Here is a 49,457-nt window from a genome sequence, read left to right as displayed (position 1 = left end):
GGTCCGGTAGTTCAGTTGGTTAGAATGCCTGCCTGTCACGCAGGAGGTCGCGGGTTCGAGTCCCGTCCGGACCGCCAGTTTAATTTTATATGTGAAACATATCGAAACAGGGAACTTGTTTCGTTTTTTTTATGTAGAAAACGTTCTTAAATATAGGTTCTATAATAAAAGAATTGTTTTGTGCCTAAGTAGAAAAGCACATCATGACTAATTTTGTATGTTCCCGATAGTAAGATAACGCACTATTTACCAAAATCCATATGAATGTCTGAAAGAAATGAATCAAAGCATTCTAACCTTTTCTAATAACTGCAATGATTAGTTTACAACTATCACTTTACACTCGCCATTTGGCGGGTTTTCTTTTTGTCAAAAGACAAATGCAAATTAGCATGCATAAAAACTGACAGGTTAATCATGACAGGAGGAACATTCAAAACGATCGATACCACTCCATGCGCAGGAACGCTCATTTAAGGCTTCCCGACTATCGGCTCTATAATTGTTATCTTCATTTTTTGTATAGTTTGTAATCAACTATCATTTACTGTTCCGACAAATCAAAGTGTTCTTTGCTGTCTATGAAAAAATCATGTAAACTACATGTATATGTGTCATTAATATTGTAAATAAATGAAAGACCAAATGTAGGTGATAAAATGGATCAATTCCAGTGGTATACAAAAAATACTGAAGAAACAATGGCGTTTGCTAAAAGGCTCGGAGAAAAAGCAGCTGCAGGTGATGTCATTTTATTAGAAGGTGACTTAGGGGCAGGTAAAACAACATTTACGAAGGGGCTTGCTTTAGGCCTTGGTATTGAACGAAATGTGAATAGCCCTACATTTACTATTATAAAGGAATACAATGGTCGTCTGCCTTTGTACCATATGGATGTTTACCGAGTGGAAGATGGCGAAGAAGATCTTGGGTTTGATGAGTACTTTCATGGACAAGGTGTGACTGTCGTGGAATGGGCACATCTAATAGAAGAGCAACTGCCAGAAGAAAGGTTAAAGATTGCTATTCATTACACTGGTAATGAAGAACGAAGAATAGCACTCCATCCAAAAGGAAAACGCTATGTGAAGCTGTGTGAGGAGTTAGTAAAATGAAAATATTAGCTATAGATACGTCAAATTATACACTAGGAATCGCTCTAGTAGATGACGATAAAATTATCGGGGAATATATCACGAATATCAAAAAGAATCACTCCGTTCGCGTCATGCCCGCGATAGAAATGCTTTTAAAGGATTGCGATACATTGCCACAAGATCTCGAAAAGATTGTTGTTGCAGAAGGACCCGGTTCATATACGGGTGTGAGAATTGGTGTAACAATTGCTAAAACATTAGCTTGGACGTTAAATATACCTCTTTCCGGTGTATCCAGTTTAGCTGTGTTGGCAGCGAGTGCAGGCAGTTATTTTAACGGTGTTATCTCACCGTTATTTGATGCGAGAAGAGGTCAGATTTATACCGGCCTATATCAATTTCAAGAGAGTCGGTTATTAGATCTAACTTCGGATCATCTAACGTTGACTGTTAATTGGACGCAACGTTTATTAGAAAGAGAAGAACCGGTTTTATTTGTCGGTAATGATTTATCCATACACAAGGAACAAATCAAAGCAGACTTAGGGGAGCGGGCATTTTTCGCACGATTAACTGAACAAAATCCTCGTCCTGCTGAATTGGCCATTTTAGGTAGAGATAAGGAAGCTGTGAATATCCACAACTTTGTCCCTAATTACATCCGTCTTGCTGAAGCAGAGGCAAAATGGATTGAAGCTACGAAAGGGAGCAAGTCCCAATGACCAGCAAATTAACGTTTCGGTTAATGACCGAAGATGATATTGATGAAGTAATAAAAATAGAAGAGGCATCTTTTTCTTCACCTTGGAGTAGAGAGGCCTTTTATAATGAAATGACAATGAACCAATTCTCAGTCTACGTGGTGTTAGAAGATGGAGAAGAATTGATCGGATACGGTGGAGCATGGGTGGTCACAGATGAGGCTCATGTAACAAATGTAGCGATACTACCGAGACATAGAGGGAAGAAACTTGGCGAGGCGTTAATGGTCCAACTGATGACCGTTGCAAAAGAAATGGGTGCACTTAAAATGACCCTAGAAGTAAGAGTCAGTAACATGGTAGCAAGACGATTGTATAGCAAGCTAGGATTCCAAGAAGGCGGCATAAGAAAAAATTATTATTCGGATAATCATGAAGATGCTTTAGTAATGTGGGTGAATATAAAATGAAAAAAGACCAATATATATTAGGGATAGAAACAAGTTGTGATGAAACAGCGGTAGCCATCATTAAAAATGGTAGAGAGATCATCGCTAATGTTGTCGCTTCTCAAATTGAAAGTCATAAAAGGTTCGGTGGGGTTGTGCCAGAAATCGCTTCAAGGCACCATGTAGAACAAATGACCATTGTATTAGAAGAAGCGTTAAATAAAGCGAGTATGACGATGAACGATATTGATGCTGTGGCTGTGACAGAAGGCCCAGGGTTAGTCGGTGCCTTACTTGTCGGTGTAAATGCAGCGAAGGCGATTGCTTTTGCTCATCAAAAGCCACTTATCGGTGTGCACCATATAGCAGGGCATATTTATGCCAATCGCTTAATTAAAGAAATGACTTTCCCGGCGCTTGCATTAGTCGTTTCAGGCGGGCATACAGAGCTCGTTTATATGAAAGAACATGGTGACTTTGAAGTGATTGGCGAAACAAGGGATGATGCTGCTGGAGAAGCCTATGATAAAGTAGCGAGAGTTCTAAATATGCCATATCCAGGTGGGCCGCATATTGATCGCCTTGCACATGAAGGAGAAGCGACAATTAAGCTTCCACGTGCGTGGCTAGAAGAAGGCTCCTTTGATTTTAGTTTCAGTGGATTGAAGTCTGCCGTTATCAACACAGTGCATAATGCTGAACAACGTGGAGAGACCATCTTACCAGAGGATTTAGCAGCGAGCTTTCAAGAAAGCGTCATTGAGGTATTAGTAACCAAGACCTTAAAAGCAGTCGAGGCATATGATGTGAAACAATTACTATTAGCAGGTGGCGTTGCAGCAAATAAAGGACTTCGTAAAGCATTAACAGAAACGTTTAAGAATAAGGAAGAGATAGACTTGGTGATTCCGCCATTACATTTATGCACAGATAACGCAGCGATGATTGCTGCAGTGGGGGCTATTATGTTTGAAAAAGGTGTGTCCTCAGATATGAGTATGAATGCCAACCCGGGATTAGATATTCAGTTTCAACCATAATAATTAAGACTAGTGAATTGTTAACATCTATTCACTAGTCTTTTGTTTTTAGAAGTGAAGCAGAAAAGTTATTCACAATATCATGTAAAGTATAGGTAGCACAGCAATTGTGGATAATATTAAAATTTTCAGAGTTTTTGTTGATAAGTATGATAAAAAATGTGGATAATGTGGAAAAGTGTTATTTTACTTATTGTTAATTCATTTGTAATGTGAATAAAAATGTGGACAATTTACTTATGAAAAGAAAAGCTGGGGATAAGTGAATTATCCCCAGCACGTTCAGTTACATTAAATCGCCCAATTCGCTCCATTCTTCAAGTAACTCCTCAAGTTGTGCTTTTATAGCATCATTTTTAGTTGTAATCTCGAGGACTTTCTCGTGGTCCTGGAAGATTTCAGGGTCACAGAGTTGTTCATCATAAGTTTCAATTTGCGCTTCTAACTCTTCGATTAATTGCTCAATTTCTGTCAGCCTTCTTTTGCGCTGTCTTTCTAGTTTTTTCGCTTCCTTATCTTGTTGGTAACTTTGCTTTTCCGGTTTAGTGGTACTTTCTTGTGGCGCATCTGCTGATTCGAAAAGCTCTATTTCTTCAATCTCCGCTTTTTTATCCACATAGTAATCATAATCCCCTAAAAATTCTGTTGCTCCACTTGTTGATAACTCAATCACTTTTGTGGCAATCCTATTAATAAAATAGCGGTCATGAGATACAAAGAGGAGCGTACCTGGAAAATCAATTAGTGCATTTTCAAGAATTTCTTTACTATCAAGATCTAAATGGTTGGTCGGCTCATCTAGTATAAGGACATTTGCTTTTTGCAACATCAACTTAGCTAATGCTAATCGAGCTTTTTCTCCACCACTTAATGTAGAGACAATTTTAAGAACATCATCTCCTGAGAAGAGGAAGTTACCTAACACGGTACGTACATCTTTTTCAGGCATAAGAGGGTAATCATCCCAAAGCTCATTTAATACGGTTTTATTTGAACTCAAATCAGCTTGCTGTTGGTCGTAATACCCAATGCGGATATTTGATCCATATTGAAACGTACCATCTAAAGCTGGTAGCTTGTCCACCAGTGTTTTTAATAATGTGGACTTCCCAATCCCATTTGGCCCAACTAAAGCGATAGAATCGCCCCGAGACATGCGAAATGAAATATGATCACTAATCTTTTCTTGTTGATAGCCAATTGCTAAAGAGTCAGTGGTTAGTACATCATTGCCTGATTGACGTTCAATTTGAAAGCCGAATGTTGCTGACTTTTCATCCCCTTGGGGACGATCCATTCGCTCCATCTTCTCAAGTTGTTTGCGTCGGCTTTGTGCACGCTTCGTTGTCGAAGCACGGGCAAGGTTGCGTTGAACAAAGTCTTCTAGTTTCGCAATTTCTTCTTGTTGTTTTTCATACAATTTCAAGTCGCGTTCATAATTGGCTGCTTTTTGGTCAAGATATTTGCTGTAGTTACCAACGTATTTTTTAATATGGTTACGTGATAGTTCATATACTTGGTTGACGACTTTATCTAGGAAATAGCGGTCATGTGAGACAATTAAAATAGCACCATCATAACCACTAAGATACTGCTCCAGCCATGACAATGTTTCAATATCTAAATGGTTGGTCGGCTCATCTAAAATCAATAAATCAGGTTTGGTCAACAATAGTTTAGCTAGTGCGAGTCGCGTCCGTTGCCCACCGCTTAATGCAGAAATTTTTGTATCATAGCTAAACGATTGAAAATTAAGGCCATGTAGTACAGAACGAATGTCTGCCTCGTATTGATAGCCACCTTGCTCTTTAAAGTTGACTTGCATTTGATCATAGGTTTTTAAAATTTTATCGTAAGCTTCGCGGTTTTCGATGAGTGTGGCATCGCCCATCTGTGTTTCTAGTAAGCGCAGTTCTTTCTCCTGTTTCCGCAAATAATCAAAAACGGTAAGCATTTCATCCCAAATCGATAGCTCAGATTCTAGTCCGGTATTTTGTGCAAGATAACCGATTTTGGTTTCTTTCGATTGAATAATTTCACCGGAGTCATAGGACATATGTCCAGCAATAATTTTTAAAAGGGTTGATTTGCCCGCACCATTACGTCCAACTAATGCAATGCGGTCTCTTGTTTGGACTTCAAGCTTTATATTCATCAATATAGGATCAGCCACAAAACTTTTCGAAAGCTGATTAACCTGTAATAATATCATTATATTTCACCTCTGTTATAGTGATAGTGTACCTTAATCAGGTGAGGTTCGGCAATAAAGTCACGATTTGGATAGAATATATAAAAACTACATTACACAGATGAATCGAAATAGTGTATCATTTTTATGTGAGGTGTTATAAATGGCTGAATTTACACATTTTAATAAAGAGGGCAGAGCAAAGATGGTGGATGTAAGTGAAAAACCACAAACTGCCCGTACAGCAATTGCTCATAGTAGTGTAGAGCTAAATGAAGAAATCTATCAGAAAATCACTGATGGCAAGATGAAAAAGGGAGATGTGCTTGCGGTTGCGCAAGTGGCAGGCATTATGGCTGCGAAAAAGACGTCTGATATTATCCCGATGTGTCATCCCCTTGCCTTAACCGGAATTGATATATCCTTCAATTGGGAAGAGGTAGAGGCTCAGTATGTGTTACATATTGATTGTACAGTGAAAACAAACGGACATACCGGAGTAGAAATGGAAGCGTTGACAGCTGCTACAGCTACCGCTTTAACGGTATATGATATGTGCAAAGCAGTAGATAAAGGCATGGTAATAGGACCAACATATTTAGTAGAGAAAACCGGTGGTAAAAACGGTGATTTTAGAAGGGCTTAAGTAAATGGAATGGAGTGGAGCCTATGTCCAATGAATCAACGAAAATCCCTCAAGCAACGGCTAAGCGATTGCCTTTGTATTATCGTTTTTTGAAAAATTTACACGCATCAGGAAAACAGCGAGTTTCTTCAGCAGAATTAAGTGAAGCGGTGAAAGTAGATTCTGCAACAATTCGACGAGATTTCTCCTATTTCGGTGCATTAGGGAAAAAAGGTTATGGGTATAATGTCAATTACTTATTAGGATTTTTCCGTAAGACACTCGATCAAGATGAAGTGACAAAGGTAGCATTAATTGGTGTAGGGAATCTAGGTACAGCGTTTTTAAATTATAATTTTTTAAAAAATAATAATACAAAGATTGAAGTGGCATTTGATGTTTCAGAAAGTAGGGTTGGCACGTCTATAGGCGAAGTACCTGTTCGTCATTTAGATGAACTAGAAAAGTTGATTGATGAGCACCATATTCAAGTCGTCATTTTGACTGTACCGTCTCATGCTGCCCAACCAATTACGGATCGAATCGTTAAAAGTCATGTAAAGGGAATCTTGAACTTTACGCCAGCGCGGTTAACTGTTCCTTCCCATATTCGCATCCACCACATTGATTTGGCGGTCGAATTGCAATCATTAGTATACTTCTTAAAACACTATCCATCATAAAAAAAGGAGCTGACCCGAGTGGAGTCAGCTCTATTTTTTATCCTCTTTCTTTTTCATGCGATAATGCATAGCGATTAACTTAATCCCACCACCAATATCGAAAGTGGCAAAAATCAAAATGAAAATCGTTAGAAATCCCCAACCTCCACCGTTTTGAAGATTAATAATCGCAAAGTAAATAAATACAAATCCAAAAAGAAGGGAGATAATCCCTGTGAACAAAGGTGTTCTCATCCAACATCATCCTAATCTGCTAAAAATCATTTGTACCGTTTCTATGTCTGTCATATATTTTTCTAGCTTATCCATATTCAATTGAATCACAACGACAAAGGTATTCATTGCTACATGAGCAATGATCGGTACAAGAATACGATTGGTTTTTACATATAAAAACGCAAACGTAAAGCCCATCGCTGCATAAAGAAGTAAGTGCTCAATTTCCCCATGCGCGAGAGAGAAAATTAATGAACTAATCAGTGCTGATAAAAAGAAGTTCAATCGTTTATGCAAGGAACCAAAAATGATTTTCCTGAAAATGATCTCTTCTAATATCGGACCAATAATAGAAACGACGAGAATCACAATAGCAGACGTTTCAATTAAAGACATAATTTGCTGTGTATTGTCTGACCCCATCTCAATGCCGAGCATTAATTCAATATTCGCTGCAATGGTTTGAGCCATAAATGCTAGCGGAATACCTGCAATCGCCCACCCGATAGAAGTCGATAATGGTGCTTGTTTCCTCATTGGCATCTCTTTACGTTCTTTCCGTAAAAACCACAAAGTTAATAGAAGAGTGATTGTAAAGCTAATGACAATCCAGAGTGGCGGGGCAATTTTAGCAACCTCATCAAAGCTGTATCCTAACATATTACCAAGAAAAAGAATGGCAGGAACGCCAACGATGGCTGATAATTGCATGGCTATATAAATCATAATGATAAACCAATACTCTTTTTTCAAAGGCTAGTCTCCTATTCATAAAGAAGTTACACTAATATTTATTTTACCCGTAAAACGCCATTGGTTTCAAATAGTACATCCTTATGAAGTGCATAAAACAAATAGAAGTTGTATAGAATGGAGAGGTTCGTATTTTTTTTGCAAAATTGAAAGGTTCTTACTTGCAAAAAAGAGTAGTTTTGATTAATATAATAATTGTGTTAGCACTCAAGACTAACGAGTGCTAATAAAATAATTTTCAAATGAATTGAGGAGGTTGTTTCACTTGTTGAAGCCACTAGGTGATCGAATTATTATCGAGCTTGTTGAAACGGAAGAAAAAACTGCAAGCGGTATCGTACTACCAGATAGCGCGAAAGAAAAGCCTCAAGAAGGTAAAGTCGTAGCAGTTGGTACTGGACGTGTACTAGAAAATGGTGAACGTGTAGCATTAGAAGTTGCAGAAGGCGACCTTATTATCTTCTCAAAATATGCAGGAACAGAAGTGAAATACGAAGGTACAGAATACTTAATTTTACGTGAAAACGACATTCTTGCTGTGATCGGTTAATAAAACAACAGCGATATACTTAAGATAAAGATTTTTAACTATTAGAGGAGGTACTTAATAATGGCTAAAGATATTAAATTTAGTGAAGACGCTCGCCGCGCGATGCTTCGTGGTGTGGATACACTTGCAGATGCAGTAAAAGTAACTCTTGGACCTAAAGGACGTAACGTGGTTCTTGAGAAGAAATTCGGTTCTCCATTAATTACAAATGATGGTGTAACAATCGCTAAAGAAATCGAACTAGAAGATGCATTCGAAAACATGGGTGCGAAACTAGTTGCTGAAGTAGCAAGTAAAACAAACGACGTAGCTGGTGACGGTACAACAACTGCAACGGTTCTAGCGCAAGCAATGATCCGCGAAGGGTTGAAAAACGTTACAGCTGGTGCAAACCCTATGGGTATCCGTAAAGGGATCGAAAAAGCGGTTGCAACAGCAGTTGAAGAACTAAAAGCTATCTCTAAACCAATCGAAGGCAAAGAGTCTATTGCACAAGTTGCATCCATCTCTGCTGCTGACGAAGAAGTTGGACAATTAATCGCTGAAGCTATGGAGCGTGTAGGTAACGACGGTGTTATCACAATCGAAGAATCTAAAGGATTCACTACAGAAATGGATATCGTTGAAGGTATGCAATTCGACCGTGGATACAGCTCAGCTTACATGGTAACAGATACTGATAAAATGGAAGCAGTATTAGATGATCCTTACATCTTAATCACTGACAAAAAAATCGCAAGCATTCAAGAAGTATTACCAGTACTAGAGCAAGTTGTACAACAAGGTAAACCATTACTTCTTATCGCTGAAGATGTAGAAGGCGAAGCATTATCTACATTAGTAGTGAACAAATTACGTGGAACATTCAATGCAGTAGCTGTTAAAGCGCCTGGATTCGGTGACCGTCGTAAAGCAATGCTTGAAGATATCGCTATCCTAACTGGCGGTGAAGTAATCACTGAAGAGCTAGGTCGCGATCTTAAATCTGCTACAATCGACTCTCTAGGACGTGCTTCTAAAGTCGTTGTAACAAAAGAAAACACAACAATCGTTGAAGGTGCTGGCGCAAGCGACCAAATCGCAGGCCGCGTAAACCAAATCCGTAAACAAATGGACGAAACAACTTCTGAATTCGACCGTGAAAAATTACAAGAACGCCTTGCTAAACTAGCTGGTGGCGTAGCAGTCGTAAAAGTTGGAGCAGCTACAGAAACAGAATTAAAAGAACGCAAACTACGCATTGAAGATGCCCTAAACTCTACACGCGCAGCTGTAGAAGAAGGTATGGTATCTGGTGGTGGTGTTGCCCTTCTTAACGTATACAACAAAGTTGCTGCATTACAAGAAGAAGGCGATATTCAAACAGGTATCAACATTGTATTACGTGCAATGGAAGAACCAGTACGCACAATCGCTCACAACGCAGGTTTAGAAGGATCAATCATCGTAGATCGCCTAAAACGCGAAGCAGTAGGCACAGGCTTCAACGCTGCAACAGGCGAATGGGTAAACATGATCGACGCTGGTATCGTTGACCCTGCCAAAGTAACACGTTCAGCTCTACAAAACGCTGGTTCAGTCGCTGCCATGTTCCTAACAACAGAAGCAGTCGTAGCTGACAAACCAGAAGAAAACGCACCTGCAATGCCTGATATGGGCGGTATGGGTGGAATGGGCGGCATGATGTAGGATGGGTTTTAAAACATTGATATATCAATGTTTATAGCCTATGAGCTTATATCAGACCACCGATAAAACCACCGATATTAGTCAGTGAGATTTTTAGAGAGGTCTTTCATTAAGTTACTAAACTTAGTGGAAGCCTCTTTTTTAATGTTCTTTGTCATATGAGCGTATATGTCCATAGTTGTATTAATATCGCTATGCCCTAATCGTTCTTGTATCTCTTTAATATGGACGTTCGCTTCAATTAGTAATGAAGTATGAGTATGTCTAAATGAATGAGGTGTAACATGTTTTTTTATTTTTGTCTTTTTCAATAAACGCTGCATTCTTATAGCAATGTTTTTAATGGTTTTAGGATAACCTTCATTAGTAGCAAAGATAAAATCTTTATCATGGTAGAAGGGTTTATTTTCCTTCTTGATTTTATCTTGTTCTAGTTGGTGCAGCTGGAGTAACTCAATTAAAATTGGATCAATAGTTATAGTTCTTATTGAACCTTCTGTTTTTGGGGTTAATAACGTATATTTTTCTTTGTTGTTTGTTGGATTGTAATACGTTTTTATAACTCTTAAGGTGTGGTTATTGAAATCAATATCGGACCATTTTAATGCTATCATTTCACCGATTCTTAAACCTGTATAAGCTAGCATGGTGAAAGAAAGTAAATCACTTTCTAAACCTTCATTTTTTGCAGTTGTTAAAAATTCTTCTAATTCCTCTTTTTCAAGAAACTTTTCTTGTATTTTGTCTTGTTCCAGATCTGAAACAGTTTTCTTTTTCTTGGGTAATGTAATATCTTTTGTAGGTGTTTCTTTAAGTAATTTATTTTCCCGAGCATATTCAAAAACCATATTTGCAGAGGTATGAATACTTGAAACATAATTATAACTAAATTTATTTGCCAACTTATCTATGGTATCTTGATATGCTTTTTTACTTATTTTTTGTATTGCTACATTGCCAAACTCATTTTTAATATGTTTTAAAGCCTTAGTTCTAGCCCTTAAACTACTTTCTTTTGCTTGAGTAATATAATGCTTTTCCCAGTCACTACATAAAGCGTTAAACGTAATTTTTGAAGGCTCTATATACTCATTATTATTGATTTGTCGTTCAATTAGTGCAGCAGCAAGTTTAGCATCTTTTTGAGTTAAAAAACCTTGTTTATATTTTCTTTTTTCTTTTCCAGTGATTGGATCAGTGCCGATATAAACCACATAACCCCATCTAATACCGTTTTTAGTTTTCTTCTTGTATATACGAGCCATTTAATAATCACCGCCTATTCTAATAGTGTTTTAATAATATTTTTTAATTTTTGTTGTGTCTCATCATCTATTAATTCATTATCTTTAAAGAAATAAAAGTTACCCTCATTATCCTCATTCAAATAAATAGGAATTGAAATTTCATTTCTATACAATTCTTTAGATTGCTCTATTAAATCTACTTGTTTTTTACCTACTTCAATTTCACCTTTTAATATTTCATCCACATTACTAAAAAAGTCTAATGCCCTACTTTGTCGTTTTGCAACTTCATCCTCATAACCAGCTTCACTTAATAAAAGTGTGTAGGAAGATTTATAACCCTTTGAAAGTTTATACAGTGTTTCCATAGATGGGTTTTTCTTTTTTCCATTTTCTAAATTTGAGATGTAAGTGTTTGGTACACCTGTTTTTGCTTCAGCTTCCCTTAAAGTGTAGTTATTACTTTTCCTTAACCGCTTTAAGTAATCGCCTAATTTATTATCCTTTTCGTCCATATTCCAACCCCCTTAAATTTACTCTTAGTTTATATGATAAATAAAAAATTTGCAATCCGTGGAATATTTTTCTTGCAATCCGTGGAATATGGTGTTATGCTAACTACAGATAGCAAGAAGGCAGGTGAAAAAAGTGAATCGAATAAAGGAGATCCGAAAACAAAAAGGCTTTAAACAAAAGGATATTTCCTTCATTACAGGACTTAATGTAACAACTATTTCAAACTATGAGACAGGTTATCGTAAGCCGTCCATGAATGCAGCCTATAAGATAGCAAAGGCATTAGGTGTTACTGTTAACGATTTATTCATTATAGAAATTGACGAGACCATAGAGCAAAAGGCAAAGGCAATGACATTAAATAAAGAAAGGGGTGAATGTCGGTGTTAAGCGTTCAAATTGATGATAAGACAGTTACTACATTACTTGAAAAAGCAATCAATGAACGAGTTGATGAACTAGCAAAACAAAAATATTTTATGTCGTACAAAGAATTATCCGAGTACCTAAATATCAGTAAGCCCATCATTGAGGATCGTTTAATTAAAAACGGTTTGAAGTATTACAAGGTAGGAACTAAATACTTGTTCAAGAAAAATGAGGTTGATGAATTTCTTGATGATATGACAGCAAGTATGACAGCTACCAATAACGATATTAAGTTTTTTAATAAATTGAAAGGAGCTGCTATAAGGTGAAAAAAGGAGTGGGCAAGGTGGGAAAATACGAATTTAAAGCCAATATAGACCTAAACACAGGTAGCGAAATTGAAACAGGAAATGTATCTATTTTCGATAAGGAAAGAGAAAAATTTGTAAGTATTGTACAAGTACAGGCTAGAGATCGAGAACACTTCATGGAAATTGCAGAAAGTATTAAGAATGCTTTTCTTATGGGTGGTGAGAAGAATGAGTAAGTTACCAGTAGCAAAACATTTAACAAATGAAGAATATAAACTTTTATTAGAAACATACGCAAGGCATAATTCAGCATTTGGACTTGAAAAACGCAAAGATTACACGTTATCCGATATTGTCAAAGTCGAAAGAAACACCGAAGAAAACTGCTTGAATGTTCATTACCGTAATGGTGATTGGTGGCATTATCTGCCTAATAGAACGTGGTATTAAAAAAGGGGGTTATTAATATGCAGGCACCAAAAGTTAATGAATTAGATTTAGATTCAATGCTTGAAAGAGCGGAAATAACAACTGGTATTTTAAGAGTTGTATATGCACTTCAAGAAATTAAAGATTACACGAAGGAAAATGCAGCGCAAGAATTATTAGAAGTGTTAAATGATAGAGGTTACCTAGATCATGGGTTTATCTAAAATAAAAAAGGAAGTGGATAACTTGAACAACAAGGGGTTAACAGATGAAGAATTAAAGCTAATCGTACAATTTGTAAAGTTGATTGGAGGTAAATAAATCAATGCAGAAAAAGTTAATTGATATAAATAACGAAGCTGACGGTATCATGGTTAATTTAGAAGTTATCGAAGGTCAAATGATATTTTTTGGACACTTGATTGAGGATATGCGGCAATACCCAGACGCAATGGCTTCTGATGTAAGGTTTGGTCAAACACAAAAACAGTTAAGCGCAATTTACACCTTATTTTACGAGCAACTAAAAGAAATCGGGGAATATCAAGAAACTATTTCCAAGTTATCGAGTGAACACCATGAATGAAAAATTCATAGATCGTTTTTATCTAATAGCATTTGTTGGAACATTGATATTTTTATACATTGCACTAATAAACGCATGAAAAGGTGTAAAAATCTGGGGAGATCCTACACCTTTTCTAGAAGGGAAATTAATATTCCTTATCTCCCATCATTGTAACAAATTGTGATGGGAGAAACAAGAAATGGGGGAGGTGATTTATTGATTTACATTTCAAAAGGCTTTAAGACAAATAAACTAACAAAGGTAGAAACAGATGACGCCTTAGAGTGGATTGCTAACTTTACCCCAACAATGGTAAATCAGTTTGATGTAAAGGATAAAAGAGCCACAGCGAAAGCGAAAAACAACATTCATTATTTTATTAGTGGAAACATAAAGCCTAATGAAAATGGGGAATTTATCCGCAACGACAGCAATGTTATAAGCAAGGATCTTATTGTATTAGATTATGACGATGTCAACATGAATCGTAATGATTTTATAAATCACATTGACAATAAAATAAACGGTTATTCATATATCATCTATGAAACTATTAGAAGTAGGCTAGGTAATGAACGATACAGGTTAATACTAGAAGCTGAAAGGCCTTATAGCAAAGAGGAAAATGAACCGTTAATAAAACAAGTTGCCAATGTTATAGGTTTGCCGTTTGATAGTTCATCAATTACATGGAGCCAGTTACAAGGGCTACCAAGTGCATTTGATAAAGAAACAGATTCATATATTAAATTCGGTGAAGCTTATCCAGTAAAAGTAGAAATTGAACAAGTTGAGGAACCAAAAAATGAACCAGTAAAGGTTGAAAAACGTACACCTTTAAGCGCAAGAAGTACCACTTTGACTATAAGAAATTACATTGAAAGAGAAAAGGAAAATTTACAGGATTACACTAATTCTCTTTCATGCATTATGGTACTAGCGAAAAGCGTTCAAACTGGTGAAATTACTATTGAAAATGCAAGGAAATACGCAACAATGATTGCATTAGGTAATAGTGAATGGGAAGAAACTAACCTTTCAAAATTGGAAGCGGAAATTAAAAATAAAGACATTAGAACGGATTATTCCTTTAATGAAAAATTTTCTAAAACTATTAAAAGTGATGATAAAATTTCCACTTTTGATTGTGCAAAAACATTAATGAAAAAACATCATTTTGCGGTTATTGGTACAAGTGAGGACGCAAGACTTCATGTTTATATAGATGATGAAGGTATATACACTTCAAACATAAATTATATTTACAGGTTGATCTATCCAATAGAACCACAATTCACTGAAAAACAGGTGAAAGATGTTTATTTCAAAATTAAAATGCAATGCGACATAAAAGAAAGCATTAATTCACCAGATTTAATACCAGTTGGAAATGGTATCTATAATGCAGCAACAAAAAAGCTAGAATCATTTTCGCCAAAAAAGGTGTTTACTACAAAAATATCAACAAATTATGTAGAAAATGCACCTAAGCCAAAATGGAACTTTGATTCATGGTTGAATGAAATTGCTTGTAATGATTCAGAAGTAGTTAAGCTACTATGGGAAATTATTAACGAATCGTTAAACGGCAATTATACCAGAGGGAAATATTTCATTTTAGTTGGATCTGGTAACAACGGTAAAGGTACATTCCAGCAATTACTAATAAATCTGATAGGTGAAAAAAACGTATCCACTTTAAAAATGCATGAAATAGGTGAGAAGTTTAAACCGTTCCAGATGGTAGGAAAGACATTAAATATTGGTGATGATATTGCTGGTAGTTATATTGAAAATAACTCCAATTTACAAAGTATTGCTACTGGGGATTATATAACCGTAGAACAAAAAGGACGAGATCCATTCACAGTGCAGCTTAAATTGGCTATGTTATTCAGTGCTAATGAGATTCCTAAAATAAGAAACAAGAGTAACGGAACTTATAGACGAATGGTGATACTTCCATTCAATGCGAACTTTAACGGAAAGGTAGAAGATCCAACCATTAAAGAGGTTAAGTTAAAATCAAAGGACGTTTTAGAATATATACTTTTTAAAGCGTTACAGATGGAATTTAAAAAATTTTCCATTCCAGATGTTGTAAAACAACAATTAGAAGAATACAAAGAGTTTAATAATCCAATTGTTGAATTCTATAAAAACGAATATAAAGATGAAGAAATAGCAGAAGTTGACAATGTACCTACAGACTATGTTTATAAAGAATATCAATATTTTTGCCAAAATAACGGATATAAGTTCAAGTCAAAAAGACAGTTTGTTATTGAATTTCAAGAACTGTTAGGCGAAGGATATATGAAAAAATCTGCTAGACCTAGTAGAGAATTTCTTAATATGGCAAGTTGGTATCCTGCTACTGGAAACTCCGTTCAATGTTTTGTATTAAATTAGAAGATTGTCGCACTTGTTGTACTTATGTCGCACTTTATTTTTAGAAGTGCGACATGAACAAGTACAGTTACATCAACGGTTAAAACTACTATGTCGCACTTGTTGTACTTCTATTCAACTTAAATATATGAATGTAGTAGTAGTGTAGTACAAAAATATGACTACTACCACTATATTAAAAGCGAATGTCAAATAGAAGTGCGACATGCGACAAATAACGTCAAACTATTGGGAGAGTAAGAACAAATAGTGTCGCACATAGTGAAAATAGAAGTGCGACAAATACAAAAAAGGGGTGAAAATATGAAAGAATATCTATCAAAAATAAAAATAAATGAGTTTGATAGTGTAGTAATATTTGCAGAAGGTGAAAATGAAGTCGAAACAATTGAACTAATTTGGACTAGCGAAAATGATATTTATCCATTTATCACAGTTTATTTTGAAGATGGAACGGAACGAACCTATTTAGGAAATAATGTTATCTGGTACGAAAAACAATAGAATAACTATAAGTAATACTTATAACAAAACCATGTTATAATAAGTATAACTTATAACTACGGAAAATTAATAAAGTGGGGTGAGTAAGTGGCAGGTTTTTTTGAAAGGATCTTTAACCGCAAAAAAGAGGAACCACAGAAAACGGAACGAGCGGAAATAATGAGCGGTGGAGCCGCAATATTTACACCGTTTAGCGGTAACGCATATGAAAGTGATATTTACAGGGCAGCAGTTGACGCCATAGCAAGAAATGCAGCCAAGTTAAAAGGAACGCATGTTATAACGTCCCCAGACAAAAGAAAAGAGGGCGATCATTATTTAAACCGCATATTACAAGTAAGACCTAATCCATATATGACAGCCTATGACTTAATTTATAAGCTGGTAACACATTACTACTTGTATAACAATGCTTTCGCCTTCTTACAGAAGGATAACAAAGGGAATTTAAAAGCAATTTATCCCTTATCCCCGCAAAGCGTTGAGTATATAACCGATCTAACAGGTGAAATGTATTGCCGTTTCTTATTTGCTAATGGAAAACATGTTATTTTGCCTTTTAAAGAAGTATTTACAGCAAGGCGATTTTTTAACAGTAACGATCTATTAGGCGATACGAATACGGCAATACTTCCAACGTTAGACCTAGCGCATACGCAAAATGAAGGGCTAGAAAATTCTATAAAAAGCAATGCAACCATAAGGGGCATATTGAAATACAACCAGGTATTAAGCCCAGAGAAACTAAAAGAGGAAAAAGCAGCATTTGTTGAGGATTATTTAACAGCGAGTAATAACGGTGGTATAGCAGCTTTAGATAGTAAATATGAATATACCCCTTTGGAATCAAAACCAGTTGCAATTGATGACAAACAACTAGATTCAGTGAAAAGGAAAATATACGAGTATTTGGGTATCAGTGAAAAGATTGTAAATAGTACCTATAACGAGGACGAATGGGCAGCGTTTTACGAAAGTGTTATTGAGACTTTAGCCGTTCAATTTTCTTTAGAACTTACAGATAAGCTATTTACCGAGCGTGAACAAGCGTTTGGAAATTCAATCATCTTTGAAGCAAACAGGCTACAATTTGCAAGCAATGAAACAAAAACAAATATTTTAAAAGAGCTTACACCTTATGGATTATTTACCATAAATCAAGCTTTAGAAATATTGAATATGCCACCAGTTGAGGACGGTGACAAGCGACTACAAACATTAAATGTAGTTAATGCAGAAAAAGCCGACCAGTATCAGTTAAGTGACAAAGGGGGTAATAACCAATGAAAGAATTGAGAGTAGCAGAACTAAGGGCAGCCGAGCCAAAAGAGCAAGGCGACCTTATTCTAACTGGTAGACCGATTATTTATGACGAGCCTACCACTATAAAAGCACCATTTGGGGAATATATCGAGGTTATAAAAAGAGGGGCTTTAGATAAAGCGGATATTACAGACGTTCGCTTACTTTATAACCACGATATGAATAAAATTCCTTTAGCAAGAACACCTAAGACAATGCAATTGTCAATAGATCCGGCAGGGTTATTGATGAGGGCAGAGCTACCAAATACAGAAGATGGAAAAAGCGTTCATACGGCAGTAGGGCGTGGCGATCTATCGGGTATGAGTTTTGCTTTTAAAGTACCAAAAGGCGGCAGCCACTATGACGCAAAAACAAATACCAGAACAATAACAAAAATTGAAAAGGTTTATGAGTGCAGTATAACGCCTTTTCCTGCTTATCCTCAAACTAGTGTAGAAGCTAGATCACAAATTGAGGATATATGGAAAGAGCTTAAAGCCCCAGAAAGACAAGCAGCGAAAATTAAATTAAATAAAATATTATCGAGGAGTGTTTTATAAATGAATTTTAAAACAGTACAAGAGGCATTTAACTATTACCGTAACCAATCTTTAGCAGTGATTGAACAAAGAGCAGCGCAAATTAAAGGGACGATTGACACAGATCCAAACGCAGATATTGTAACACTTAACATTGAAATTGAAGGATTAAACGAAGCTAAGAAAAACCTTCAAGAAAAAGAAAAGCAAAATAACAATAACAACCAAGCAGCCGTAGGGGGAGAAAACGGAACAGGGGAACAAAGAAGTTTCAATCCTATTACTGGAATGAACTTCAACCAACAAAACAAAGTGCCAACAGAAAATATTTTTGGTAGTACAGAATACCGCAACGCATTTTATAAAACTATGTTAGGTCAAAAACTTACAGATATTGAACAACGTACTTTTAATAAAGCAATGGAGCTACAAGAAACAGAACGCAGAGCAGACGCATTCAACACTACAACGAATAGTGCAGCCGTTTTACCAACGCAAACACTAAACGAAGTGATTAAAAAAGCCCGTACAATGGGTGGACTTATCGGGCATGTTAGAAACTTCAACATTCCTACAAATATCAGCGTACCAATTGGAACACCTTCCAGTAAGGCGCAATGGCATGTAGAAGGTGCAGCCGTTGAAAGTGAAAAGGTATCAACAGCTACAGTAAGCTTTAAAGGCTATGAGATCATTAAAGTATTTTCAATGAGTGCAGCTACTAAGAAAATGTCTATCCAAGCATTTGAATCATATATCACAGATGAACTTACTAATTGTGTGATGGAAGCTATTGCAGACGCATTAGTAAATGGTACTGGAGAAGGACAAGGCACAGGGCTAGACAGTGGTATTACATGGGACGCAACAAACAGCCTAGAACTTACAGGCGATTACACAGACTTCACAAAGGCTTTAGCATTGTTAAAACGTGGATATGGAGCAGGCGCAAAATTTGCTATGAGTAACGCTACACTATACAACAAAGTATATAGCTTAGTAGATGGTAACAAGCGACCTATCTTTATTGCAGATCCTAAGAATGAAAGCATTGGTTATATTCTAGGTAAAGAAGTTATCGTAGATGACAACCTAGCAGATGATACTATTATTCTAGGAAACTTCCAATACATGGGCTATAACATGCCAGAAGGTGTGATGATTGAAACTTCAAGGGAATCAAGCTTTAAGAGTGGATTAGTAGATTACCGAGCAATGGCGATTGCAGATACTAAGCCACTTGTACCAGAAGCATTTATTAAACTAGCACCAGCAACAGTATAAGCCTAACAACATTTCAAGGGGTATCAGTTTATACTGGTATCCCTTTTTCTAAAAGGAGTGATCTATATTGTTAATTGATATACAGGAAGCAAGGAACGCAGTAAGAGTAGATGGCGAGGACAACGATATTATCATTGTTCCCTTATTGGAATCTATACCTAGTTACCTAGAAGTAACAACAGGTAGAACATGGGAAGATGATACAGAGATACACCCATTAGCACAGACAGTAACAAAATTTATTTTACAATTATGGTTTGACCCTCAAGGACAAGACAGTGAACGACTTAAGCGCACTATAGACAACCTTTTAACGGCTTTAACAGCTTTAGGAAGGAATATGTAGGCTATGGCGCAAGATTATGCTAAAAGCTTCTATACAAGTAAGGAATGGGTTAAATGTAGGACTGGTTTCATGCAAAGCAAGCATTATATATGCGAAAGATGCGGAAATACAGCCGTTATTTGCCATCATAAGACCTATATAAGCCCTAAAAACATAAATAATCCTCAAATAACGCTTAATTGGAGCAATTTAGAAGCATTATGCCAAGATTGCCATAATAAGGAACATAACACGACAAGCCCAACTATTGAGGGAACAACGTTTGATGAAAACGGAAATTTAATAAAAGTAACCCCCCATCAAATTAATTTTTGAAGTGTTTGGGAGACCGTTGAGGGGGAGTTTTCTTTTCCTCTCCACGGGTTTTTATATAAGGCGAGGGTTATATTAGCAAGTGAAAAAAAGAGGTGAACATATGACAACTACTAGAAGAAAAGTAACCATTTCAACCGATATGAGGAAAGTTAAGAAACTATTAAAGGAAGTACCAGAGGACAGACAACCAATAGCAACAGGGATATATAATGAACTTGTTTTCATGCAGAATACATTGGCCACTTTAAAGGCACAGGTAGAAGATGAAGGGCCAGTAAACATGTTTAAGCAAGGTAAGCAAGAATTTTTAAGAGAACACCCAGCGTTAAAAGCCTATAACACGACCATACAACGCTTTAGCCTTCTTTATAAGCAATTAATAGACTTACTACCACGAACAGAAATAGAAGCGCAAAATGACGCTTTAATGGACTTTATAAATGGGGGATAACGTGAACTATATAAAAGAATATTGGAATGCAATTAAAGAAGGTAAAATAACCGTTTCAAAGCGTGTATTTAAGCAATATAAAAAATTGGTTAATGAAATTGATAACCCACAGCAATTTATTTTTAATGAAGCAAAGGCAAATAAACCAATAGCCTTTATAGAACGTTTTTGTAAGCATAGTAAGGGTGAATGGGCTGGAAAGCCTGTTACCCTTGAACTCTTTCAAAAAGCTTATATTAGTGCTTTATTTGGCTTCATAGATAAAGACACAGGCTTAAGACGTTTTAGAGAAAGTATGTTTTATGTTGCAAGAAAAAACGGAAAAACTACCATGTTGAGCGGTATAGCGTTATATATGCTTATGGCAGATGGTGAAGGCGGTGCAGAAGTTTACAGTATAGCTTCCAAGCGAGATCAAGCCCGTATATTGTTTGATGAAGCACACAACATGATAAAGCAAAGCCCATATTTATCAAAGCATATTAAAAAGCGTAAAATGGATCTATATTTTCCTCTTTCAATGTCTAGCTTAATGCCACTTGCTAAAAGTAGTAATACCCTTGATGGATTGAACGCTAGTTTAGTAGTCATAGACGAGCTTCATGGCATTGCAGACCGTAACTTATACGAGGTTATGAAGCAATCACAATCAGCACGGCAGCAACCTATTTTAATTATGATTACAACGGCTGGAACAGTAAGAGGAAATATATTTGATGATATGTACGAATACGCTTGTAACGTGGTAGATGGAAACTATAAAGACGATACCTTTTTACCCATTCTTTATGAGCTAGACGAAAAGAAGGAATGGAAAAAGCCAGAAGCATGGCAAAAAGCAAACCCTGCACTAGGAACAATTAAGAAACTAGATGACCTAGAAAATAAAGTGAAAAAGGCAAAGAACAATCCAAGCGATATAACAGGACTACTTACAAAAGACTTTAATGTAAGGGACACCGTTCATAGTGCATGGCTTACATTTGACGATATAAGTAACGAAGAAACATTTGATATATCACAATTTAAGAATTGCTATGCAATAGGTGGAGCCGATCTATCAATTACAACCGATTTAAGTTGTGCAACCCTCTTAATGGTGGATAAGGAAACAGAAAAGCGATATATACACCAAATGTATTGGCTTCCAAGAGATAGTTTTGAGCAAAGAGTACAAGAGGACAAAATACCTTATGATAAATGGCTAGATAAAGGCTTATTAAGACTATGTAACGGCAATTCAATTAATTATGGCGATATAACAGCGTGGTTTTTAGAAATGCTAAATGATTACAGTATTACGCCTTTATGGATCTACTATGATTCATACAGTGCTAAATATTGGGTGGAAGAAATGGAGCAATACGGCTTTAAAATGGTGAGATGTATTCAAGGGGCTAGAACGTTAAGCCTTCCAATGCAGCAAATGGGACAAGACCTTAAAGCAAAGAAAATTAATTATAATAACAGCCCTATTCTTAAATGGTGCTTAACAAATACGGGAATTGAAACAGATCGTAACGGTAATATCGTACCAGTAAAGAATCAAGCAGCTAAAATGAGGATTGATGGAACATCTTCTATGTTGGACGCATATGTAGGGCTATTTGAACACTATGAAGAATACTTAAGGGCACTATAGGAGGTTAAAACATGCTACAAATGAAGCATAGAATTACGTTTCAGCAAATGCAGGAATATGTAGACCCAGATACAGACCGAGTTGTTACAGATTGGGTAGATATAAAAAGTGTATGGTGTGCAGTTAAGACAATTAAGGGTAGAGAATACCTTTCAGCAGTAACAAGTAGGGAACACGTTGAAAGAACATACCGTTTTATTATCCGACACACCAACGGCATAGATGACAGCGCACAAACACGAATTAAATATAAAGATCGTTTCTTCAACATGGAAAGCGTGTTAAATGATGATGAAGAAAACTTAACTATGACGATTATAGGAGTTGAAACAGTATGACACCTAAGCAGCTAGACGATAAACTAGACGAAGCCCTAGAAAATTTTAGAGTAGCAACTCAATTTTCAGTAGAAACATTCGACCAAACACACCAGGACGATTTACTAAATAAAGATGACCTGGAAGAATTAAGCCGATATATTTTCTATTGCTTAAATGATTTTAAAAATATTATTTCAAGTTATGCAAAGAATACAAACCGTTGATTTTATAGTCAGCGGTTTTTGAATGCAAAAGAAAAAACGACCCCGTGTAAAGTCGTTTTCTCAAGTCACATATTCATTGGGAAGAGGGCATGGGATTCCAAGCCATACCTTCTTATATTGTTGTGTTACTACGTCAAGGCTAGCACTTAACGTAGGCTAGCTAACACAAGTTAATTATAACATAATTGTAGAATAAAAAAACCACCGAAAAAACACCGAGAGGATATAATATGACTCTTTTTTATGTATGAATGATTTATGTAAGTGTTGATTTAAAGGGGTTTTTAACATCTATTTTTTAGTGTTTTTAAGGTTACTGTATGGGCGGCATGATGTAATAAACATCATATAAACCCTTATATATCAAAAAAAGAAGGCTGTTTATTCAGCCTTCTTTTTTTGATAAAATCACTTTTCAGTCACATTTATTGCATTTTTAAAACCTCGCTAAAGTAGTTGCTTATCTTCTCATTTGCATTTCTTTTCATCTTTTCTGTAATATGTGTATAAATTTTCAGTGTCGTTTTTTCGTCATCATGACCAACCCTTTTCATAATAGTTGCTAAATCAATTTCTGCCTCGGCTAACATAGAAATATGAGTATGGCGAAAGATGTGTGGTATAGCCGGCTTGGATAGTTGTTTTCTTTAATATGAGATTCATTCTATTGATAAGATTTGAATAAATGGATACCCATTTTTTCGACAGAATACAAAATTTCCATCATGAGAATTTGAATCATTTCTTTTTTGGGGTCTAATTTTATTTTGCTTTATGAACTTTTAACATCATAATGGCTTCATCCATTACGAATGTTCGGATCGAAACTTTTGTCTTCGGAGGGGTCAATTCGTAATTGTGCATGTTATTGTTAGGATTATAAATAGTTTTCGTTATACGGATTTCGTTTGTATCAAAGTTGATATCTGTCCATTTAAGAGCACATAAATCTCCAACGCATTACCGAAAATGCTAGCAAATAGAATCGTTCTAGATCAAACTCCATCTCATACTCTTTCACCGCATTTAGAAATTCTGTTAACTCCCCATACTCCAAATATTTATCTTTAATTGAATCATTTTCAATATCTTCGGGTTCTCGACTCTCATTTTCTCCTTTATTGCATATTAAAAAATCATCCCTGCTGTTGTATGGACTCCTTCAATTGTTGTTTTAGTATAGAGTTTATAAATTTTTCCCCAATGCAGCATTAATTGAGGTTACCGCAAACTTAATGGCTGCCTATAGTATAACAGTTCAGAATGGCGCATTGGCAAATGCGCCTATTACACGTGCAAAATTACAAGATGCCATTATTGGTACTGTTCAAATTGATGATTTAGCTGTAACAGCTGCTAAAATTGTAAGCGTGAACGCTGACCGTATCAATGTAGGTGCATTGAGAGGTATTGACGTGTATGGAGCTAAGTTCCGTTCATCGGATGGTCTAACTAATTTAGAAATCATTGGTGGGAATGTCCGTCTTACACAGTCTAGTGGGCATTATGTAAATGTTAATTCTGACGGGTTGTTTGGATATAATTCAGGCGGTTCTCAACGATTTAGTGTTGATAGATCACTAGTAACAAGTGCTACTCTAGGTACAATTAATTCTAATGTTTATTTGGCTCCTGATTCAAATAATGAAGTCAGGGGTTGACATTTCAAGTATTCCATCAGATGGTGTTGCAGAGAATTATAGTTACAGACCTATCAGGGCTCAAGGATTACGTTTTGGCCCGGGATATAATGGATATATCGGAACAGATCGAGAAGTAAGAATAACAAGTTCAGCTTTTACGCAAGCTGACGGATCAGTGGTATACCGTGATTTACGAGCTTCTGTAATTTATGGTTTTGGTTTCAGCACTAATTCAACTAATGCTTATATTTATATAGGGTCAGATGATGAAACAAGGTTTGTTAACAAGGGATATGTGGGTGGTTCTTCTGGTACCGGTATACCGTAATGCGAAAGGATATAAGGGGTATTTTGCAGGGATTGCTACTAACACACAAGTGTTAATAATCTTAAAAAGCTTAATCCTGGCATTGATGTAGATGCATTGGAAATAGGTAGCAAATTAAATTTTAATTCTGGTGCCACTTATCATACTGTGAAAAAAGGTGAAACGGTATCGGAACTAGCAAAAAAATACGGTAGCACTATTAAGCAAATTAAAAACTGGAACGATCTAGATAACAATTACACGATTTATGTTGGTGAGAGTTTAAGAGTTGAGTAATAACAAGTCCTTCAGAAGTATGATGGAATTATTGAAAATTTAATTTATTTTTCTCCAATCAGTAGCTCTTAAGAATTTATTCGAAACTTTAATTGTAAATTGCGAATTAGAAGAAACGAAACCCTTTGTAGTATGAGTAATTGTATATCCTAAGGCTCCTGAATACCAATAATCACCCTGAATGGATAATTTAAGCATTTCCCAAGTCATCAAATATCTTCAACTCCTTAATAAACCTATCAATAATTATTAAATATGTACCTTTCTTAAAAATATACATTTTTCTAATTTAAAGGTATTTACACATTTCATATTTTAGGTTTTTTCATATTATATGTTAAATGGTGATAAAAGGAGAGAAGCTGAAAATGAATAATAATGAAATAATCCAAACATTTAGGAAGGGAATGCCTCTATATAATAAGAATTTACCTATTATTTTTTATTGGTCACCAAAATCAGGTTGTACAACTATAATGAAATGGTTTTATTATCAGTCAGGAGAACTATCTGAAGCGTTAAATATGGACAAGTGGATTCATACCTATAGATCCAAAATTCAAGATCAATTTTACAGAGAGGAACTAGTCAATAGTCTATTGTCTAACCAAAAAACAATATATAAACTCGTTAGGAATCCATATAAAAGAGCTGTTAGCTCGTTTTACGCTACACTAATTGGAACGGTTGAAAATGTTAACTTAAATCCGAAAATCACCACTGGCCTATCGTTTAAGGAGTTTTTATATTATATTAAAGAAATAGGTGTGCAACCAGGTCAAATAGATACTCATATTTCACAGCAGTATGTACAAGGGGAAGAAGAGTTAATAAATCATTATGTTAAATTAGAGGACCTTAAATCAGAATTAAAAAAAATAGAAAAGAGATTCAACCTTCCAAAATCTCCTATAAAAGATTTATCAAAATCTCCACACCATTTTCTAAATTATATGAAGGATGATGGGAGACATGCAGAAACAAAAATACCATTAGAATTTGATGGGGACTTGCCTAGTTATGAGAGTCTATATGATGCTGAAGCAATGCAATTAGTTGAAGAGCTTTACAAAGAAGATTTTGAAGTTTACGGTTATAGTATGAAAGGGTTTTGAATTTTAAAAAAGAAAAGTCTATATTTTCACAATGTGTGAATGAGACCCCACCTCAATGTAGTGCCCCCTAAAAGTTAAACACAGTTATTTATGAGGCAACTTGTTCAAAATGAGTTCGGTATTGTACCGGACTCATTTTCAATTTTCCCTTTAACCGTTTCCTATTATAGTATTCTATATATTTTTCTAATTCTAGTTTAAAGTGGTTCACACTTTCAAATTCCTTAAAATAAAGGAATTCTGACTTCAGTATCCCAAAGAAGTTTTCCATTACAGAGCTATCGTAACAGTTACCTTTACGTGACATACTCTGTTTAGCCCCTTTTGCTTAAAGCAAGTTGCGATATTGTTTCATTTGATAATGCCATCCTTGGTCGGAATGTATGAGTAATTGATGCCTTTCTGGTAAGGATTCTAATGCTTTTTCTAACATGTCCGAAACTAATGAATACGTTGGTCGAGAACCGATGGTATCCGTAATAATTCCCCATTAAATAAATCTAATACAGGCGATAGATACAGCTTTTCACCAAATAGTTAAATTCTGTAATATCTGTTACTCATTTTTCATTCGGTGCGTCCGCACTAAATTGACGGTCTAAATGATTTGGCGCTTTTTTACCGACTGTGCCCTTATAAGATTTATACCTTTTCATCCGTACTAGGCATTTTAAACCCAGCTCTTTCATGATTCGTTGAACCTTCTTATGATTTACTTTTTTCCCACGATTCACTAGCTCATCCCGAATACGACGGTAACCGTAACGACCTTCATGTTCTTCATAAATGGCTTGGATTTCTCCTTTTATATCGGTGTCTGGATCAGGTCGATTCATTCTTTTTACTAAATCATAATAGGTGCTGCGTGGAATGCCAGCGAGTTTTACGAGTGACTTCACCGAATACTTATGCCTTAACTCATAGACTACTTGTGCTTTGTCTTGTTTGGTGATTTTTCCTTGTTTTGAACTAAGGCATTCAACTTTTTTAAATACTCATTTTCCATTTCCAGTTGTTTTATTCGATTTTCTAGTGCTTCAAAAGAACGGTCAGTAGAACTTTGTTTATTTGAATCTTTTTTCATAGATAGACGCCCCTGTTCCTGTGACTGAAGGGCATCTATCTCTTGTGTTTCAAACTTTCTTTTCCATACAGCTAAAGTGGAATGCGCTGGGATATTAAAAATAGCTGCCGTTTCTCATAGAGAAGTACCAATTTCCGTCATATATTGTAGTTCTTCTTGTTTAAACATTTGTGTATAACTTGTACAACGTTTCACCAATGCCTCTGCACCATTGTAGTTGTATTGTCTTACCCATTTAACAATCGATTTGTGATCTATTCCAATAGATTTTCCATTTCTCTGTAACTTTCTTTTCCGCAGTAAATTTGGACAAAAAACTGCACCTCCAATTGTTGTAGATAGTGTCTAACAATTGGGGCGCAGTTCACAAAGGTGGGGTTTGTCTACGGTCTGAGGTAAGCCATTATTGTGGCTTACTTTCTGTGTTTATTAGCTAATTCAACTATCTATGAAAACTTGATGTTATTAATTACCAATATCGTTACAAGTGATTTTTAAAATTTTGGTACATTAAACACAACTTTTAGTTAACTTATACGTCTAAGTATTGAACATTCATGAAAGGAGGGGTGGTATTTGTCAGAGAATAAAAAGAGAGAAATATCTGATTGGTATGACCAACATAGCAAATCTGTACTAAGCTTTATTTTGCTAATGGTAAAAGATTATCAGCAGGCGGAGGATTTAACTCACGATACCTTTTTAAAGGCGTACTTATATTATGATTCATTTAAACATCATTCCAGTGAAAAAACATGGCTCTTTAGTATAGCTCACAATCTTACAGTTGATTTTTTAAGGAAGCGTAAACCATCTACTATTCTTAAAGAAATGTTTTATTTGCAAAAAGACAACCTTCCATTACCAGAAGAAATTGTTAGGTTAAAAGAGGAATCATATGAACTTTATAAGGCTTTAGGTGCACTCAAAGATACATATAGAAAGGTAATAATATTAAGAAAAATCAAAGGTTTTTCTATTGAGGATACAGCAAAGATATTGAGTTGGTCTGAAGGTAAGGTGAAATCGACTTTTTTTAGAGCGATTCCAGCATTGAAAAAACAATTATTAAAGGGGGGATATATAAGTGAGGAAACAATACGAAGATGATACTGAATTTGATAGTTCCTTAAAAAAACTAGATTCTGATTTCATGTGGAAGACAAAACAAAAACAAGAATTGAAGAATCGAATCATGACCGATATTGAACAATTAGAATTTAACGTAGGAAATAAGACTAATGAATCATCATTTACAAATATGATAAGCTTGACTAGGAAGTTAGCATACGTAGGCATTGGGTTGACCCTTCTATTTAGTTTATTTATTGGCTCAGCTTTTATCTCTCCTGCAATGGCAAGTATTGTAGCGAAAGTTTTACCAATTTCTATCACTCCTAATTTTTCAAATGGTCAGCATAATCCCGATTTAACATCTCTACTCTTTGAATTAATCGAAAAGGAAGGATACACTGTTAATTATGTGGGGATAACACCATCTCCATATACAATTGAAATTTCACTAATTTTGGAAGATACTACATTAAAACAAGCAACAGATGACCTTGAACCGAAGGTAAGTAATTATCTATATGAAAATGGCTATGACAAATATGAATTAAAGGTTTCAGAAGCTGTTGAAACACCTCGAGATGAACTAGGGGATGAAACAAGCAGTCTTTATGACAAGGTAAATAAGATTGTGAAGGAAGTATTCGCATCATATGGGTATGCTGAAGAAGCAGATTATGAATTAGCAGGGATTAATGAATCATGGTTTTCTAATATTGTCACAATTGATATTCCAGAACATATTCAAAAGTCAACTGAAATTATTGCGGATATCGAAAAAGAAATAGAATCACAAAATTTAGATGTAAAAGATATTGAAGTGAATACTTTTAACTTAGAATATCGTCAACAAGATAATCGTTGGGCATATATTGCATCCGATATATATGATGCAATGGCGGGAAAATCGACTTATCAACTGACAGGAGTATCTTATAGAGTGAAGAATGGACATTCATATGTTTCAATTAAAACGGATTGGGATAAACCACCTTCTGAAGAAATAATTCAAGAAATTGAATTGGCGATACAAGAATATTTAGCTTTACCAGAAACGAAAGAGCAAATTCAAAATGACAATTACACGATTCAATTCTTATTAATGAATGAAAAATCATTTGTTAAAATAACAAACTGAATATAAGCCAAACACTTTACAAATCTTAAAGGACTTGGATATTCTTCAAGTCCTTTTCATGTTAATTTCAACTCGTTAAGCAAAGTAAGCGAGTCATTTTAGTACAACTTACACAAAGCCACAAGCTTTCTAGTTGGTCTTTTTATTCAGTCAGGCTATGGGACTAATCTATGTCATTGTGTAAGCCTGTTAAACTGTTTGGCACAGTCATGCCACCTTCTAACATAATTCCACATCCCTCTCCCTTCGCTTGCGTTGAGGTGTATCTCTCTTTTTTAGTACCTTCAAGTGACATCTACACGACTAGTAAGGGATGAATGTTAATCTCTTCTTCAAAGATAAGGGTGCGATTGTTTAATAGGAACGATTGAACAGAACCGAAATACTGAAAGCAAGTTTGCAAGCACTCGTTTTTACTTTCATTCGGGAAGGTCTTTCACGGTGTGTAAAACGCAAGGTCTTCAAGAAATGCCAAAACGCATTCCTTTTTACATAATAGTTCTCTTTGTATGTTAAAAGTACTTTTGAAAACAAAAAACCCTTCTCAAATGAGAGGGGCTGTTATTTTCTTAGCTATTAATCAGCAATATTAATTTGTCCCTGTTCAGTACCAAAAATTCCAGTTTGTACATTCAGGAGTAAATCTTCTGAATTAATTACTTCTTCGGTTAAATCGAAAACAACTTTTCCTGTTAATGATAAATCAGGGTTTACTTGTGAAAGGAAGAAGTCTGCCTGTTCATTTGCAAAGACACCCGCAGTTGTATCTGATTCAAACGTTTTTTCTCCAGACATTAATTTGAAGAAATTACTATCAACTGTAATTGCTTCGTTCCCTTTATTTGTAACTGTTACATCCAGAATTAAGTATGTAGCTTGAGCGTTTTGTCCGAATTCACCACCGACATTATCACTTGTTGTTTTATCGTTTACAGTAAATTCAACATCGCCGACTTTTAAAGTCTCACCAATAGCAGCAAGCTTCGGTTCTTCTTTCTTTTCTTCTTTAGGTTTATCATTTGATTTCGCATTATCTGATGTGTTGGAATCTGCACCTGTTGAAGCTGGTTCGTCATCGCCTCCACCTACCACAGCAATAACTATGATTAGTACAATCAAACCAATAAACCCTAAACAGCCAAATTTAAAAAACTTTTTCAAACCATTTTCCCCCTAGATTGTGATACTAATTACACAAGGAATTATATCATATTTTTTTCATTTGTTTTCTTTTTTTTTACATTGTTTTACTACTTTTCTAGTTTTTTAACTTTAACAATCTGTGATATTTCTCCTAATTTTCATGCTCTTTCTATAGTTGAATATGTTTTATTATTAGAGAGGTTAGTTAAAGTGTTAGTGCTAACATCTTTTGAACGCTGGAAGTAGAGATATTAAGTTCAACTAGACCTAAAGTCCCTATCGAAATAAAGATTGTCCATAAGATTATTTACAATGCAGTTAAAGAGCAAACGCACTTTTTTCATTTTTCACACCTTACTTAATCTTCATAACAAATTCTTTGAATGCCATTTGTCTAAAAGATTGCTCCTGTTCTTCAGTAAATGCTCTTGTACCGATAATGTTATCAATTCAAAAAGAAGGATGAATTTTAATATAATATTTGGATTAAGTAGAAATACTAGGTATTCACAAGATAGTTTTATTTTCATATGTTGAAGGAACTTAGTAATTATAGTAATATTTATATAATTAAAAAGGGAATTATTTCACTAAATGGTAATTGTGATAATGAGAGATAATTCATTGAATAATTGATGAGGTGAAAAAGAGAATTCAGATAAAGTGAGAGCACTAACAAGGTTGTTTTAGGAATCTTTTGAGGAGTTAAAATTAATGAAGTAACACTAATGCAAAGTATACATATAAATACAAGGACATGGTCTGGGGAAGCCAGGAGAAAATTTGATTCCTTACTTATTTCAAAGGCATTCTGAAAAGTAAAAAGTGAGAGTCTAATAACATCATTCAATTTTTAGAGGATCTTTCAAAAAGAAACGGGAAAATGGATAGTTTAGTAAGCTTAATGTATAACTCAGAAAAAAACCCTGACCTAATTTCTCTGTATTTTATAGTACCAGGAAATGAGGAATGTTGGCTAATTACACGGGAGAACAATGATGATTTGAGTATTAAAAGAGCTAATGAGGCATCTATAAATAAATTATTATTTACCAACAATGTTTCTACAGTCTAAGGGAGGTACATAACTTGTTAAACTTGAAGAAAGAAGAGAATACTATTCACATTAAAGGTTCAAAGTTCATGTACGGTTGGTTAATGCTAGCGACTGTAGGTTTTTTATTTGCCTGTTCTTTCTTGATTATACAGGGGTTGAAGTTTGAGTCTGATTATTCTTTATTCTACCTTGGTAGTGGCCTCATTTTTACGCCTTTTTTCCTTTATATAACGCTTTGGTCACTTCCGGGTTTAAAACCAGGAAAGGTCCTTTTCACGATTGTTAAAGGTGAAAATGGGACGATTAAGTCGAAAGTTGCTAGCATTGAGATCAAAAACATCCAGAATGTAGACTTAGTAAGAAATCCACTGAATTTGATTAATGATATTGTGATTGAAACTTTTGATAATGAAACGATAAAAATCCGTACGTATAATTTACTTGATGATTTGGAGTATCAGTTGGTCGTTGATCAATATCTTTATCCTTATTTTATGGAAAATGCAAAAAAAGCTTGGGATCGTAAGGTGAATTTAGATAAATTGCAAAGAGTAGTAAAATACGAGCGGAAAACAGAGAGAATGGATTAATGATTTTTTTCTTATCGATGATATTTGTGAAGAATAACTCTCTATCCATTAATTAGTCGGAATATGCAGTTCACTTATCATTCTTAAAATACAGTATAGACCTTGCTATTTCAGCAAATTCTATGCTGTCAGGCTGTCGAAAAAGTCTCGACAGCCTGTTTTATATAAAAATCCAATAAATTACCGCGTTAATATGTTGTAATAAGATAATAAATATAGGCAGTGATTAAATCGTTTAATCTGTAAAAGGACTCGGAGCGTATTTAATACCTTTGGAGCAGAATCAAAAGAAAATCAATGAAATTTTTGCTGATTTTTCAGGATAAATAATTTTAATGCCGAGCTACGGCATCTAACTGCCATAGTTCCTTTTGGAGAGTGGTGGATTTTGAAAAAAATTAGAGGTTGGAAAAGAAGAATTAAACAGATAGAGAATCTAGAAAAAGAAAATAAAATATTTAATTTTCCTATATTGCAAAATCAATATGTTGATTATTTAAAAATGTTTAACTTTCAAGATTTAGACAAGATACCAGATTGGTATAAGAAAAAAATCACTATAACTTTCATAAATATTTTTGACTCATGGAAAGAGTATGCGAATGTTTATAATATGGAACATTTTTATATTAGACTGCATATACACGAAGATAATATTTTCGAATCTCAAATAATGATTGTGATTGAAAATCAAATTAATGAATATAAAACACGTTTTATAAGATGTCCGGATGAAGTAAAGAAGCCATCTTGGTTAGAGAACCTTTCCAAAGAGTTTACTCCATATTACTCTTGTACTGTTTGGTTAGAAGATGAGCTTGAGACGCTATCAGAAACAGAAAAGGAATTAATGCTTTCAAAGCTACTTGAAATTAGAAATACAGATTCAAATGAAAAAGAATATCTAATAAATGATGGTATTTTATGGTGTTTAGAATATGACAAATAATGTTTGCATTTATTACTACTTTTGTTTAAAGCTTGTAATACAATAACATACTAAAAATGTTGGAAATAGTAGTACAATCCCCTTAATCTGGGATGTACTGCTATTTTTTCTATATAAATATAAAAATATTTGCTAGTGACTAGATAAAAGAATAAAAATATTGAGTTAAAATTAACTTATTATTATTTTTTTACAAAACAGTAGTTTTCGTTTTTTTCTTTGAAGCTCTCTAGATAGTAGTAATTGATTATGCTTTTGTAAACTGATCAGAGAAAAGAGACATGTACGAAATTTCCGCAGCAAGTTGGTAATATCTTAAGGTAGAAGTGGTTTCGTAATGCTTGCTTAATTTCAACAAACTTATCCCTCAGCCTCTGGACTCCTAAATTAAAATGATTTCCATTCCTTTTAATAAATAGGAAAAGTAAATTATGCGAGAGTCGTTTTTTTATTGGAAAATGGCTCTTTTTATATTTAAATGACATCCATTTGTCCTAGAATTATTTATTCTTTATAAGGGATATGGAATTATATGTATTTCAATCTATACAGAATGTTTAGAAAATATAGATATAAAAAGCAATTGTTGTTGTATTTTTTCGTTGGGAAAAATTTTAAACTTAGTTTAAGAAAGCGATTTCATTTGTGAATTTAATTGAAAGGGTGGTTCTAAGGTATGAGTTTTAATGATGGAAAATGGACATCAGAATCGATTCATTCCCTAATCGATACAGAGCAGGGGAAAATCGATCCACGTATTTATACGGATCAGGAATTATATGAATTGGAGTTGGAGAGGGTTTTTGGTCGCTCTTGGTTGCTTCTTGGTCATGAGAGTCATGTGCCAAAGAAGGGTGATTATTTAACTACTTATATGGGAGAAGATCCTGTTGTGATGGTACGTCAGAGGGATGGCAGTATTAAGGTGTTTCATAATCAGTGCCGTCATCGGGGAATGAGAATTTGTCGGGCCGATTGTGGGAATGCGAAGGCGTTCACTTGTACGTATCATGGATGGGCCTATGACACGGCTGGAAAATTAGTGAATGTCCCATTTGAAGAAGAGGCGTTTCCTTCTGATTTTAAGAAAGAAGATTGGGGGCCGTTACAGGCACGAGTGGAGATATATAAAGGATTAGTATTTGCCAATTGGGACCCAGAGGCACCGGATTTGCTTACGTATTTAAGTGATGCGACTCCATACATGGATACGATGCTGGACCGCTCTGAGGCAGGTACAGAAGTTATTGGTACGATGCAAAAGTGGGTCATTCCGTGTAACTGGAAGTTTGCGGCAGAGCAATTTGCTGGTGATATGTACCATGCAGCCACAACTTCTCATTTGGCAGCAGTAGTGGCGGGATTGCCGGAAGATCAAGATCTGTCCGTTTTCCAACCGCATATGAAAGGGCATCAATTCCTTTCTGAATGGGGTGGACATGGTTGTGGATTCTATCTAGATACAGCAAGAGGATCGGTGCGTGTAGGTCCATTAGTAGATAAATATTATAGTGAAGGTCCGGCATTTGAAAGGGCAAAAGAACGGTTAGAGTCTAAAATGCCTTATCACAGAATGGGTGCAAGTCATATGACAATCTTCCCTAACTGCTCATTCCTACCTTATGGAATGAATACAGTCCGTACTTGGCATCCGAAAGGACCAAATGAGATTGAAGTTTGGGCATTTGTCATTGTAGATAAAGATGCGCCGCAGGAAATCAAGGATGAACTGGCGAGACAAAATGTCCGTACGTTTAGTGCCGGTGGCGTATATGAGCAAGATGATGGCGAGAACTGGGTGGAGATTCAAAACGCTCTTCGTGGATATAAATCAAAAACAGCACCATTAGCTATGCAAATGGGTTTAAATGTACAAGGGAAAAACAATCCAGAATTCCCTGGTCAAACTTCCTATGTATTTTCCGAAGATGTGGCGAGAGGGTTTTATTCTCATTGGGTCCGTATGATGTCGGAGTCAAGTTGGGATACATTGAGACCGGAGCCTGCCAAAGCCACAACTTTGAGTGAGTAGAGGTTAGTAATATAAAGGAGGGTGAATGAGGATGGAAGTAGCAGAACTAGTTAAACCGTTTAAATGGGCAGACAAAAGCCCGAGTTTGGAACTACAGCATGAAATTGAACAGTTTTATTACAAGGAAGCACAGCTGCTAGACCACTCGGAGTTTGAGGCATGGTTAGAGTTAATGGAAAAAGATATTCATTATTGGATGCCGATTCGCATGAACCGTTTAGGTAGAGAGATGTCTCAGGAGTATACTGCTATAGGACAAGGTGGGCATTACGACGATACTTATGAAACGATGCGCGGACGTATTCGAGCGAGAGTCTCAGGAGTGAACTGGGCAGAGAATCCAGTCTCGCGCACAAGGCATCTCATTTCCAATGTGATAATTAACGAGACGGAGGAGCCGAACACGTATGAAGTCGTGTCATCCTTTATCGTGTATCGTAATCGCTCAGAAAATCAGGCGGATATTTTTCCAGGAGAGCGCAGGGATGTGCTGAGACGTTCAGAGGGTGGATTGGGTTTTAAAATTGCCCGTCGAACAATCTTAATCGATCAGAGTACACTTTTGTCAAATAACTTATCTGTCTTTTTTTGACATATAAGAAAGTATAAAATTTTTAAAATGGGTTTTCATATCTAGCTCCAGGCGCCATCGGGTCGAGGTCATAAGCCAATAGGCGGGCGCCTTGCGCTTTTCTAAAAACATGATGAACAGGGGAAGGGGATGTGTGGAATGAAATATACAAAGGTTTGCACGTTGTCTGATTTACCAGATGATGAAGGATTAAAAGTAGTTGAAGGAGATACGGCAGTAGCGGTGTTTAATGTGAATGGTAAAGTACTTGCCACACAGGATCGCTGTTCTCATGCCAAATGGTCATTGTCAGAGGGCGGTTATTTAGATGGAGATGTCATCGTTTGTTCTTTGCACATGGGGAAGTTCTGCGCTCACACGGGGGCAGTAAAGATGGCTCCGCCTTGGAAACCTTTGAAGAAGTATCCGGTAAAGGTTGAGGGAGAGGATGTATTCGTGGCATTTGAGGATGGATACTTTGAAGCAGAACAAAGTAAGAGCAAAGTAGTGGATGGGTGACATATTTTTACGAGTGGGGGCTACAAAATGAAATTGGCAAATGAAGTGGCCTTTATCACAGGCGGTGCGTCCGGTGTTGGCCGGGCGATTGTAGAACGTTTTGTATCTGAAGGTGCGAAGGTAGCGGTATTTGATAAGTCAGTAGATCGTCTCAAAGAACTTGAACAGACATTTGGCGATGATGTCATTGGCATCGTTGGGGATGTCCGTCAACTGAGTGAATTGAAGACAGCAGTTAATCAGTGCAGCGAACATTTTGGCAAAATTGACACGCTCATTGCAAATGTAGGCATCTGGGATTACAATATGGCACTTGTCGATCTTCCAGAAGATAAAATAGATCAAGCATTTGATGAATTATTCCATGTCAATGTGAAGGGATATTTACTAGCAGCTAAAGCATGTCTTCCGCAATTGGTTGAAACGCGAGGGAATATGATCTTTACTGTTTCCAATGCGGGATTTTATACGAATGGAGGAGGACCGCTTTACACTGCAACAAAACATGCGGTGGTTGGTTTGGTTCGTCAGTTGGCCTTCGAAGTGGCCCCTTATATTCGCGTGAATGGGATTGCAATTGGTGGCGCTATGACCGATTTGAGAGGGCCTGCCTCATTAGAAATGGACAGTCGGTCTGTTACAAGCATGTATAAGGAATGGTATGAGGACGACGATTTGGAAGCGGGTAAAGAGAATATCGCAGCAGCCTCTCCGGTCGGCCGTATCTTGCAAGGAGAAGATTATGCAGGTTCTTATGTGTTTTTTGCCTCTCGAGATGACAATGTTCCTGCAACAGGCACTGTATTGAATTTTGATGGGGGCTGGGGTATTCGAGGCATTCGCAGAAAAACTGGTAGTGAGGGTCTGTTGGAAAAATTAAAGGTGAAAGCTAGTGAAGGTTTATAAATTGGCGTGCAAATAAGGGGATCAATGGTTAGGTTTTTCAACAAGAATACTCGACTCAGCTAAGTTACAAGACTATTAGAATAGAAATGAAGGAACAAAGTGTTTTACGGGTTATTCAATATCTGTTTTTTGCTCAGGCTCACCCACTCTACTAATAAGGTGGTCCAAAATAGACAGATACTTCCAAAGGAAGTAGAATAATATTAAAATACTAATTTTTCAGGTAACTAATTCAACTAGTAACTTTCTTAAGTGGGTGAGTATATTGCAAAATAAGGTTCATTATCCTGAAGCTTTAGAGACGTTTGTACAAATGTCTTCCCATTTTGGCAACTTTAACTACACGGAAAAGGAACTCGAATCGGGATTACCACAAATGCTCTTGAATTGCCTAGATAGAGTGTTAACAGAAAAGAATCATTTGCAAGCTGCTGTAGATTTTAATAATAAAGCCATTGAACACTTCCTGAATGGCGTTGGCGAAGCACGATTGGCTGATGTTTGCTATCAGCTGACAAATAACCCTATTATTCTTGAAGATTTAGGATTTAACTATCTTTATTCAGTCGGTTTAGATACAGAACTAGCGAAACAATATAGTAAACAATTAAAAAACATAGTGAAAAACAACGAGCAAAGAGCTATGCAGACTAAACTGAATGATCTTATGGAGAATCAGCAACTAATCGAAATGGAGCAATCCAATAAACATAAAAGATTAATAGCACCAATGATTTCAAAGGGGAAGGTGGTTGGATATTGTTCCTTTATTAAGCCTTCTTTCACTGAACTTGATTGGTTGAAAATGCAACAAATGCATCTGATTGGGTCTGTAAGTAACTACAACAAGGAGTCCATTTTAGATACAGAGCTTAGATTAAACATTAAAGGTGGACTGTTAGAAGACATGATACATAATCGTCTAAATCCTGTCGTGTTGTTCAAAAGGGCAAGGCATATTGGCGTGGATTTAGGTAAGGAGTATCAATTTCTCGTTTTAAAAGTGGATGGAGATTTTTATCCGAGTGAAAAGGAACCAATCGGTGCAATGAATTTAATTGAAGTTTTCTCAAGATATTTCATGGAACGTAATCTGAATATTCTTATTTCTGAAGACGCGCAAAACATTGCAGCTTTGTTACCTATAGATGTGTTCTCGAAGCAGTTTATAAACGTCGATGAATTTATCTGGAAATTACTTCATTATCTCAAAGAGAAATATCCTCAAATCCCTTTTAAAATAGGAATAAGTTCAAAAGCAACCTCTCTTGAAGATATTCCTATTCTATACAATGAAGCACTCATCTCATTGAATGTGAGTAATCAACAAAAAGACATCATGTACTTCGATGATTTGGGGGCAGTGGGGATATTATTCCGCACAGGGAAAAATGAAGACATCCGACATTTTTGTAACAAAATGCTTTCAAAATTAATTGAGTATGATCGCGGGAAAGAATCAGAATTAACCAAAACGCTATACATCTATATTAAGAATGGCCAAAATATGTGTAAAACAGCAAAAGTCATGAATTTATCGCTAGGCGGATTACGGTACCGTGTTCAAAAAATCGGAAAAATTTTAGATGCTGATATCAATGATCTCCAAACAAGTAGTCAGCTTTTCTTAGCGTTACAGGCAAGTATTATTTTAGGGGATCTACCATTTGAAAAATAATAGGCAGGTTTGAAATGTGACTGCCTAGATTTGAAAATAACAGTAAAACATAAGGGGTTGGAGATATGGCTGAAATAGTAGCAGGGGTAGCGATGTCACATAGTCCAATGATTATGACAAATGAAGCTGGCGGTGGTGAAAAAGGACAACGTTTCCTTCAAACCGTTGCTGATATGAAACAATGGCTCAATGATGTGGGAACAGATGTAATTGTGCTTATATCGGATGATCACTTTAATAGTTACTTTTATGATCATATGCCATCCTTCACAATTGGACTTGACCGCTGTGAAGGATGGGGAGATTGGGAAATTCCTGAATACCAAATTCCCCTTGAGAAAGAATTAGCGAAACATGTTCTTGATACTGGATTGGCGAATAATGTGGACTTTGCTTTCTCAATGAGAATGAAAGTGGATCATGGTCACACGCAAGCAGTCCATTTTTTAAACGATGATTTAAAGATTCCAGTTGTGCCGATTGCTGTGAATACAGCTGCACCTCCACTTCCGACAATGGATCGTTGTTTCCAAGTCGGAGAAGTGGTTCGTAAAGCCATTGAAACATGGGAAAGCGATAAAAAAGTAGCGATTGTTGCATCAGGTGGCATTTCTCATTGGGTACCAATTCCGAAGATTGATAGTGAAAAGCCTGAGGATCAAGAGTTAATTAAAGTGCTTACTAATGGTCGTCAACAGATTGAAGAGCTTGATGAATATTTGAACACGCGTAAAACACGTGTGACAAGCTTAAAATCTGGACCGGTCAATGAAGAGTGGGATCGTGAATTTTTACAATTGATTAGAGAAAAAGATTATCAGGCACTTAGACAATGGTCTCCAGATTATATCGAAGAAAATGGCGGGAATGGCGGCCAAGAGATACATAACTGGCTTGTGTTGCTTGGCATTCTGCAAGAGTTTGAACCAGAGGTTGCATGTTATGATCCAATCCCAGAATGGGTGACAGGAATGGGTGTTGTTAAGTTTCATAAAGTATAAAGCGTTTCTTATATAAAGGAGGATGTTCAGGTGACAATTTGGAATGATTTAGCCGATTTAGCTTTTAAAAATTATTATGTGGATGCCAATGGAATAAGAACGAGAGTGCTAGAAGCAGGAACGGGAGAACCACTCATTTTGCTTCACGGTACTGGTGGTCATATCGAAGCCTACGCTCGGAATATTAGAGGGTTGAGTGAGCATTTCCGTGTCATTTGTATCGATATGCTTGGGCATGGATACACGGAAAAGCCTAATCACCCATATGGAATTGATGCCTATAGTGATCACCTATTAGGAGTGATTCAAGCTTTAGATTTGCATGAAGTCTATTTATCTGGTGAATCCTTAGGCGGATGGGTTGCAGCCTGGTTTGCCGCACATCACCCTGGCATTGCTAAAGCTTTAGTATTAAATACGCCTGGAAATGTCAACAACAAGGCTGAAGTGATGAAGAAACTGAAGGAATCCACGATTAAGGCGGTCCGAGAAGCAAACTATGAAAATGTGAAAACGCGACTTGAATGGCTAATGTATGATAAGAGTCAAGTGACGGATGAACTTATTGAGGCACGATACAACATCTATACACAACCATCCTATCAAAAAGCGGTTGATCATATTGTAGCCTTACAAGATATAGAATTTAGAAAAAAATATAGCTGGGATTCATCTTGGTGTGGAAAGATTGATGTGCCAACCTTATTAGCATGGACTGACCACGACCCTACTTCAACTGTAGAGGAAGCCATGCCCATTCAAGAGATGATACCTGGCAGTGAATTAATCGTTATTAACGATGCGGGACATTGGCCGCAATGGGAAAAGGTGGAAGATTTCAACAAGGTCATTATTGACTTTTTTAGTAAAATACCCGTGAAGTAAGTTTTGTTATTCTTACCTGACTTTGATAGTACAAGTGTGTACTATCAAAGTTTTTTTGATATTGACAAGAAAGGGAGTTTATTCATTGAGTAATCAAAAGACGATTAATATACAGCAAATATACGAGCATTTACTTCGTGCTGAACAAACGAAAACAGCGATTGCGCCATTAACTAACCAATACCCTAACCTAACCACTCACGATGCGTATCAAGTCCAACTGCGGGCGATTGCACAGAAAGTGAAAGATGGCCAGAAAGTTGTTGGGAAAAAGATTGGTTTAACATCCTTTGCGATGCAAGAACTTTTAGGAGTCGATCAACCCGATTACGGTCACTTATTAGATAGTATGAGCATATCAAACAAGGGATTAATCGATATCGACTCCCTTTTCGAACCAAAAGTTGAAGGGGAAATTGCATTTGTGCTTAATAAGGATTTAAAAGGTCCACATGTGACGGCCGATGAGGTTTTATCCGCAACTGAATATATTATTCCTTCATTGGAGATTGTCGACAGCCGCATTCGCAATTGGGAAATCAAATTAGCAGACACTGTTGCCGATAATGCTTCTTGCGGGCTTTATGTATTAGGAGAGGAGAAATTTACTGTTAGCGGTTTGGAGCTAAATAAAATCGAAATGAGCCTGTATAAAAATGGTGAATTAATGAACAGGGGAACAGGTGCAGATGTCTTAGGGCATCCAGCTACATGTGTAGCATGGTTAGCGAATAAATTAAGCGAATATGATGTTGTTTTGAAAGCAGGAGAAGTGATTTTATCAGGTGCCTTATCCGCAGCAGTCGTTGCGCAAAAAGGAGATGTGTTTACTGCTGAATTTAGTGAACTAGGTAAGGTGGAAGTTGCTTTTCGTTAAAAAAATAATCCATGAGAAACCTTTATGAAGTATCAGTCTGATTACTTTATAAAGGTTTTTGCACTTTAATAGCATGCATATGCTGCTTTTGCTCATAATAAAGGAATAAATAACCATTTTGAGTTACGTTTGATAAGTGATTATTACAGCTGATGTAAAAATTACCGTATCTTCAATACAAAGTCGTTAAGTTAGGATTAAAATGCGTATGATGTATCCATTCTTATGTATAATAAATGCGTTTTAATGCTAAAAAAAGTAGGTGTAAAAATTATGGAAACCATCACAAATATATTAAAAAAACCAACTTCAAAGAATGAAATCCAATTCATCGGACCAGCAGATGAAGCACTTTCGTTTGATCATTCAAAGATTAAATTTGTTGGTGAGGGCAATACATTAATTGTTGAACGTGGTGCTAAGTTTAAAGATACGAATATTCATTTTAATGGGAATGATTCAGTTGTGATCATTGGTAAATCGAATCGGCGTGCGACATTTAATGTCTCGGTATGGAATAATAATACTTTCTTTATCGGTCGTAACTATTCCTTTAACGGCCGTGCCAGGTTTATTCTCTCAGAGCAAAAGAATCTTTTCATTGGTGATGATAATATGTTTTCCACAGGTGTGGTTGTAAGGTTAGCCGATCCCCATTTGATTTATGATGCACCAACGAAAAAGCGCATCAATCCAACGAAAAGTGTTTATGTAGGCGATCATATTTGGATCGGACAAGATGTGATGATTTTAAAAGGTGTGAACATTGGCTCGGGTTCAATTCTTGGTGCAAAATCCCTTGTGTCAAAATCATTACCATCTAATGTATCAGCAGCGGGAAGTCCGGCTCGCATTATTCGGAAAGACGTGTTTTGGGCTCGCCCCTCTGTCCATGCTTATACGGACAATGAAACCGAAGCGGCTGAACATTTTTTGGATGAACGATTTATTTATAGTGAAGGGGGAAGCGTGGATAATCACTTTAAGTTGATAGAAAAAGATTTAACCAATGCAACGAGTGGAGCGGAAAGGGCAAAAATTCTCCTGCCTTATTTGGACAAACATGATAAAAACCGTTTTTTTATTCCTGCGAAAATGAAAAAGAAAGAGCCATTACTTAAAGGGTTATTTTCAAAAGGAGAATAATTACTTTACATAAGTTGGTAAATGGTATATTATAAGTCATAAATAAATAATGATTGATTAATCAATCATTAAAAGAAGGTGTTCAAATGCCATTATCGGAAAAACAAATTCAAAATATGGAGCTCCGTAAAAAGAAAATTCTTGATGCGGCTATGGGGTTATTTGCGACTGAAGGGTATGAGGGTACGACAATTAAGAAGGTTTCTGTTGCTGCCAATGTTAGTTTTGGTAGTGTGTTTACTTATTTTAAAGATAAGGAAGCATTGTTTTATACAGTTGTTGTTGAACCTTTAGCGGAATTGAAGGAACGCGTTTTATTTTTTGATGAGACTTCTGCTGATCCTTTATCGGAAACAAAACGGATGGTAAGAGAGCATTTTAGAGCATTTGCAGAAATGAATCAATATCTGCAATTGGTTGTGCAAGTTGTGGGACAGCATGAACGGTATGCTAATGTATTTAAGGAATTAGACGAGTTCCATGATGTATTTCGTGGGAAGATCGGGCAATTGGTCCAAAACGGGCAGGAAAAAAGGGTATTTACGAAACAAGATCCGCTTATTGTTGCCACGTTGTATACGAGTCTCTTAATTGGCGTTCGTTTAAATTCGACTGATAATCGCTATAGTGATGTGTGGGAACAATATGCTGTTACTGCACTGAACCTTTTTGCACCAACTGAAGAGTGATAGATAGAAGGCTTTCTTGTTGAGGGAAGCCTTCTCATTTACACCAATAATGATTGATTAATCAATCATTTAAAAGAAGGGAGATTTCTATGAAAAATTTGCACCCAGCCATCCGTATTAGATTACTGCTGCAATTCATTTCATCTATTTCAACAATGGCGATTTTACCTTATATCATTATTTACTTTGCTGGAGAAGTTGGAAAGGCAGTGACAGGTATTCTATTTCTATGTGTGATGTTGGCTAGTGTTTTAGGCTCCTTATTAGGTGGGGTTGTTTCAGACAGAGTAGGGAGAAGGAAGGTAATATTGCTTGCAGAACTGTTTGTGTTTATAGGTTATATAGGTGCGGCGGCTGTCAATACAACCGTTGGTGCCTATCCTTACATCACGTTTTTATTTTTTATCATTATTCAATTTAGCACAGGTGTCGTCAATCCAGCCTATCAAGCATTAATCATTGATGTGAGTTCCCCTGAAGAAAGAAAAATGATTTACACTTATGCCTATTGGGTTCGAAATTTAGGGATTGCGATTGGTAGTATGATCGGCGCTTTCTTCTTTTTTTCCCACCTTGTCTTAATACTCCTCAGTGCAGCTCTTGTATCGTTACTTTCTATTTTGATGACAAAGGTGTTTATTAAGGAAACCTATCAACCTAACGTGCAGTGGCAAAAAAGGGGTCAAACGATTCAAATGTATAAAGATTATTTAGAGATATTAAGGCATAAATTCTTTATCCTATTTATTCTTGCAAGCGTATTGATTGTAGCTGTGGAGGAACAATTAACGAATTATATTGGTATTCGTTTAACAGAACAACTCCCAAATCCAGTACCGATCATTACCGCCATTCCTATGGAATTAGACGGTATGAATCTACTAGGATTTTTGAAGACAGAAAATACTTTACTTGTTGTTACCCTTACGTTTGTTGTTATCACAGTCATAAAAAAGTGGAAGGAACGTGTGACATTTTTGGTTGGACTTTTGCTATTTTTCACCGGGTATACGGTTCTTAGTTTTACAACCATTCCCATGTTGCTTATTTTTGCTATGTTCCTTGCATCTATTGGTGAGATGATGTATATCCCGATGCAGCAGGCCCTGCTCGCTAATACTGTGCCTGATCATGCGAGAAGTACTTATATGTCGCTGTATGGAGTTTCAATTTTCTTAGGTGTCAGTGCTGCAGGTGTTGTAGTCATTGTAAGTGAATGGTTACCATCTCTTGTTATTACTGGTGTAATTGGTTTCATGGGCGGGTTGAGTTTTATTTTGTTTGCGCGGTTAGTAAGCATAGAAAAGAAACAAGGAGAAAGAAATATCTCTAACTTAAAATCAACTTACAGATATTAGGTTGGTTTTGCATAATACGTTTCAAAACAATTTTGACTTGTCCTGTTGTTTCAACTTTTGTCACTCAATCATTCGTCATGCCCTTTTATCATCAGAGTTAGATTTTTTTCAAAAAGTTAAATCAATTAAAACATTTTAGCTTTACTTTGATAAAGAGTTTTCTTTTTCTGCAAAAAGGTCTACAATTTGATGTAAGTAATCATTGTGGAGGACTTAGGATGATAAAGCGAAGTTTAGTTGAAATCCAGGATATGTTAAATGGTTCAGGTCTGCAAGAAGAGTACTATGATATCCGTATAGACGGGGTTTCGATAGATACGAGAACCTTACATAAGGGGAATTTATTTATTCCTATTATGAGAATTGATGATGGTCATAACTATGTGAATACGGCATTTGATCGTGGTGCTGCTGCAACTCTTTGGAAAAAGGGGCATAAGCACGCACCAGATGGTGTACCGGTGATTTACGTCGATGATCCGTTACAGGCTTTACAGGAATTGGCGACGTCGTACCGTGAGCAGTTGAATATGAAGGTTGTCGGTATCACCGGGAGTAATGGGAAGACAACAACGAAGGATATGGTTAAGTCCATTTTACAGACGACATATAAAGTGCATAAAACAAAAGGAAACTTGAATAGTCAAATTGGTTTGCCTCTAACGATTCTAGATGTAGAAGAAGGAACAGAGGTACTTGTTCTGGAGATGGGTATGAGTGAACAAGGGCAAATTCATCGACTGTCAACCATTGCTCAGCCGGATGTAGTGGTGATTACGATGGTTGGTTTGGCACATATTGCCACACTTGGTTCAGAAGAAAACATTGCAAAAGCCAAACTAGAAATTATTGACGGACTAAGAGATGGTGGGCTATTTATTTACTATGGCGACGATCTCCATATTCGGAAGGCGTTAGCTAATGTTGATTTACCCATGCGTGTTAAAACATTCGGTCATGAGATGACGAATAATTACTACTATGAAAAAGTAAAAGAATATAAAAAATATCTTGAGTTTGATATAGCAGGAGAGCAGTCATTTAAAGATCTAAAGGTATCGATAATCGGTAAACATAATGTGAAAAATACGTTAGCAGCGGTGGCTGTCGCTCTTGAACTGGGTGTGACGCCTGAAAACATTATCGCTGGATTGGCGAATTTAGATTTGACTGCCATGCGAATGGAAACCATTCAAACAAAAAAAGGATACACTATTATTAACGATGCTTGGAATGCGAGTCCGAACTCTGTACAAGCTGCGATTGAAACAGTACAGGAAATGGATGGCTATCATCAGAAAATATTAGTACTAGGGGATATGCTAGAGCTAGGTGATAGTGCTGAAACTCTCCATAAACAAATGGCAAAGGCAATTGACCCGAATGAAATTGATTTTGTCGTCACATATGGCATATTAGCCTCTGCAATTGCTAAAGAAGCGAAACAAATGATGGGAGAAGACAAAGTGGTGTCTCCTTATACAAAATCAGAAATCGTCCAATTTATTAATAAAAACGTGAAGAAAGAAGCCCTCATTCTATTTAAGGGCTCCAGGGAGATGAAATTAGAAGAAGTAGTGAAAAACTTAATCTAAGTCTGAAAGCAGCTCGCTTAAAATTTAAGTGAGCTGCTTTTTTATTTTCCTATTTGGTATAATTCTCCTTTCAATAACAAATAATAAGGTCAGAATATTGTGAAGGGAAGTGCACGCATGACTGAAGAAAAGATTAACCTTTCTTCTTCGGAGTTAGCGTCTTTATGGACATCTTATATGCAAAATACGATGTCAGTTCAGTTTTTAAGTTATTTACAAGCTACCGTTGAGGATAAGGCGATATCTCAACTAGTACAAACTGCTTGTCAGATTTCAGAAGACCATATAACAAAGGTAAAAAGTGTTTTTGAACAAGAGAAAATACCCATTCCAAAAGGTTTTACTGCTGCTGATGTAAATAGAGATGCACCGAAAGTTTATACAGATATTTTTATGTTGACATATATTCATCACATGGCAAAAGCTGGCATGCTTAGTTATAGTGGGTTTCTTGCGCTGAGTGCAAGAAAAGATATAAGGAAGCTTTATAATAAGACGCTTTTTGTAACAGCTGATTTATATGAACAAAGCTCAGAATTACAATTGAATAAAGGTGTATTTGTCCGATCACCAGTTATTCCTTATCCGAAAGAAATCGATATGGTAGATGATAAAAGTTATTTTAAAGGCTTAAATCCTTTTGCAGAAAAAAGGGCGTTGAATGCAGTAGAAATTTCTCATCTCCATCTCAATTTTTTCAATAATGTTGTTGGTTTAAAGCTAGCGACAAGCTTTGCTCAAATGTCTCCTAGAAAAGAAGTGCAGAAGATAAGTTTACAAGGTAAAGATATTTCAGAAAAACATGTAAAAGTGTTTGCGGATAAATTAATTAGCAATAATCTTCAAGCACCGATTGATGGTGATGTTAGTATTACAAATTCTACGGCGGAAGTATTTTCTGATAAATTGATCCTCTTTCAACTAGGGATGTTAACAGCTGCCGGAAGTGGAAATTATGCGACGGGTGCTGCAGCGAGCCAAAGGCATGATTTGATCCTTGATTATGAGCGTTTGTCTATTGAAGTAGGACAGTATGCAAAAGATATTGCAAATCTAATGATTGAATTGGGTTATCTTGAACAACCCCCTGGAACAATGGATAAAGAAAAACTAGCAAAAAGTAAAGAAAAGCAATAAAAAGGTAAGCATCATGAAGGTGCTTACCTTTTTACCTGTGTATGTCAGAACGTTTAACTTTGTGGCATTGCTCTAGCTCTATTTATTCTTAGGAGGCGATTAGTTCTCGTGTAAACAGAGTAGTTTAATTTCATTAACCATCTTTGAATTAGATGAATCAACTGTGCAATAAGTTTCAACGTTCATCCCTCCACATCGATATTACGTGACGAACACGTAAGTTTATCTTTTCCAAAATTATCACAATTATACTGAAGCGATTTGGCAATAAATAACTACCTGAGGATGTTTACTATGCGTAAGAAAGGGAATGGAATAAGTAGGATCAACAATATTTCTAAAGGAGCTTGATTATACTTATGCGAAATTATACAAAGCATTATATTAATGGCGAATGGGTCGCATCAACGGGATCTAAAACTATAGATGTCATTAATCCAGCAACGGAAGAAGTAATGGGGAAAATTAGTTCAGGAACGGAAGAAGATTTAGATAAAGCGGTGGCAGCCGCTAAAGCTGCATTTCCATCATTCTCGCAAACGTCAGTAGAAGAAAGAATTGAGCTACTTGAGCGAATCTGTCAAGAGTACGAAAAACGTAAAGACGATATTATAGAAGTCATTACAGAAGAACTCGGCTCTCCTGTAAATCGAAGCAATAAGGTACATTATCAAATGGGCTTACAGCACTTTAGACAAGCGGTAGAAGAATTAAAAAAATTCCAATTTGAAGAGGAGCGAGGAACGACGCTCGTCCGTAAAGAAGCAATCGGGGTAGCGGGTCTCATTACACCTTGGAACTTCCCTACAAATCAGACCTCAACAAAATTAGCGAGTGCGTTCGCTGCAGGTAGTACAGTTGTGCTTAAACCAGCATCTAATACTCCATTTGCAGCGATGATTTTAGCGGAAATCTTTGAAGCAGCAGGTTTGCCAAAAGGTGTCTTTAACCTAGTAACAGGTTCAGGTTCAACAATCGGTAACGGTATTAGTTCACATCCTGATATTGATTTCGTATCCTTTACAGGTTCTGGTGAAGTCGGACAAAAAATTATGGAAAATGCAGCCTCAACCATTAAGAAAGTTTCTCTTGAGTTAGGTGGAAAATCACCACTTATCGTGTTAGATGATGCCGACATTAAAGGAGCGGCAAAAACAGCCGTTGCGCTCGTCGCAGGAAATACAGGTCAAGTTTGTACAGCGGCAACAAGAACACTTATTCCAAAAGGTATGCATGATGAATTCATTGAGGCTGTAAAAGAAGTGATTGACAACTTCCCAGTCGGTGATCCAACAAGTCCAGATGTTCAAGTTGGTCCTCTTGTCGATGCAGATCAATGGGAAAGGGTACAATCGTATATTAAAAAAGGATCAGAAGAAGGTGCCCAATTAATTGCTGGTGGTCCTGGAAAACCAAAAGGACTGGAAAAAGGATATTATACAAAAATCACTGCTTTTACTAATGTGACAAACGATATGACGATTGCTCAAGAAGAAATCTTTGGACCAGTGATGAGTATTCTCACATACGATAATTTGGATGAAGCAATCGAAATCGCAAATGATACCATTTTTGGATTAGCTGGATACGTGTATGGTGGCGATCGTGACACATTACAAAAAGTGGCCAAAGGCATTCGCGCTGGACAAATCCAAGTCAATAATCCAAAAACTGATTTCTCAGCACCGTTTGGCGGCTTCAAACAATCAGGTATTGGACGTGAATGGGGAGACTTTGGTATCGAAGAATTTTTAGAACCTAAAGCCATCCTTGGTTACTATGCTTAAATATAATAGGTTCCCTTCTACGGGGGACCTTTATTTTTTAGTAAATGAAAACCCTGGGCTCGGCCTAGGGTTCCAAAAAGCTTATAGCGTTGTATTAAAAAAACTC

Annotated in this window: 52 protein-coding genes, 1 tRNA gene and 2 pseudogenes; 47 read left to right on the top strand and 8 right to left on the bottom strand. The window is 36.2% G+C overall.

Annotation, left to right across the window (positions count from 1 at the left end; genetic code table 11):
* From H9655_RS20785 to tsaD, 5 genes are all read left to right on the top strand, one after another.
* Positions 1-77, top strand: a tRNA-Asp gene (locus H9655_RS20785).
* Positions 78-659: 582 nt separating this feature from the next.
* Positions 660-1,115 (top strand): tRNA (adenosine(37)-N6)-threonylcarbamoyltransferase complex ATPase subunit type 1 TsaE, encoded by a 456-nt coding sequence (tsaE, locus tag H9655_RS20780; protein WP_191817143.1) that lies wholly within the window; start codon positions 660-662, stop codon positions 1,113-1,115.
* Positions 1,112-1,819, top strand: a complete 708-nt coding sequence (tsaB, locus tag H9655_RS20775) for a tRNA (adenosine(37)-N6)-threonylcarbamoyltransferase complex dimerization subunit type 1 TsaB (RefSeq protein WP_191817142.1) — start codon at positions 1,112-1,114, stop codon at positions 1,817-1,819. The genes tsaE and tsaB overlap by 4 nt, the downstream gene beginning before the upstream one ends.
* Positions 1,816-2,268 (top strand): ribosomal protein S18-alanine N-acetyltransferase, encoded by a 453-nt coding sequence (rimI, locus tag H9655_RS20770; RefSeq protein WP_191817141.1) that lies wholly within the window; start codon positions 1,816-1,818, stop codon positions 2,266-2,268. The genes tsaB and rimI overlap by 4 nt, the downstream gene beginning before the upstream one ends.
* Positions 2,265-3,287, top strand: a complete 1,023-nt coding sequence (tsaD, locus tag H9655_RS20765) for a tRNA (adenosine(37)-N6)-threonylcarbamoyltransferase complex transferase subunit TsaD (protein WP_191817140.1) — start codon at positions 2,265-2,267, stop codon at positions 3,285-3,287. The genes rimI and tsaD overlap by 4 nt, the downstream gene beginning before the upstream one ends.
* Before the next feature lie 286 nt (positions 3,288-3,573).
* Here the strand turns inward: tsaD and H9655_RS20760 are convergent, their stop codons facing one another.
* A complete protein-coding gene (locus tag H9655_RS20760) occupies positions 3,574-5,499 on the bottom strand; it encodes an ABC-F family ATP-binding cassette domain-containing protein (protein WP_191817139.1) in 1,926 nt (641 codons plus the stop codon).
* 142 nt (positions 5,500-5,641) lie between these two features.
* Here H9655_RS20760 and moaC point away from each other — a divergent pair, with 142 nt between their 5' ends.
* Complete coding sequence (gene moaC, locus H9655_RS20755; protein WP_191817138.1) at positions 5,642-6,124, top strand: cyclic pyranopterin monophosphate synthase MoaC; 483 nt, start codon at positions 5,642-5,644, stop codon at positions 6,122-6,124.
* 23 nt (positions 6,125-6,147) lie between these two features.
* Positions 6,148-6,786 carry a redox-sensing transcriptional repressor Rex gene (locus tag H9655_RS20750; protein WP_191817137.1) on the top strand — a complete coding sequence of 213 codons (639 nt, stop codon included), beginning with the start codon at positions 6,148-6,150 and terminating at the stop codon, positions 6,784-6,786.
* A gap of 30 nt (positions 6,787-6,816) precedes the next feature.
* Here H9655_RS20750 and H9655_RS20745 read toward each other — a convergent pair whose 3' ends face one another.
* A complete protein-coding gene (locus H9655_RS20745; RefSeq protein WP_095370806.1) occupies positions 6,817-7,020 on the bottom strand; it encodes a DUF4305 domain-containing protein in 204 nt (67 codons plus the stop codon).
* Between the two features lie 6 nt (positions 7,021-7,026).
* Positions 7,027-7,755 carry a CPBP family intramembrane glutamic endopeptidase gene (locus tag H9655_RS20740; protein WP_191817136.1) on the bottom strand — a complete coding sequence of 243 codons (729 nt, stop codon included), beginning with the start codon at positions 7,753-7,755 and terminating at the stop codon, positions 7,027-7,029.
* 265 nt (positions 7,756-8,020) lie between these two features.
* Between H9655_RS20740 and groES the strand changes: the two genes are divergently transcribed.
* Both groES and groL read left to right on the top strand, forming a co-directional pair.
* On the top strand, positions 8,021-8,305 hold the full coding sequence (gene groES, locus H9655_RS20735; protein ID WP_095370804.1) for a co-chaperone GroES: 285 nt from the start codon (positions 8,021-8,023) through the stop codon (positions 8,303-8,305).
* A gap of 60 nt (positions 8,306-8,365) precedes the next feature.
* Complete coding sequence (gene groL, locus H9655_RS20730) at positions 8,366-9,994, top strand: chaperonin GroEL (protein ID WP_191817135.1); 1,629 nt, start codon at positions 8,366-8,368, stop codon at positions 9,992-9,994.
* A 77-nt stretch (positions 9,995-10,071) separates the two neighbouring features.
* Here the strand turns inward: groL and H9655_RS20725 are convergent, their stop codons facing one another.
* Both H9655_RS20725 and H9655_RS20720 read right to left on the bottom strand, forming a co-directional pair.
* The gene (locus tag H9655_RS20725; protein ID WP_191817134.1) at positions 10,072-11,259 is read right to left on the bottom strand and encodes a site-specific integrase; all 1,188 of its coding nucleotides are present in this window, start codon (positions 11,257-11,259) and stop codon (positions 10,072-10,074) included.
* Positions 11,260-11,273: 14 nt separating this feature from the next.
* Complete coding sequence (locus tag H9655_RS20720; RefSeq protein ID WP_191817133.1) at positions 11,274-11,756, bottom strand: helix-turn-helix domain-containing protein; 483 nt, start codon at positions 11,754-11,756, stop codon at positions 11,274-11,276.
* 133 nt (positions 11,757-11,889) lie between these two features.
* On the opposite strand from H9655_RS20720, the gene H9655_RS20715 reads away from it, so the two are divergent.
* The 17 genes from H9655_RS20715 (at position 11,890) to H9655_RS20635 (ending at position 22,776) form a co-directional block, all read left to right on the top strand.
* Positions 11,890-12,147, top strand: coding sequence for a helix-turn-helix domain-containing protein (locus H9655_RS20715; protein WP_191817132.1), 258 nt, complete (start codon positions 11,890-11,892; stop codon positions 12,145-12,147).
* Positions 12,141-12,455 (top strand): helix-turn-helix domain-containing protein, encoded by a 315-nt coding sequence (locus tag H9655_RS20710; protein WP_318245527.1) that lies wholly within the window; start codon positions 12,141-12,143, stop codon positions 12,453-12,455. Before H9655_RS20715 ends, H9655_RS20710 begins: the two co-directional genes overlap by 7 nt.
* Entirely contained in the window at positions 12,452-12,673 is a 222-nt protein-coding gene (locus H9655_RS20705) for a hypothetical protein (RefSeq protein ID WP_225230788.1), read from the top strand. Before H9655_RS20710 ends, H9655_RS20705 begins: the two co-directional genes overlap by 4 nt.
* Positions 12,666-12,887: a hypothetical protein gene (locus tag H9655_RS20700; RefSeq protein WP_191817129.1), complete on the top strand. Its 222-nt coding sequence runs from the start codon at positions 12,666-12,668 to the stop codon at positions 12,885-12,887. Before H9655_RS20705 ends, H9655_RS20700 begins: the two co-directional genes overlap by 8 nt.
* Before the next feature lie 17 nt (positions 12,888-12,904).
* The gene (locus H9655_RS20695) at positions 12,905-13,090 is read left to right on the top strand and encodes a hypothetical protein (protein WP_191817128.1); all 186 of its coding nucleotides are present in this window, start codon (positions 12,905-12,907) and stop codon (positions 13,088-13,090) included.
* A 101-nt stretch (positions 13,091-13,191) separates the two neighbouring features.
* A complete protein-coding gene (locus H9655_RS20690) occupies positions 13,192-13,452 on the top strand; it encodes a hypothetical protein (RefSeq protein ID WP_191817127.1) in 261 nt (86 codons plus the stop codon).
* A gap of 165 nt (positions 13,453-13,617) precedes the next feature.
* Positions 13,618-15,846 (top strand): DNA primase family protein, encoded by a 2,229-nt coding sequence (locus tag H9655_RS20685; protein ID WP_225230787.1) that lies wholly within the window; start codon positions 13,618-13,620, stop codon positions 15,844-15,846.
* A 303-nt stretch (positions 15,847-16,149) separates the two neighbouring features.
* On the top strand, positions 16,150-16,350 hold the full coding sequence (locus H9655_RS20680; protein WP_191817125.1) for a hypothetical protein: 201 nt from the start codon (positions 16,150-16,152) through the stop codon (positions 16,348-16,350).
* Positions 16,351-16,437: 87 nt separating this feature from the next.
* Positions 16,438-17,637 (top strand): phage portal protein, encoded by a 1,200-nt coding sequence (locus tag H9655_RS20675; RefSeq protein WP_191817124.1) that lies wholly within the window; start codon positions 16,438-16,440, stop codon positions 17,635-17,637.
* Positions 17,634-18,215 carry an HK97 family phage prohead protease gene (locus H9655_RS20670; RefSeq protein ID WP_191817123.1) on the top strand — a complete coding sequence of 194 codons (582 nt, stop codon included), beginning with the start codon at positions 17,634-17,636 and terminating at the stop codon, positions 18,213-18,215. The genes H9655_RS20675 and H9655_RS20670 overlap by 4 nt, the downstream gene beginning before the upstream one ends.
* A complete protein-coding gene (locus H9655_RS20665; RefSeq protein ID WP_191817122.1) occupies positions 18,216-19,478 on the top strand; it encodes a phage major capsid protein in 1,263 nt (420 codons plus the stop codon).
* 67 nt (positions 19,479-19,545) lie between these two features.
* A complete protein-coding gene (locus tag H9655_RS20660) occupies positions 19,546-19,824 on the top strand; it encodes a head-tail connector protein (protein WP_191817121.1) in 279 nt (92 codons plus the stop codon).
* Positions 19,825-19,827: 3 nt separating this feature from the next.
* Positions 19,828-20,139, top strand: coding sequence for an HNH endonuclease (locus H9655_RS20655; RefSeq protein WP_191817120.1), 312 nt, complete (start codon positions 19,828-19,830; stop codon positions 20,137-20,139).
* 100 nt (positions 20,140-20,239) lie between these two features.
* A complete protein-coding gene (locus tag H9655_RS20650; RefSeq protein ID WP_191817119.1) occupies positions 20,240-20,590 on the top strand; it encodes a hypothetical protein in 351 nt (116 codons plus the stop codon).
* Complete coding sequence (locus tag H9655_RS20645) at positions 20,580-22,232, top strand: terminase large subunit (RefSeq protein ID WP_225230786.1); 1,653 nt, start codon at positions 20,580-20,582, stop codon at positions 22,230-22,232. The genes H9655_RS20650 and H9655_RS20645 overlap by 11 nt, the downstream gene beginning before the upstream one ends.
* A gap of 11 nt (positions 22,233-22,243) precedes the next feature.
* Positions 22,244-22,570 carry a phage head closure protein gene (locus H9655_RS20640; RefSeq protein ID WP_191817117.1) on the top strand — a complete coding sequence of 109 codons (327 nt, stop codon included), beginning with the start codon at positions 22,244-22,246 and terminating at the stop codon, positions 22,568-22,570.
* Positions 22,567-22,776: a hypothetical protein gene (locus H9655_RS20635; protein ID WP_191817116.1), complete on the top strand. Its 210-nt coding sequence runs from the start codon at positions 22,567-22,569 to the stop codon at positions 22,774-22,776. The genes H9655_RS20640 and H9655_RS20635 overlap by 4 nt, the downstream gene beginning before the upstream one ends.
* Before the next feature lie 425 nt (positions 22,777-23,201).
* Here the strand turns inward: H9655_RS20635 and H9655_RS20630 are convergent.
* A pseudogene (locus H9655_RS20630) lies at positions 23,202-23,393 on the bottom strand (tyrosine-type recombinase/integrase); the annotation flags it as partial.
* A gap of 618 nt (positions 23,394-24,011) precedes the next feature.
* Between H9655_RS20630 and H9655_RS20625 the strand changes: the two are divergent.
* The 3 genes from H9655_RS20625 (at position 24,012) to H9655_RS20610 (ending at position 26,138) form a co-directional block, all read left to right on the top strand.
* The gene (locus H9655_RS20625; protein WP_191817114.1) at positions 24,012-24,437 is read left to right on the top strand and encodes a hypothetical protein; all 426 of its coding nucleotides are present in this window, start codon (positions 24,012-24,014) and stop codon (positions 24,435-24,437) included.
* Positions 24,421-24,747 (top strand): hypothetical protein, encoded by a 327-nt coding sequence (locus H9655_RS20620; RefSeq protein WP_191817113.1) that lies wholly within the window; start codon positions 24,421-24,423, stop codon positions 24,745-24,747. The genes H9655_RS20625 and H9655_RS20620 overlap by 17 nt, the downstream gene beginning before the upstream one ends.
* 644 nt (positions 24,748-25,391) lie before the next feature.
* The gene (locus H9655_RS20610; RefSeq protein ID WP_191817112.1) at positions 25,392-26,138 is read left to right on the top strand and encodes a sulfotransferase family 2 domain-containing protein; all 747 of its coding nucleotides are present in this window, start codon (positions 25,392-25,394) and stop codon (positions 26,136-26,138) included.
* A gap of 88 nt (positions 26,139-26,226) precedes the next feature.
* Here the strand turns inward: H9655_RS20610 and H9655_RS20605 are convergent.
* Positions 26,227-27,551, bottom strand: a pseudogene (locus tag H9655_RS20605) (IS3 family transposase).
* A 247-nt stretch (positions 27,552-27,798) separates the two neighbouring features.
* On the opposite strand from H9655_RS20605, the gene H9655_RS20600 reads away from it, so the two are divergent.
* Together H9655_RS20600 and H9655_RS20595 are read left to right on the top strand one after the other, a co-directional pair.
* Positions 27,799-28,332, top strand: coding sequence for an RNA polymerase sigma factor (locus tag H9655_RS20600; protein ID WP_191817111.1), 534 nt, complete (start codon positions 27,799-27,801; stop codon positions 28,330-28,332).
* Positions 28,310-29,431, top strand: coding sequence for a DUF4030 domain-containing protein (locus H9655_RS20595; protein ID WP_191817110.1), 1,122 nt, complete (start codon positions 28,310-28,312; stop codon positions 29,429-29,431). Before H9655_RS20600 ends, H9655_RS20595 begins: the two co-directional genes overlap by 23 nt.
* A gap of 576 nt (positions 29,432-30,007) precedes the next feature.
* On the opposite strand, the gene H9655_RS20590 is transcribed toward H9655_RS20595, so the two are convergent.
* A complete protein-coding gene (locus H9655_RS20590) occupies positions 30,008-30,592 on the bottom strand; it encodes a DUF4352 domain-containing protein (RefSeq protein WP_191817109.1) in 585 nt (194 codons plus the stop codon).
* Between the two features lie 1,071 nt (positions 30,593-31,663).
* On the opposite strand from H9655_RS20590, the gene H9655_RS20585 reads away from it, so the two are divergent.
* The 16 genes from H9655_RS20585 (at position 31,664) to H9655_RS20510 (ending at position 49,351) form a co-directional block, all read left to right on the top strand.
* Entirely contained in the window at positions 31,664-32,221 is a 558-nt protein-coding gene (locus H9655_RS20585; protein ID WP_191817108.1) for a DUF5381 family protein, read from the top strand.
* A 388-nt stretch (positions 32,222-32,609) separates the two neighbouring features.
* Positions 32,610-33,170 carry a hypothetical protein gene (locus H9655_RS20580; protein ID WP_191817107.1) on the top strand — a complete coding sequence of 187 codons (561 nt, stop codon included), beginning with the start codon at positions 32,610-32,612 and terminating at the stop codon, positions 33,168-33,170.
* A gap of 676 nt (positions 33,171-33,846) precedes the next feature.
* Complete coding sequence (locus tag H9655_RS20575; RefSeq protein ID WP_191817106.1) at positions 33,847-35,202, top strand: aromatic ring-hydroxylating dioxygenase subunit alpha; 1,356 nt, start codon at positions 33,847-33,849, stop codon at positions 35,200-35,202.
* A gap of 31 nt (positions 35,203-35,233) precedes the next feature.
* Entirely contained in the window at positions 35,234-35,794 is a 561-nt protein-coding gene (locus H9655_RS20570) for an aromatic-ring-hydroxylating dioxygenase subunit beta (protein ID WP_191817105.1), read from the top strand.
* Positions 35,795-35,932: 138 nt separating this feature from the next.
* Positions 35,933-36,292 carry a non-heme iron oxygenase ferredoxin subunit gene (locus H9655_RS20565; RefSeq protein ID WP_191817104.1) on the top strand — a complete coding sequence of 120 codons (360 nt, stop codon included), beginning with the start codon at positions 35,933-35,935 and terminating at the stop codon, positions 36,290-36,292.
* A 27-nt stretch (positions 36,293-36,319) separates the two neighbouring features.
* Positions 36,320-37,198 carry a 3-(cis-5,6-dihydroxycyclohexa-1,3-dien-1-yl)propanoate dehydrogenase gene (gene hcaB, locus H9655_RS20560; protein ID WP_191817103.1) on the top strand — a complete coding sequence of 293 codons (879 nt, stop codon included), beginning with the start codon at positions 36,320-36,322 and terminating at the stop codon, positions 37,196-37,198.
* A 265-nt stretch (positions 37,199-37,463) separates the two neighbouring features.
* Positions 37,464-38,876 carry a PucR family transcriptional regulator gene (locus H9655_RS20555; protein ID WP_191817102.1) on the top strand — a complete coding sequence of 471 codons (1,413 nt, stop codon included), beginning with the start codon at positions 37,464-37,466 and terminating at the stop codon, positions 38,874-38,876.
* A 65-nt stretch (positions 38,877-38,941) separates the two neighbouring features.
* Positions 38,942-39,877, top strand: coding sequence for a DODA-type extradiol aromatic ring-opening family dioxygenase (locus H9655_RS20550; RefSeq protein WP_191817101.1), 936 nt, complete (start codon positions 38,942-38,944; stop codon positions 39,875-39,877).
* Positions 39,878-39,907: 30 nt separating this feature from the next.
* Positions 39,908-40,762: an alpha/beta fold hydrolase gene (locus H9655_RS20545; protein ID WP_191817100.1), complete on the top strand. Its 855-nt coding sequence runs from the start codon at positions 39,908-39,910 to the stop codon at positions 40,760-40,762.
* Between the two features lie 85 nt (positions 40,763-40,847).
* Positions 40,848-41,639, top strand: a complete 792-nt coding sequence (locus tag H9655_RS20540) for a 2-keto-4-pentenoate hydratase (protein ID WP_225230784.1) — start codon at positions 40,848-40,850, stop codon at positions 41,637-41,639.
* 246 nt (positions 41,640-41,885) lie between these two features.
* Positions 41,886-42,785 carry an acyltransferase gene (locus H9655_RS20535; RefSeq protein WP_225230783.1) on the top strand — a complete coding sequence of 300 codons (900 nt, stop codon included), beginning with the start codon at positions 41,886-41,888 and terminating at the stop codon, positions 42,783-42,785.
* Positions 42,786-42,871: 86 nt separating this feature from the next.
* Positions 42,872-43,474 (top strand): TetR/AcrR family transcriptional regulator, encoded by a 603-nt coding sequence (locus tag H9655_RS20530; protein ID WP_191817098.1) that lies wholly within the window; start codon positions 42,872-42,874, stop codon positions 43,472-43,474.
* Positions 43,475-43,563: 89 nt separating this feature from the next.
* Positions 43,564-44,832 carry an MFS transporter gene (locus H9655_RS20525; protein WP_191817097.1) on the top strand — a complete coding sequence of 423 codons (1,269 nt, stop codon included), beginning with the start codon at positions 43,564-43,566 and terminating at the stop codon, positions 44,830-44,832.
* Between the two features lie 218 nt (positions 44,833-45,050).
* Positions 45,051-46,427 carry a UDP-N-acetylmuramoyl-tripeptide--D-alanyl-D-alanine ligase gene (locus H9655_RS20520; protein WP_191817096.1) on the top strand — a complete coding sequence of 459 codons (1,377 nt, stop codon included), beginning with the start codon at positions 45,051-45,053 and terminating at the stop codon, positions 46,425-46,427.
* A 117-nt stretch (positions 46,428-46,544) separates the two neighbouring features.
* The gene (locus H9655_RS20515) at positions 46,545-47,564 is read left to right on the top strand and encodes a DUF3231 family protein (protein ID WP_191817095.1); all 1,020 of its coding nucleotides are present in this window, start codon (positions 46,545-46,547) and stop codon (positions 47,562-47,564) included.
* 359 nt (positions 47,565-47,923) lie between these two features.
* A complete protein-coding gene (locus H9655_RS20510) occupies positions 47,924-49,351 on the top strand; it encodes an aldehyde dehydrogenase family protein (protein ID WP_191817094.1) in 1,428 nt (475 codons plus the stop codon).
* Positions 49,352-49,457 lie beyond the last annotated feature (106 nt).

Source organism: Cytobacillus stercorigallinarum, assembly GCF_014836495.1.
In the GTDB taxonomy this organism is placed as follows: Bacteria; Bacillota; Bacilli; order Bacillales; family Cytobacillaceae; genus Cytobacillus; species Cytobacillus stercorigallinarum.
This window is presented reverse-complemented; position numbering and strand designations above follow the sequence as displayed.

What these genes read in the sequence shown, in the direction of transcription:
- tsaE (WP_191817143.1), top strand. Translation starts at nt 660, where the DNA reads ATGGATCAATTCCAGTGGTATACAAAAAATACTGAAGAAACAATGGCG.
- tsaB (WP_191817142.1), top strand. Translation starts at nt 1,112, where the DNA reads ATGAAAATATTAGCTATAGATACGTCAAATTATACACTAGGAATCGCT.
- rimI (WP_191817141.1), top strand. Translation starts at nt 1,816, where the DNA reads ATGACCAGCAAATTAACGTTTCGGTTAATGACCGAAGATGATATTGAT.
- tsaD (WP_191817140.1), top strand. Translation starts at nt 2,265, where the DNA reads ATGAAAAAAGACCAATATATATTAGGGATAGAAACAAGTTGTGATGAA.
- H9655_RS20760 (WP_191817139.1), bottom strand. Translation starts at nt 5,499, where the DNA reads ATGATATTATTACAGGTTAATCAGCTTTCGAAAAGTTTTGTGGCTGAT.
- moaC (WP_191817138.1), top strand. Translation starts at nt 5,642, where the DNA reads ATGGCTGAATTTACACATTTTAATAAAGAGGGCAGAGCAAAGATGGTG.
- H9655_RS20750 (WP_191817137.1), top strand. Translation starts at nt 6,148, where the DNA reads ATGTCCAATGAATCAACGAAAATCCCTCAAGCAACGGCTAAGCGATTG.
- H9655_RS20745 (WP_095370806.1), bottom strand. Translation starts at nt 7,020, where the DNA reads ATGAGAACACCTTTGTTCACAGGGATTATCTCCCTTCTTTTTGGATTT.
- groL (WP_191817135.1), top strand. Translation starts at nt 8,366, where the DNA reads ATGGCTAAAGATATTAAATTTAGTGAAGACGCTCGCCGCGCGATGCTT.
- H9655_RS20725 (WP_191817134.1), bottom strand. Translation starts at nt 11,259, where the DNA reads ATGGCTCGTATATACAAGAAGAAAACTAAAAACGGTATTAGATGGGGT.
- H9655_RS20720 (WP_191817133.1), bottom strand. Translation starts at nt 11,756, where the DNA reads ATGGACGAAAAGGATAATAAATTAGGCGATTACTTAAAGCGGTTAAGG.
- H9655_RS20700 (WP_191817129.1), top strand. Translation starts at nt 12,666, where the DNA reads ATGAGTAAGTTACCAGTAGCAAAACATTTAACAAATGAAGAATATAAA.
- H9655_RS20695 (WP_191817128.1), top strand. Translation starts at nt 12,905, where the DNA reads ATGCAGGCACCAAAAGTTAATGAATTAGATTTAGATTCAATGCTTGAA.
- H9655_RS20690 (WP_191817127.1), top strand. Translation starts at nt 13,192, where the DNA reads ATGCAGAAAAAGTTAATTGATATAAATAACGAAGCTGACGGTATCATG.
- H9655_RS20685 (WP_225230787.1), top strand. Translation starts at nt 13,618, where the DNA reads ATGGGAGAAACAAGAAATGGGGGAGGTGATTTATTGATTTACATTTCA.
- H9655_RS20680 (WP_191817125.1), top strand. Translation starts at nt 16,150, where the DNA reads ATGAAAGAATATCTATCAAAAATAAAAATAAATGAGTTTGATAGTGTA.
- H9655_RS20670 (WP_191817123.1), top strand. Translation starts at nt 17,634, where the DNA reads ATGAAAGAATTGAGAGTAGCAGAACTAAGGGCAGCCGAGCCAAAAGAG.
- H9655_RS20665 (WP_191817122.1), top strand. Translation starts at nt 18,216, where the DNA reads ATGAATTTTAAAACAGTACAAGAGGCATTTAACTATTACCGTAACCAA.
- H9655_RS20655 (WP_191817120.1), top strand. Translation starts at nt 19,828, where the DNA reads ATGGCGCAAGATTATGCTAAAAGCTTCTATACAAGTAAGGAATGGGTT.
- H9655_RS20650 (WP_191817119.1), top strand. Translation starts at nt 20,240, where the DNA reads ATGACAACTACTAGAAGAAAAGTAACCATTTCAACCGATATGAGGAAA.
- H9655_RS20645 (WP_225230786.1), top strand. Translation starts at nt 20,580, where the DNA reads ATGGGGGATAACGTGAACTATATAAAAGAATATTGGAATGCAATTAAA.
- H9655_RS20640 (WP_191817117.1), top strand. Translation starts at nt 22,244, where the DNA reads ATGCTACAAATGAAGCATAGAATTACGTTTCAGCAAATGCAGGAATAT.
- H9655_RS20635 (WP_191817116.1), top strand. Translation starts at nt 22,567, where the DNA reads ATGACACCTAAGCAGCTAGACGATAAACTAGACGAAGCCCTAGAAAAT.
- H9655_RS20625 (WP_191817114.1), top strand. Translation starts at nt 24,012, where the DNA reads ATGGCTGCCTATAGTATAACAGTTCAGAATGGCGCATTGGCAAATGCG.
- H9655_RS20620 (WP_191817113.1), top strand. Translation starts at nt 24,421, where the DNA reads ATGAAGTCAGGGGTTGACATTTCAAGTATTCCATCAGATGGTGTTGCA.
- H9655_RS20610 (WP_191817112.1), top strand. Translation starts at nt 25,392, where the DNA reads ATGAATAATAATGAAATAATCCAAACATTTAGGAAGGGAATGCCTCTA.
- H9655_RS20575 (WP_191817106.1), top strand. Translation starts at nt 33,847, where the DNA reads ATGAGTTTTAATGATGGAAAATGGACATCAGAATCGATTCATTCCCTA.
- H9655_RS20570 (WP_191817105.1), top strand. Translation starts at nt 35,234, where the DNA reads ATGGAAGTAGCAGAACTAGTTAAACCGTTTAAATGGGCAGACAAAAGC.
- H9655_RS20565 (WP_191817104.1), top strand. Translation starts at nt 35,933, where the DNA reads ATGAAATATACAAAGGTTTGCACGTTGTCTGATTTACCAGATGATGAA.
- hcaB (WP_191817103.1), top strand. Translation starts at nt 36,320, where the DNA reads ATGAAATTGGCAAATGAAGTGGCCTTTATCACAGGCGGTGCGTCCGGT.
- H9655_RS20550 (WP_191817101.1), top strand. Translation starts at nt 38,942, where the DNA reads ATGGCTGAAATAGTAGCAGGGGTAGCGATGTCACATAGTCCAATGATT.
- H9655_RS20535 (WP_225230783.1), top strand. Translation starts at nt 41,886, where the DNA reads ATGCTAAAAAAAGTAGGTGTAAAAATTATGGAAACCATCACAAATATA.
- H9655_RS20530 (WP_191817098.1), top strand. Translation starts at nt 42,872, where the DNA reads ATGCCATTATCGGAAAAACAAATTCAAAATATGGAGCTCCGTAAAAAG.
- H9655_RS20525 (WP_191817097.1), top strand. Translation starts at nt 43,564, where the DNA reads ATGAAAAATTTGCACCCAGCCATCCGTATTAGATTACTGCTGCAATTC.
- H9655_RS20520 (WP_191817096.1), top strand. Translation starts at nt 45,051, where the DNA reads ATGATAAAGCGAAGTTTAGTTGAAATCCAGGATATGTTAAATGGTTCA.
- H9655_RS20515 (WP_191817095.1), top strand. Translation starts at nt 46,545, where the DNA reads ATGACTGAAGAAAAGATTAACCTTTCTTCTTCGGAGTTAGCGTCTTTA.
- H9655_RS20510 (WP_191817094.1), top strand. Translation starts at nt 47,924, where the DNA reads ATGCGAAATTATACAAAGCATTATATTAATGGCGAATGGGTCGCATCA.